This window comes from Acinetobacter sp. TUM15064 (assembly GCF_008980265.1).
Taxonomy (GTDB): domain Bacteria; phylum Pseudomonadota; class Gammaproteobacteria; order Pseudomonadales; family Moraxellaceae; genus Acinetobacter.
The window spans coordinates 1-57671 of record NZ_BKFU01000002.1 but is presented as its reverse complement, the minus strand read 5'-3'; the positions used below and the strand labels follow the sequence as shown (position 1 = coordinate 57671).

General features: G+C 41.0%; 51 protein-coding genes, 5 tRNA genes, 1 other RNA gene and 1 pseudogene (1 of these 58 running past the window's edge). 27 read left to right on the top strand and 31 right to left on the bottom strand.

Features of this window, described 5'->3' with window-relative positions; all coding sequences use genetic code 11:
• From GBI16_RS01070 to GBI16_RS01055, 4 genes are all read left to right on the top strand, one after another.
• Positions 1–612 carry the 3' portion of a class I SAM-dependent methyltransferase gene (locus tag GBI16_RS01070; RefSeq protein WP_086207830.1) on the top strand. The gene continues 63 nt to the left of window position 1, outside the view, so 612 of the gene's 675 nt are visible here — the last part of the coding sequence; its start codon lies beyond the left edge, outside the window; the stop codon is at positions 610–612.
• Between the two features lie 53 nt (positions 613–665).
• Positions 666–1463, top strand: a complete 798-nt coding sequence (locus GBI16_RS01065) for a thioesterase family protein (protein ID WP_086207829.1) — start codon at positions 666–668, stop codon at positions 1461–1463.
• 89 nt (positions 1464–1552) lie between these two features.
• A complete protein-coding gene (locus GBI16_RS01060; protein WP_086207828.1) occupies positions 1553–2326 on the top strand; it encodes a Rossmann-like and DUF2520 domain-containing protein in 774 nt (257 codons plus the stop codon).
• Positions 2327–2453: 127 nt separating this feature from the next.
• A complete protein-coding gene (locus GBI16_RS01055; protein ID WP_151706352.1) occupies positions 2454–3239 on the top strand; it encodes a fatty acid desaturase in 786 nt (261 codons plus the stop codon).
• A 376-nt stretch (positions 3240–3615) separates the two neighbouring features.
• On the opposite strand, the gene ssrS is transcribed toward GBI16_RS01055, so the two are convergent.
• From ssrS to GBI16_RS01040, 3 genes are all read right to left on the bottom strand, one after another.
• Positions 3616–3800, bottom strand: a non-coding RNA gene (gene ssrS, locus GBI16_RS01050) — 6S RNA.
• A 100-nt stretch (positions 3801–3900) separates the two neighbouring features.
• Positions 3901–4185 carry a cell division protein ZapA gene (locus tag GBI16_RS01045; protein WP_086207826.1) on the bottom strand — a complete coding sequence of 95 codons (285 nt, stop codon included), beginning with the start codon at positions 4183–4185 and terminating at the stop codon, positions 3901–3903.
• Between the two features lie 2 nt (positions 4186–4187).
• Entirely contained in the window at positions 4188–4739 is a 552-nt protein-coding gene (locus tag GBI16_RS01040; RefSeq protein ID WP_086207825.1) for a hypothetical protein, read from the bottom strand.
• A 64-nt stretch (positions 4740–4803) separates the two neighbouring features.
• On the opposite strand from GBI16_RS01040, the gene GBI16_RS01035 reads away from it, so the two are divergent.
• The 3 genes from GBI16_RS01035 (at position 4804) to GBI16_RS01025 (ending at position 7910) form a co-directional block, all read left to right on the top strand.
• Positions 4804–5436: a UPF0149 family protein gene (locus tag GBI16_RS01035; RefSeq protein ID WP_086207824.1), complete on the top strand. Its 633-nt coding sequence runs from the start codon at positions 4804–4806 to the stop codon at positions 5434–5436.
• Positions 5437–5516: 80 nt separating this feature from the next.
• Positions 5517–6839, top strand: coding sequence for a Xaa-Pro aminopeptidase (gene pepP, locus GBI16_RS01030; RefSeq protein WP_151706351.1), 1323 nt, complete (start codon positions 5517–5519; stop codon positions 6837–6839).
• A gap of 144 nt (positions 6840–6983) precedes the next feature.
• Complete coding sequence (locus tag GBI16_RS01025) at positions 6984–7910, top strand: phosphotransferase family protein (protein WP_086207822.1); 927 nt, start codon at positions 6984–6986, stop codon at positions 7908–7910.
• A 74-nt stretch (positions 7911–7984) separates the two neighbouring features.
• On the opposite strand, the pseudogene GBI16_RS01020 reads toward GBI16_RS01025, so the two are convergent.
• Positions 7985–9157, bottom strand: a pseudogene (locus GBI16_RS01020) (IS3 family transposase).
• Positions 9158–9886: 729 nt separating this feature from the next.
• Here GBI16_RS01020 and ubiH point away from each other — a divergent pair.
• The 3 genes from ubiH (at position 9887) to GBI16_RS01005 (ending at position 12763) form a co-directional block, all read left to right on the top strand.
• The gene (ubiH, locus tag GBI16_RS01015; RefSeq protein ID WP_086207820.1) at positions 9887–11095 is read left to right on the top strand and encodes a 2-octaprenyl-6-methoxyphenyl hydroxylase; all 1209 of its coding nucleotides are present in this window, start codon (positions 9887–9889) and stop codon (positions 11093–11095) included.
• Positions 11092–12336, top strand: coding sequence for an FAD-dependent monooxygenase (locus tag GBI16_RS01010; RefSeq protein WP_151706350.1), 1245 nt, complete (start codon positions 11092–11094; stop codon positions 12334–12336). Before ubiH ends, GBI16_RS01010 begins: the two co-directional genes overlap by 4 nt.
• Before the next feature lie 175 nt (positions 12337–12511).
• Positions 12512–12763, top strand: coding sequence for a hypothetical protein (locus GBI16_RS01005; protein ID WP_086207818.1), 252 nt, complete (start codon positions 12512–12514; stop codon positions 12761–12763).
• 122 nt (positions 12764–12885) lie between these two features.
• Here the strand turns inward: GBI16_RS01005 and GBI16_RS01000 are convergent, their stop codons facing one another.
• From GBI16_RS01000 to GBI16_RS00980, 5 genes are all read right to left on the bottom strand, one after another.
• A complete protein-coding gene (locus GBI16_RS01000) occupies positions 12886–13542 on the bottom strand; it encodes a DUF2238 domain-containing protein (RefSeq protein ID WP_151706349.1) in 657 nt (218 codons plus the stop codon).
• Between the two features lie 95 nt (positions 13543–13637).
• On the bottom strand, positions 13638–15026 hold the full coding sequence (purB, locus tag GBI16_RS00995) for an adenylosuccinate lyase (RefSeq protein ID WP_151706348.1): 1389 nt from the start codon (positions 15024–15026) through the stop codon (positions 13638–13640).
• A gap of 57 nt (positions 15027–15083) precedes the next feature.
• Positions 15084–15815, bottom strand: coding sequence for a high frequency lysogenization protein HflD (gene hflD / locus GBI16_RS00990; RefSeq protein WP_086207815.1), 732 nt, complete (start codon positions 15813–15815; stop codon positions 15084–15086).
• A 13-nt stretch (positions 15816–15828) separates the two neighbouring features.
• The gene (gene mnmA / locus GBI16_RS00985) at positions 15829–16962 is read right to left on the bottom strand and encodes a tRNA 2-thiouridine(34) synthase MnmA (RefSeq protein WP_086207814.1); all 1134 of its coding nucleotides are present in this window, start codon (positions 16960–16962) and stop codon (positions 15829–15831) included.
• 4 nt (positions 16963–16966) lie between these two features.
• Entirely contained in the window at positions 16967–17452 is a 486-nt protein-coding gene (locus GBI16_RS00980; RefSeq protein WP_110975727.1) for an NUDIX hydrolase, read from the bottom strand.
• Between the two features lie 190 nt (positions 17453–17642).
• Here GBI16_RS00980 and GBI16_RS00975 point away from each other — a divergent pair, with 190 nt between their 5' ends.
• Positions 17643–18554 (top strand): LysR family transcriptional regulator, encoded by a 912-nt coding sequence (locus tag GBI16_RS00975; protein ID WP_151706347.1) that lies wholly within the window; start codon positions 17643–17645, stop codon positions 18552–18554.
• 7 nt (positions 18555–18561) lie between these two features.
• On the opposite strand, the gene GBI16_RS00970 is transcribed toward GBI16_RS00975, so the two are convergent.
• Positions 18562–19071: an SRPBCC domain-containing protein gene (locus tag GBI16_RS00970; protein WP_151706346.1), complete on the bottom strand. Its 510-nt coding sequence runs from the start codon at positions 19069–19071 to the stop codon at positions 18562–18564.
• Positions 19072–19359: 288 nt separating this feature from the next.
• A complete protein-coding gene (locus tag GBI16_RS00965; RefSeq protein ID WP_151706345.1) occupies positions 19360–20037 on the bottom strand; it encodes a hydrolase in 678 nt (225 codons plus the stop codon).
• A gap of 125 nt (positions 20038–20162) precedes the next feature.
• Here GBI16_RS00965 and GBI16_RS00960 point away from each other — a divergent pair, with 125 nt between their 5' ends.
• Entirely contained in the window at positions 20163–21059 is an 897-nt protein-coding gene (locus tag GBI16_RS00960; protein ID WP_151706344.1) for a LysR substrate-binding domain-containing protein, read from the top strand.
• Positions 21060–21093: 34 nt separating this feature from the next.
• Here the strand turns inward: GBI16_RS00960 and GBI16_RS00955 are convergent, their stop codons facing one another.
• The 4 genes from GBI16_RS00955 to GBI16_RS00940 all read right to left on the bottom strand — a co-directional run bounded on the left by GBI16_RS00955 (position 21094) and on the right by GBI16_RS00940 (position 23937).
• Positions 21094–21630 (bottom strand): gamma carbonic anhydrase family protein, encoded by a 537-nt coding sequence (locus tag GBI16_RS00955; protein WP_151706343.1) that lies wholly within the window; start codon positions 21628–21630, stop codon positions 21094–21096.
• A 92-nt stretch (positions 21631–21722) separates the two neighbouring features.
• The gene (gene dacC, locus GBI16_RS00950) at positions 21723–22871 is read right to left on the bottom strand and encodes a D-alanyl-D-alanine carboxypeptidase PBP5/6 (RefSeq protein ID WP_086207807.1); all 1149 of its coding nucleotides are present in this window, start codon (positions 22869–22871) and stop codon (positions 21723–21725) included.
• A gap of 117 nt (positions 22872–22988) precedes the next feature.
• Positions 22989–23375, bottom strand: coding sequence for an MCR_0457 family protein (locus tag GBI16_RS00945; RefSeq protein ID WP_086207806.1), 387 nt, complete (start codon positions 23373–23375; stop codon positions 22989–22991).
• Between the two features lie 187 nt (positions 23376–23562).
• Positions 23563–23937 (bottom strand): MCR_0457 family protein, encoded by a 375-nt coding sequence (locus GBI16_RS00940; protein ID WP_151706342.1) that lies wholly within the window; start codon positions 23935–23937, stop codon positions 23563–23565.
• Positions 23938–24542: 605 nt separating this feature from the next.
• Here GBI16_RS00940 and GBI16_RS00935 point away from each other — a divergent pair.
• The 4 genes from GBI16_RS00935 to GBI16_RS00920 all read left to right on the top strand — a co-directional run bounded on the left by GBI16_RS00935 (position 24543) and on the right by GBI16_RS00920 (position 28387).
• The gene (locus GBI16_RS00935) at positions 24543–25247 is read left to right on the top strand and encodes a DUF1003 domain-containing protein (RefSeq protein WP_110975301.1); all 705 of its coding nucleotides are present in this window, start codon (positions 24543–24545) and stop codon (positions 25245–25247) included.
• A 372-nt stretch (positions 25248–25619) separates the two neighbouring features.
• Positions 25620–26390 (top strand): 5'/3'-nucleotidase SurE, encoded by a 771-nt coding sequence (surE, locus tag GBI16_RS00930; protein ID WP_151706341.1) that lies wholly within the window; start codon positions 25620–25622, stop codon positions 26388–26390.
• Positions 26391–26543: 153 nt separating this feature from the next.
• Positions 26544–27362 carry a peptidoglycan DD-metalloendopeptidase family protein gene (locus tag GBI16_RS00925; RefSeq protein ID WP_110975302.1) on the top strand — a complete coding sequence of 273 codons (819 nt, stop codon included), beginning with the start codon at positions 26544–26546 and terminating at the stop codon, positions 27360–27362.
• A 95-nt stretch (positions 27363–27457) separates the two neighbouring features.
• Entirely contained in the window at positions 27458–28387 is a 930-nt protein-coding gene (locus tag GBI16_RS00920; protein WP_086207799.1) for a LysR family transcriptional regulator, read from the top strand.
• A gap of 176 nt (positions 28388–28563) precedes the next feature.
• On the opposite strand, the gene rsmI is transcribed toward GBI16_RS00920, so the two are convergent.
• Entirely contained in the window at positions 28564–29406 is an 843-nt protein-coding gene (gene rsmI / locus GBI16_RS00915) for a 16S rRNA (cytidine(1402)-2'-O)-methyltransferase (RefSeq protein ID WP_086207798.1), read from the bottom strand.
• 363 nt (positions 29407–29769) lie between these two features.
• On the opposite strand from rsmI, the gene GBI16_RS00910 reads away from it, so the two are divergent.
• The 3 genes from GBI16_RS00910 to GBI16_RS00900 all read left to right on the top strand — a co-directional run bounded on the left by GBI16_RS00910 (position 29770) and on the right by GBI16_RS00900 (position 31796).
• The gene (locus tag GBI16_RS00910; protein WP_151706340.1) at positions 29770–30177 is read left to right on the top strand and encodes a YraN family protein; all 408 of its coding nucleotides are present in this window, start codon (positions 29770–29772) and stop codon (positions 30175–30177) included.
• Positions 30178–30238: 61 nt separating this feature from the next.
• Entirely contained in the window at positions 30239–30922 is a 684-nt protein-coding gene (locus tag GBI16_RS00905) for a BON domain-containing protein (protein ID WP_086207796.1), read from the top strand.
• A complete protein-coding gene (locus tag GBI16_RS00900) occupies positions 30912–31796 on the top strand; it encodes an alpha/beta hydrolase (RefSeq protein ID WP_086207795.1) in 885 nt (294 codons plus the stop codon). The genes GBI16_RS00905 and GBI16_RS00900 overlap by 11 nt, the downstream gene beginning before the upstream one ends.
• A gap of 35 nt (positions 31797–31831) precedes the next feature.
• Here GBI16_RS00900 and nudC read toward each other — a convergent pair whose 3' ends face one another.
• The 3 genes from nudC to dnaQ all read right to left on the bottom strand — a co-directional run bounded on the left by nudC (position 31832) and on the right by dnaQ (position 35799).
• Positions 31832–32608, bottom strand: coding sequence for an NAD(+) diphosphatase (gene nudC / locus GBI16_RS00895; RefSeq protein ID WP_151706339.1), 777 nt, complete (start codon positions 32606–32608; stop codon positions 31832–31834).
• Complete coding sequence (locus GBI16_RS00890) at positions 32608–34251, bottom strand: chemotaxis protein (RefSeq protein ID WP_110975305.1); 1644 nt, start codon at positions 34249–34251, stop codon at positions 32608–32610. Before GBI16_RS00890 ends, nudC begins: the two co-directional genes overlap by 1 nt.
• 126 nt (positions 34252–34377) lie before the next feature.
• Positions 34378–35799, bottom strand: coding sequence for a DNA polymerase III subunit epsilon (gene dnaQ, locus GBI16_RS00885; RefSeq protein ID WP_110975306.1), 1422 nt, complete (start codon positions 35797–35799; stop codon positions 34378–34380).
• A 209-nt stretch (positions 35800–36008) separates the two neighbouring features.
• Here dnaQ and GBI16_RS00880 point away from each other — a divergent pair, with 209 nt between their 5' ends.
• From GBI16_RS00880 to GBI16_RS00855, 6 genes are all read left to right on the top strand, one after another.
• Positions 36009–39287, top strand: a complete 3279-nt coding sequence (locus GBI16_RS00880) for a LysM peptidoglycan-binding domain-containing protein (protein WP_151706338.1) — start codon at positions 36009–36011, stop codon at positions 39285–39287.
• 35 nt (positions 39288–39322) lie between these two features.
• Entirely contained in the window at positions 39323–41164 is a 1842-nt protein-coding gene (locus tag GBI16_RS00875) for an extracellular solute-binding protein (protein ID WP_151706337.1), read from the top strand.
• Between the two features lie 21 nt (positions 41165–41185).
• Positions 41186–42247 (top strand): microcin C ABC transporter permease YejB, encoded by a 1062-nt coding sequence (gene yejB / locus GBI16_RS00870; protein WP_151706336.1) that lies wholly within the window; start codon positions 41186–41188, stop codon positions 42245–42247.
• Positions 42247–43260 carry an ABC transporter permease gene (locus tag GBI16_RS00865; protein ID WP_151706335.1) on the top strand — a complete coding sequence of 338 codons (1014 nt, stop codon included), beginning with the start codon at positions 42247–42249 and terminating at the stop codon, positions 43258–43260. The genes yejB and GBI16_RS00865 overlap by 1 nt, the downstream gene beginning before the upstream one ends.
• Complete coding sequence (locus tag GBI16_RS00860) at positions 43235–44824, top strand: ABC transporter ATP-binding protein (RefSeq protein WP_151706334.1); 1590 nt, start codon at positions 43235–43237, stop codon at positions 44822–44824. The genes GBI16_RS00865 and GBI16_RS00860 overlap by 26 nt, the downstream gene beginning before the upstream one ends.
• A 119-nt stretch (positions 44825–44943) precedes the next feature.
• Positions 44944–46188 carry an NADH:flavin oxidoreductase/NADH oxidase family protein gene (locus tag GBI16_RS00855; protein ID WP_151706333.1) on the top strand — a complete coding sequence of 415 codons (1245 nt, stop codon included), beginning with the start codon at positions 44944–44946 and terminating at the stop codon, positions 46186–46188.
• A gap of 7 nt (positions 46189–46195) precedes the next feature.
• Here the strand turns inward: GBI16_RS00855 and GBI16_RS00850 are convergent, their stop codons facing one another.
• Positions 46196–46861: a glutathione binding-like protein gene (locus GBI16_RS00850; protein WP_151706332.1), complete on the bottom strand. Its 666-nt coding sequence runs from the start codon at positions 46859–46861 to the stop codon at positions 46196–46198.
• A gap of 65 nt (positions 46862–46926) precedes the next feature.
• Between GBI16_RS00850 and GBI16_RS00845 the strand changes: the two genes are divergently transcribed.
• Positions 46927–47538, top strand: coding sequence for a YiiX family permuted papain-like enzyme (locus tag GBI16_RS00845; protein WP_151706331.1), 612 nt, complete (start codon positions 46927–46929; stop codon positions 47536–47538).
• 77 nt (positions 47539–47615) lie between these two features.
• Here the strand turns inward: GBI16_RS00845 and GBI16_RS00840 are convergent.
• The 10 genes from GBI16_RS00840 to pyrC all read right to left on the bottom strand — a co-directional run bounded on the left by GBI16_RS00840 (position 47616) and on the right by pyrC (position 54420).
• Positions 47616–47691 (bottom strand) — tRNA-Glu (locus GBI16_RS00840).
• A 47-nt stretch (positions 47692–47738) separates the two neighbouring features.
• Positions 47739–47814, bottom strand: a tRNA-Glu gene (locus tag GBI16_RS00835).
• Positions 47815–47838: 24 nt separating this feature from the next.
• Positions 47839–47914, bottom strand: a tRNA-Glu gene (locus GBI16_RS00830).
• A 132-nt stretch (positions 47915–48046) separates the two neighbouring features.
• Positions 48047–48952, bottom strand: coding sequence for an alpha/beta hydrolase (locus GBI16_RS00825; protein ID WP_151706330.1), 906 nt, complete (start codon positions 48950–48952; stop codon positions 48047–48049).
• Between the two features lie 80 nt (positions 48953–49032).
• A complete protein-coding gene (locus tag GBI16_RS00820; protein WP_151706329.1) occupies positions 49033–50445 on the bottom strand; it encodes an amino acid permease in 1413 nt (470 codons plus the stop codon).
• Between the two features lie 108 nt (positions 50446–50553).
• A tRNA-Glu gene (locus tag GBI16_RS00815) sits at positions 50554–50629 on the bottom strand.
• 179 nt (positions 50630–50808) lie between these two features.
• The gene (locus GBI16_RS00810; protein ID WP_086207781.1) at positions 50809–52239 is read right to left on the bottom strand and encodes an amino acid permease; all 1431 of its coding nucleotides are present in this window, start codon (positions 52237–52239) and stop codon (positions 50809–50811) included.
• A gap of 406 nt (positions 52240–52645) precedes the next feature.
• Positions 52646–52721, bottom strand: a tRNA-Glu gene (locus GBI16_RS00805).
• A gap of 20 nt (positions 52722–52741) precedes the next feature.
• Positions 52742–53401 (bottom strand): ribonuclease T, encoded by a 660-nt coding sequence (gene rnt / locus GBI16_RS00800; RefSeq protein WP_086207780.1) that lies wholly within the window; start codon positions 53399–53401, stop codon positions 52742–52744.
• Positions 53386–54420, bottom strand: a complete 1035-nt coding sequence (gene pyrC / locus GBI16_RS00795) for a dihydroorotase (RefSeq protein WP_151706328.1) — start codon at positions 54418–54420, stop codon at positions 53386–53388. Before pyrC ends, rnt begins: the two co-directional genes overlap by 16 nt.
• Positions 54421–54571: 151 nt before the next feature.
• Here pyrC and GBI16_RS00790 point away from each other — a divergent pair, with 151 nt between their 5' ends.
• Positions 54572–55834: a GGDEF domain-containing protein gene (locus GBI16_RS00790; protein WP_110975316.1), complete on the top strand. Its 1263-nt coding sequence runs from the start codon at positions 54572–54574 to the stop codon at positions 55832–55834.
• Positions 55835–55882: 48 nt separating this feature from the next.
• Here the strand turns inward: GBI16_RS00790 and argG are convergent, their stop codons facing one another.
• The gene (gene argG, locus GBI16_RS00785) at positions 55883–57226 is read right to left on the bottom strand and encodes an argininosuccinate synthase (protein WP_151706327.1); all 1344 of its coding nucleotides are present in this window, start codon (positions 57224–57226) and stop codon (positions 55883–55885) included.
• Between the last annotated feature and the right edge of the window lie 445 nt (positions 57227–57671).

The following is a 57671-nucleotide window of genomic DNA, read 5'->3' as shown; positions in this document are numbered from 1 at the left end:
ATTCCAGGTTATGAATTGGTTCATTTACAAATTCAAGCCATTTTAAAAACACATTTATCAGAACATGCGCATGTATTAATTGTGGGCTGTGGCACAGGCTATGAGCTTTCATATTTGTTGGCGCAGCATCCGACGTGGAGTTTTACCGCTGTTGATCCATCTTTGACCATGATTGAAAAAGCGCAGCAGTTATTGAGCGTGACCCATAGTGATTTAACGCGGGTTCGCTTTGTCCATGGTGATACCACGGCATTACAGGAAAGTGCACAGTTTGATGCCGCTTTAGCCATATTGGTGGCGCATTTTATTCCACTTGAAGCAAAGCCATTCTTCTTTGCCGACATTTTACGCTGTCTTAAAACGCAAGCGATTTTACTCAGCTATGACCTGATGAGCTCTAGTGATGACAGTGAGCTCAAGGTTCTACAAACCTTATGTCAGAGCAATGGTTTGACGGTGGTACAGAGTGAAAAAATGATTGAGCGCCTGCAACAAGATTTTTACCTGATATCTGCCAACCAGATGCGAGAGCTTCTGACTAAAGTTGGATTTCATGAAGTACGAACTTATAGTCAACTGTTGAATTATTATGGTTTTTTTGCACAAAAGTAAGAACCAATAGCAGTGAAAAGATACATTTTAAAGATAAGAATGAAGGAATACACATGGCAGCCTATTATCAACTTTTAAATCGTGAACAGCACAGTGATGGGAGCTGTACGGCGTCTTATCTTTCCAATATTCATGCACAGGGTGCATGGAATCCGCATGAGCAGCACATGGCGCCAGCAACTGGGGTTTTGTGTGCGGAGTTAGAGCAGTTTCAACCACGCGAAGAGATGCGCATTGGACGTGTGAGTTTAGATATTTTTGGACTGATCGCTTTTGGTGAGTTTACGGTGCATACCCGTGTCATTCGTGCTGGAAAAACCATTGAACTGATCGAGGCGGAAATGCAGGCAAACGGCAAGACCTGTATTGTGGCTCGTGCTTGGAAAATGATGAAGCAAGATACCAGTGCAATTGCAGGGTTAGAAGATCAATCCATTGTACATCCTGAAACTTTGCCCGTGTGGGATGGGATGAAATGTTGGCCGGGTGGTTATATCCAAAGTATTGAGACACGTGCGGCAGACGGCCATCGAGCAGGTAAAGGCATCGTCTGGTTACATAATGATTTGGACATGGTGGAAGCTCAGCAAACATCAAGTTTTGTGCGCTTACTGGGGATGGTCGACACAGCCAATGGTATTGTGCCACGTCAAAATCCTGCATCTGGATGGGGCTTTCCCAATTTAGACCTACAACTGCATTTATACCGTTTACCCCAAGGGAAATGGTTAGGTTTGGAAGCGACGCAGCAATATGGTGATGATGGTATCGGTTTAACCAGTGCGGTTTTGCACGATGAGCAAGGGCCATTTGGTCGTAGTGAACAGATTTTGACCCTGCGTAAGTTTTAGTCGCTGAGTGTCAATCTGATGAATAGGATGAATTGCTTCATCCTTTTTTTATTGGCATGCTGTAGGCACTTTAAAATAGTGAAATCAAGATGCGGATCAGTTTAATTGGAGCAGGGCGGGTGGCTCATCATTTGGCCAAAGCCCTGATGTCTCAGCATGAAATCGTCAATATTTATAGCCGAAGCTTCGACAAAGCAGCAGTTTTGGCGCAAGTTGTACATGCAAAGGCGGTCAGTCATTTTAAGCAGTTAAATACTGATGTGGATTTGGTGATGATTGCGGTAAGTGATCAGTCGATACCAAGCGTGATTTCAGCATTGACTGAATACCTGCCGAATGTGTTGATTGTGCATACTTCGGGGAGTACAGCGCTTTCAGTTTTGGCGATGAAACATGCACGTGCAGGGGTTTTTTATCCCTTACAGACCTTTAGCTTAGAACGTGAAATTGATTGGTCAAATACACCGTTGTTTGTAGAAGCCACCGAAAATACGGATCTTCAAAGACTACATACTCTGGCAGAAAGCCTGAGCCAACGCGTGTATAGCTATAGCTCTGCGCAGCGTCTAAGTTTGCATTTAGCGGCTGTCTTTGCTTGTAATTTTAGTAATTATTGCTATGACATGGCGAAACAAGTGGTGGATGCAGAGCAGGTCGATTTTAGTCTGCTATACCCCTTGATTTTAGAAACCGCGCAGAAAAGCACACAGAATGACCCGAAGCAGATGCAAACTGGCCCTGCGATGCGTCAGGATCAGAATATTCTACAAATGCATCAACAGATGCTTGCGCAAGCTCAACGTGCGGATCTTGCTGAAGTGTATGCCTTAATGAGTCAGCAGATCAGTCAACGTCACAGTTAACATTTAAAATAATAAACGAAAAAGCGAGTGACAAAGAACAAGCAAAGCCACTGAAAACGTGGCTTTTTTTATGCCTTAAGATTCGGTACAGTATTGCTTAAAATAAATACAAACAAATAGAGGGCATATGCGTTCACATTCATTATTAGAACAAGTGCAGTGGAAAGATCTCGTTCAGTTAGGCCGTACCGATGTGATCAGTGAGTTGTTCATTTCTTTACCGTGGTTGATCGTCTCTTTCATTTTTGCAAGTTTACAGTGGTATGTCTTGGCGCTGTTTTGCTCGTTTATGTTTTTCTTAACTGGGCTGAGACAGGTGCATAATGCCTTTCATTTTGCCTTAGGCATTAGCCGACCTGCGACTCATTGGGTCATGTTTGTCTTAAGTATTATCATGCTCGGCTCGATGCATGCGGTACAAATTAATCACCTGCGACACCATCAGCACTGTATGCAGGACGAAGATATTGAAGCGAAAAGTGCAAGCATGAAGTGGTGGCAAGCTTTGCTTTTTGGCCCTATTTTTCCATGGATGTTGCATAAAAAAGCCTTTGAGGTTGGGACTAAAACCCAGAAAAAATGGATGTCTGCTGAGCTGGTTGCCAACGTCATGGTATTGTTTTTGGTTTTTGTGATCTTGGATATCAGTATTTTAAAATACCATGTCAGTGCCATGTTGATTGGGCAATGCATGACGGCTTTTTTTGCGGTGTGGACGGTACATCATGATACTGAAGATCATGTGTATATGGCGCGCACAGTGCGCAATGAGTTTAAACGGGTCGTGACCTACAACATGTTTTATCATGTGGAGCATCATTTGTTTCCCGCAGTGCCGACACGACGTTTACATATTTTGGCAGAACGTTTGGATGAACATGATCCAACGGTTGAAATTCGGCATGTGTTCTAACATTTTAAGTATAAAAATAGGGCACTCGGCCCTATTTTTAGAGGATCTAAAATTTATTTTCTTAAATAGAAAGTATTTTTAAAAAAATCAATAAAGTAGGTTTTAGACTAAGTAACGATAATATCAAAGCCAATGGTCAGAGAGTCACGATAAAAACTTTTTTCCTGATGCTTCTAAGAGGGAGACTATCAATAAATGTTTTTGTTAGCTTATGTCTTTGAGCCATTGTACTTTTTAACTGATTGAAACAATACTCAGCAATATAGCACAATAATTCTAGAGCCTACCATATGACTACTTTTGATGATTTATGTGAATTTACATAAACAGAATAAGAGATATGTTTTATTGTAACTTGTTGTTATTGGTAAAAATAAAGTACTCCGAAGATGCCGCTGCATGTGTCGTTACCCTGAACCCGATGAGTTCAAGGTGGACGCGACGTATACTTGCTGGGTTTCCCGCTCGAAGACGGGCATACACTCTAAATATACAGAACACAATCCATAAGTTTAAGTATCGGCAGGGGAATAGACCCGCTGGCGAACACCTCAGAGTTGCATTAAGTATAACGCATCTCACGTTGATGGCAACTCATAGACCGCTACGAACTGTAAACTCGTGCACAAGTGTTGATAGTTTATGCAAAAATGAAAGCACTTTAGGTAAAATCTTTAACGTCTTCAATAATGCTCGCTAACAAACGTTCTGCATGTGCATATTCTTGTAGCGTTTTATTCATAGACAGAACTTCTTGCATTAACTCAAGCGCCACCATAATGATGATTTTACTAGGTTCTACACGTGGTGCTTTACGACGAAATTCATCATATTTATCATTTAAAAGTAGCGCTGCACGTTCAAGGTCAGCTTTCTCTTTTTCTGTTGTGACTAAACGAAAACTATGACCTAAGACACGTAATTCAACAGTAATTTGTTCACTCATGATTAAACTTCCTCGCCAGCTTCAGTAGGGTGGGCAAGTTGCTGAATTTCTTGCGCGTGATGGTCTTGCTCTGTACCTAAAATAGCTAGACGTTGGATGATGGCTTCGACTTTAGCTTTGGCATGTTCATTTTTTTGTAACAATCTTTCACGTTCTTGCTGAAGTGCTTGGATTTCTTGCTGCGCTTGACGCTGATCATTGTTCAATTTTTCTTTAATTGCACGTAATTCATTACGTTCAGCCAAGATTTCCTGAAAGCGATTTTTTAAATCCGTACAACTTTTTTCCAAACGGCTATAACGATCGGCCAAAGCAGTCGCATCAGTATTCAAGTGTTGATATTGGGTCTGAGCGCTACTTAATTGCTCAGTTAAATCATCAATTTGTTCTTGTTTCTGGGTAATTAAGCTATTTTTTTGCACAACTTGAGAACGGTGCTGTTCTTCAGCATCCAGTTTGGCTGCATTTAAAGTGCTATTTTCACTTTCAAAATGAGCAAGTCGCGTTTTTAAAACGCCAATATGCGCCTGTAGACGCTGTAATTCTTCTAACATATCGTGGTCGCACAGTGTTGCAAACAAAGGTAATATATAAGAAGTATAGAGATTGGATAAACGAATGCAAGACGATATTTCAGGTTGGTCAGAATGGCAGCCAAATTTTTCTAAAATTGAAGAGATTTCTAGCCCAAGTGAGTTACATGGTTTGCTTACAGGTATCATTTGTGTAACTCAGGCACCAAGTCGTGAGGAATGGCAACATATCTTAGCGACTTTAGAAATTCCAGAGTTAAGCGAAGAAGCTTTGGCTTTATTAGCAGATGAAGCTGAAGATGTCTCACATGCACTTTCTGAAGATGAATTGGACTATTTACCATTACTTCCCGATGACACGCATACGCTCGCAGACCGTGTACAAGCTTTGGCGGATTGGTGCGCAGGCGTAGTGCTGGGCTTCGGTTTGGCGTCAGGTCATATTCGTCCAGATGAAATGGAGCTGATTGAACATTTACAAGATGTGGCAGCAGTTGAGTTTGAAGAAACTGATGATGATGAAGAGGGTGAGGAGAGCTATCAAGAGTTATATGAGTTTGTTCGTTTAATTCCTGTGAGCTTATCTGTCGGTCGCAAAAAGATTGCAGTTGAGGAAAGTTCTTTACTTAAACACTTTCATAACAAGCAACAAGCGGATCGTTCTGTAACAGAAGCGAACAATGTTGTAGAAATGTTTACACCGCATCGCCCAAGCTAATTGGCATAAGACTTGCTGCGCGTACAAGATAAGGTGCGCGTGGCACTTTTATTCTTTGGTATAAAAAAGACAGATCAAACATGAAACTAACGCAAGTGGATTTTCAGGAACGCCGTGACCGTTTGGCTGAACAAATGGGTCCGAATAGTATTGCCATTATCGCAACTAGCCCGGTGGCGATGCGTAATCGTGATGCAGACTATAAATACCGTACCGATAGCAGCTTTTTTTATCTGACCGGTTTTGCTGAGCCCGAAGCCGTGGCGGTCATCGAAACCTTTGCCGAAGACGATGAAGATGGTTATAGCTACAGTTTGTTCTGCCGTGAACGTGACCGTGAGATGGAAATCTGGAATGGTTATCGTGCAGGTGTAGATGGTGCGGTAGAAGACTATGAAGCTGATGAAGCCTATGCGATAGATTTGTTAGATGAAGAAATCATTGAAAAACTTTTAAGCAAAGAAAAATTATTCTATCGCATTGGGCAACAACCTGAATTTGATGCGCGTGTAGCAAAATGGATCACGACTGCTAACGGTGAGTCACGTCGTGGGACTGCTGCACCTGCGCAAGTCATTCAGCTAGACCGCATTTTAGATGAAATGCGTTTGTTTAAATCAGAACAAGAAATTGCATTGATGCAAACAGCTTCTGATATTTCTGCACAAGCTCATACTCGTGCCATGCAAACTGTTAAGCCAGGCATGATGGAATATGCTCTAGAAGCTGAACTGAATTATGTATTTGGTCAAAATGGCTGCGTGCCGTCGTATAACAGCATTGTTGGTGGTGGTGAAAATGCTTGCATTCTGCACTATGTAGAGAACAATAAAGAGCTAAAAGATGGTGATTTGGTCTTAATCGACGCAGCATGTGAATATGAATACTATGCTTCAGACATTACCCGTACTTTTCCCGTCAACGGAAAGTTCAGCCCTGAGCAAAAAGCACTTTATAATGTAGTCCTCGATGCACAACTTGCTGCAATTGACGCAGTGCGTATAGGAAACTCGTATAAAGAACCACATAATGTTGCTGTGCGCATCTTAGTTCAAGGTTTGCTTGATTTGGGCATTATGCAAGGTGATATTGAAGAGATTATCCAAAAGGAAAGTTTCCGTCAGTTTTATATGCATGGCACAGGACACTGGTTGGGTATGGACGTTCACGATGTGGGTTCATATAAACAAGAAGGTGTGTGGCGTGCCTATGAAGAAGGCATGGTAGTGACGGTTGAACCGGGCTTGTACATTGCACCTGATGATCAGACTGTCGATACGAAATGGCGTGGCATTGGTATTCGTATTGAAGATGACATCGTAGCAACCCAAAACGGTCCACTGAATTTGACTGTGAAAGTGGTGAAGTCGGTAGAAGAGATAGAAGCGTTAATGGCACGATAAATATCATTTACTGTATAAAAGCCGATCATGAGATCGGCATTTATTTTTTATAATGTGTTTATATTAAATAGAAACCTATAATATTTATGAATAAAAAAATTAATTATTTCATCATCATTTTACTAACAACAGACATTCGGCAGTATGAAAGATTTATATGATTTAAAGCATAGGATTCAGGCAAAGACGTTACATTTGGTTACACAGAGAAATGGATCTTCCGTGTATCAAGGACAATCCTCTCAAGGAGAAGTCTTTATTAAAATAGCAAATAATCAAACGGCTAATGAACGTTACTATGAAATCTTAGAAGCGCTCAAGGAGTTTCCATTAACACCAAAGGTATTTAATAAATTTGAATGGGGGAGTTGTTCTGTCATTGTTATGAGTGCTCTTGAAGGTACACAAGTCGATCAAGTATTGAAGAATTGTACCCGGGCACAGAAAGTCTCTTTGCTTAGGAATACGGGACGAGCTTTGGGTGAACTTCATCGTGGAATTTCACAGACTCGCTTATTGAATATGAGGTTCTGGCAAGATCGAGATGGCTTATTGACACATTCAATGCTGTGGAGTCAACATTTGGAATTGATGATCTCCAAATGGATGTCGCGTATCAATCCATTGTCATCCGATCATCACGAATTTTGTGATCAATTGAATGAGTTACAAAAGTACGGTAAAGCTATATGTGAGCCAACACAGCTTAATTTACTGCATTGTGACTATATTGGTCGAAATATCCTTGCAGACAGTGAAAATCGGATTTCGGGTATTATAGACTTTGACGCTGCCCGTATTGGAGATGCGGTCTACGATTTAGCGAAAATTGTTTGGGTGGATATAGATTTCTCTGATCTGGAATTGCGAAATGCTTTTTTAGAAGGTTGGGAATATACATATAAACAGACAGTGCCTAAAATGAAATTTCTATTCTATGTGGGTATTCAATGTCTTGCAGCAATCGCTTGGACAGATAAAAATCCGTCTTTTGACGGAACTAATACTATTTTCCGTGCTTCCGCAATTCGGACGCTTAGGATTGTGTTAACGGAGCTAGATGCACTTTAACTAGGTTCTAGCACTCTCGTTTCGTATAACGCTATTTTGTTAAATGGGATCTTTTAAGCTATCAAAACTTGATCCTAGACAGTATCGTGGACAGCATATCCCTCTAAATTCTTAAAATATTTATGTTCAAAGGCTTCAGGACTTAACCAGCCGTTTGCAGAATGTCGTCTGATTCGATTGTAGTAAACTTCAATATATTCAAACAAGACAGCATTGGCTTCTTTTCTAGTGGCAAATACACTGTCATGTATCACATGACCTTTCAATGTATGAAAGAAGCTTTCAGTCACCGCATTATCCCAACAATTCCCCCTACGTGACATGCTTTGAATACAGTTATTCGCCAATAATAGTGCTCTAAAATCACGACTACAGTACTGTGAGCCTTGGTCCGAATGCACCATGACACCTGTTGGATATCCCTGACGTGCCATTGCATAATTAAATGCATCACATACCAATTGACGATCTATCCGATGGCTGGTTTGCCAACCTATAATACGACGACTAAATAAATCTAGCATCACACATAAATACAGCCAACCTTCTTTGGTTCGGATATAGGTGATGTCTGTTGTCCAAACTTTATTTGGCAGAGTGACTGTAAACTGGCGATCTAATAAATTCGGTGCCGTCGGCAAACGATGATTTGAATCAGTCGTATGCTTATATTTACGTGCAATCTTGCTGCGTAAACTGAGCTTTTTCAGCATCCTTCCAACTGTACGTTCACTCATGCAGTAACCTAAATCATGCATGTCGTGCACCAATGAAGGTGCTCCTAAGCGAGCATGGTGTTGCCAATATACAGCTTTTAAATCAGTGTACTTCTGATTGACGTAAATCTGTCTCTTTCGCCAAGCATAGTAGCCCGAAGTGCTGACACCTAGGCATTTACAGGCAGAAGAAACCGTAATTTCAGTCACAGTTAGGCCTTGGATTACCGTGTACTTTTCTTGGCATGATCTGTCAGGAAGTACACATGCGCCTTTTTTAAAATATCATTAGCTTCCCTGAGTTGTTTGACTTCTTTTTCTAAATCGAGAATCTTGCGCAATATATTGCTCATGTTCTGGCGAGAGCTGTCTTTTGCTGGAACCAGTGGGGTTGGTCTCACGAATCCATTTATCTAATGTTGAATAACCCACACCTAATTTCTGGGCGATAGCAGCCACAGATTCGTACGAGTTTGAAAGTGCATAATCAATTGCTTGTTGTTTAAATTCTGGACTAAAGCGTTTAGCCATTTTTACATCTCCAAAGTTAACGTTACGTTATCTTTAGAGGGAATCATTGTCCATTATTTTGGCTAGGATCAAGTCAAAGAACAGACACATTCACTTAATTCTACTGGAAGAATATTAGAGTTTGATATTTCATGCTCTATGTATGATTGCTTGGCATATGAAGAAACTAAAGGGTTCTTCGATGAGTGCGATTGCCCACCTCCAGAATTTTGGATTGCTTACATTGACGGTAAATTATTTTCTTATATTCCAAAAGAATACTTACATATAGCAAATTTAGGTGTAGGTATATCTATGAGCGGAAGCTTGCAATGGGTCCAAACATTAGTAGATTAAACTTTATTCTTTTATAAGATTTCCTAAAATTAACATAATACACCTTATACGTAATTCTTAAAATTAGCTTTTAAATTCAAATACTTACTTTGTATCAAAGAGCTCAATCTGAATTGTTTGGGCTTTTTAGTGATTATTCACGTTACACGCTTATTATGAGGTCAAAGCTCCACATTTCTTATAAGTCTGTTTAAACAGTGCGCTGAACAAGTTTTGATGGAAATCAAAAAAAGACTGTCTTTTCTAAATGATGGCAGAGCACTTTACGCTGAAAGTACGCAAAAACATCCATTTCATTATAAAAAAGAAAATCTTTGATGTAATATAAATCCATTAAAACTTATAGGTATTTGAAGTTTTTGACTTTAGGTACGCCATAAAAAGGATAGAAGCATGCAACAAGAAGTCATCATAGTTGGTGGTGGTATGGTCGGACTCAGTCTGGCGTTGATGTTAGCCAAACAAAACATTGCGGTGAAGCTTTTAGAAGCGATCAAATACCCAAATTATGATGATGTAAACCTTGTGCCATACCATTCTAGCTTTGATGCAAGAAACAGCGCACTTTCACGTCGTACAGTCCAAATTTACCAAGAACTGGGTTTATGGAGTGCGTTACAAGAACATGCAACGCCTATTTTAGAAGTAAATATCACCGAACAAGGCAGCTTTGGTAAGGCGCGTCTTAAAGCAGAACAAGAAAAAGTCGAAAGCTTCGGGCAAGTCATCGAAAACGCATGGCTCGGTCGTGTGCTACTGACAGAAGTTCAAAAACAGCCACTTATTGAGTTGATTGATGGTGTACAAGTCACTCAACTAACGCAAGATGCTGATTTGGCGTACATTGAAGCAAACCGTGGAGAAGATGAACTTTCAATGCAAGCAAAACTCATTATTGCTGCAGATGGACGTGATTCATTCTGCCGTAAAGCTTTAGGAATAGGCGCTTCAGAACATGACTATGACCAAGTCGCTATTGTGACTACCGTACAAACCTCAAAACCGCACAACCATGTGGGTTTCGAGCGCTTTAGTAGTTTAGGGCCATTGGCATTGTTACCGCTTCCGGGTGAATACCGTCGTTCTGTGGTGTGGCCTGTGCAAAAGGGTACTGAAGGGGAATGGTTGGGCGATGAAAATGACCAACACTTTTTAAATGCCTTACAAGAAACCTATGGCGATCGTGCAGGTAAATTCCAAAAAACAGGTAAGCGTTTTAGTTTTCCATTATCACAAGTACTAGCAGAAAAGCAGGCCGCAGGACGGGTGGTGTTAATGGGCAATGCCGCGCATACCATTCACCCCGTTGCAGGGCAAGGTTTTAACCTATGTATGCGTGATGCGCACGTCTTGGTCCGATATTTAACGGAACAAAGTGCGCAAGATGCAGACTTGGGTGATGCAACGATGTTGCAATCCTATGAAGCTTCACGTTTGACTGACCAACAGCGTGTAATTAAGTTCTGCGACTCTGTAGTGCGTGGTTTTAGCAACAGCAACCCGATCTTAAAATTTATTCGAAACACGGGGCTGGTCGCATTTGATACAATTCCAGGCATTAAACCGCTAGTAGCTAACTATGCCATGGGGCTAAAAGCATGAGCCAAGTTCAAGCTGATATTTTAGATGTGGTGATCATTGGCGGTGGTTTAGTTGGTGGACTGACAGCCTTACTTTTAGCACAGGGTGGTGTGCAAGCGACAGTACTGGATGCTGCGCCTATTTTAGATGAACAAAAAACGCTAAGCATTGCTAACCCACGTGTTTTGGCACTCAGTCAAGCAACGATACATTTGCTTAAAACCATTGATGTTTGGGATAAAATTGCCCGCCAGATGCCCTATAGCGGCATGCAGGTGTGGAATAAAAATGGCTATGGTGAAATTAACTTTGGTCATGCGTCCCAGCAGGAACCACAAGGCGAACAAGCTCTCGGTTCTATGGTCGAGCCAAGTTTGCTCAATTTAGCGATTCAACAGCAAATGCTTAATGTACTCAATGATTACCGCACCCAAGTTAAAGTTGCCCGTGTCGAAGAAGGTGTTGGGTTATGGTATATCCATTTAGCTGATGGCACGGTGCTAAAAACCAAACTGGTGATTGGCGCAGATGGTGCAAACTCTTTTGTACGAGAGCAAGCATTTATTGATATTGATGTACTCGACTACAAACAAGCAGGCTTGAGTTGTGCCATTCGGACGGCACAGCCACATCAATATGTTGCACGTCAGATTTTCTTAGAAACTGGCCCTTTGGCATTTTTACCGATGGCGAGTTTAAAACCAGAGCAAGCAGGACATTGGCAGTCGATCGTATGGACTTTACCTGATGACTATGCAGAAGAATATGCAGCCCTTTCAGATGCTGAATTTACCGAGCTGTTAACGCGAGAAAGTCACCACATGTTAGGCGAAGTGTTGGAAGCGACACCGCGTGCTACTTTCCCACTCAAAGCACGTGCTGCACAACAATATGTTAAAGCGGGTTTGGCTTTAATTGGTGATGCAGCTCATGTGATTCATCCGTTGGCGGGACAGGGGGTGAATATCGGTTGTCTTGATGCAGCTGTACTATGTGATGCATTACTACATGATCTAGCACGTGGCGTATGGGCAAATGAGCAAACATTGAAGCGTTATGAACACCGCCGTAAAGGACAAAATGATGCCATGATGCATAGCATGTCTGCGATTGGTTGGATGGAAACTACACAACTCTTTCCCGTAGTGTGGGCACGAAACTTTGGTTTGAAACAGGTTGAAAAATTGCCTGTATTAAAAGATGCTTTTATGACACAGGCCAATGGTTTAGGGTTGCTCAAAGAGACGCGTTATGCTGTCTAAGACGGGAAGTGTTATTTTTTAGCCAGTCGTAAAATAAGATTACGATTTTGATTAAAAAAGATACGATTTTCTGTTGAATAAGACTATGCGAAAGGCTGAGAGCTTGTTAAATTTCAACATAATTGAAAACCAGTAATACATTGGAACCTTAAAGGTCATTTGTGGGGAGATTAAGATGACTGATTCAAATGATTATGATGATGTAGAAGACTCAGCGGTTGATGAGGACGAAGCACAAGCCGCTGAAAAGGGCGCATCAGATTCTTCTGAAAATGCAGCAAGTGATGGTGATGTTGCCGAAGCTGAGACACTCACTGTGACTGCGAAATTGAAACAGCGCCAAGCGCTAGAAGATGAAGTGGCTGCTTTTCTCGCACGTGGTGGTCGTATCACAGAAGTGCCAGCAGATGAGTCTGCAAAAGATTGATGTTTATAAAACACCACCAACGTGGTGTTTTTTATGGTCTGCTTAAAGTTTCGTGCATCAATTACAATACGTGCAATCAATTTTGTACAGTCATCAGTTGCCTCTATTCGACTAACTGCTGATTAGCTTTTAAATAAGTAAATGATGCCTGTGATGATTGAGCCAACGGTTGCTAATAGCATATCTTTGTGAGCATCCCACATGTCACCTTGCTGGCCATTATAATTTTCAGCATCTGCTGGAGAGAGCCCCATGGCAATCAGCCATTCAATCCATTCATAAATCAGACTGCTTGCCATCACAAACTGAATCACCAAAAGGAATAGTGTCAGTTTTGAAAGTTGCGGTAACCAGACTTGAAATACACGATAGAAAAATGGGTAGAGCAGTAGACCGTATGCTAAATGTACAAAGCGATCATACATATTACGTGTCCAACCTAAACTCTGGTTGAGGTCAAGGTTTAAGTATTGGATCGACCATTCATTATAGGGTACATAAGAATACAGATAATGTGCGCCAAGTATATGAATCAGCAAAAAAACAATATACAGCACAAAACTCATCAAGCTGAGTCCGAGTTTATACAGACAAATGATCAGCGTAATTAGCATGAACACAGTTCCGACCTGATGCAAGATATAAGAGCTGAGTTCAAGCGGGTGGATTGAAGCCAAAGCCACTGCTAAACAAAGCAGGATGAGACAGATCCAATGTGGCCTTTCCAGTTGATCGTTGATGGGATTTTCTGTGGTTGATATTTTCAGTATGGTTGTCATCTTTTTATTTTTTCAATGAGATGTATGCAATATGCTTGTTTGTATTATAAATAAAAAAGCGAAGCCTAAGCTTCGCTTTTTTTAATTTCTAAAAGTTAGATTTTAGAAATTAAGTCCGCAACTTGTTTTGCTTGTTCAGCTGCATTACCTGTATAGGTTGCAGGCGTCATTTCCGCTAAACGTGCACGGTCAGCAGCAGGAACAGCTTCAAGTTCATTACCATTAACGAAGTCAACCATCATGTCACGCGTCATCGCTTGACCACGTGTTAATGCTTTTAATTTTTCGTATGGCTTTTCAACGTTGTAACGACGCATAACGGTTTGAATTGGTTCAGCTAGAACTTCTTGCGCATTGTTCAAGTCTTCGTCAATACGTGCAGCATTCAGTTCAAGTTTACCAATGCCTTTTGAACATGCTTCAAAAGCAATCAAGCTTTGTGCAAAACCAACACCCATGTTACGCAGTACAGTTGAGTCCGTTAGGTCACGCTGCCAGCGAGAAATTGGAAGTTTTTCACCTAAGTGAGCCAATACTGCATTGGCTAAGCCTAAGTTACCTTCTGAGTTTTCAAAGTCAATTGGGTTCACTTTGTGTGGCATTGTTGAAGAACCCACTTCACCGTCTTTCAGTTTTTGCTTGAAGAAACCTAAAGAGATATAGCCCCAAACGTCACGGTTAAAGTCGATCAAAATCGTATTGAAACGACGTAAAGCATCAAACAGTTCCGCCATGTAGTCATGTGGTTCGATTTGAGTGGTGTATGGGTTAAAGCTTAGACCTAAAGACTCAACGAATGCTTGTGAGTGCGCAGGCCAGTTAATGTCTGGGTAAGCAGAAAGGTGAGCGTTATAGTTACCTACCGCACCGTTAATTTTGCCTAAAAGTTCAACTTGTTTGAATTGTTTGATTTGGCGTGCAAGACGATATGCTACGTTCGCCATTTCTTTACCCAAAGTGGTTGGGCTTGCAGTCTGACCATGTGTACGAGACAACATAGGTTGGTCAGCATGCTTTTCAGACAATGCTACGATTGAGTCAATGATTTGCTGCATAGAGGCAACCAATACATCACGACCACTTTTCAGCATTAGTGCATGAGACAAGTTGTTGATGTCTTCAGATGTACATGCAAAGTGAATGAATTCACCTGCATTTTTAAGTTCTTCAATACCCTCAATTTTTTCTTTCAGGAAGTATTCAACCGCTTTTACATCGTGATTTGTAGTGCGTTCGATTTCTTTGATACGATTTGCATCGCTTTCAGAAAAATCAGCAACAATTGCATCAAGTGCAGTATTGGTCGCAGCGCTAAATGCAGGGACTTCAGTGATTTCTGGACGGTTTGCAAGCGCTTGTAACCAACGCACTTCAACAGTCACACGAGCATGGATTAAACCAAACTCAGAGAGGAAAGGACGAAGCGCATCACATTTGCTAGCGTAGCGTCCATCTAATGGAGAAAGTGCGGTTAAAGCGTTCATAGCGATTCCTTAAACTTTGGAATTAAACGTAAAACTAAAAAGCCCGTCGATCATGTGTTAAATCACCTGATACTGTAAACGAGCGAGATCTTGAATATCTTTAAGCAATTTGCGTTTGCTAAACACCATGCCCCATGAACTTCCACCGAGCTGACGCCATAAATGTGCCAATTGTAAGCCTGTAAAGAGGGAAGCACGAATGCGGTTGGTATGTGATGAATCTTTAAATGCTTCTGCATTGCCTCGCACCATAATGCGTGGGTTAATTTGTCCTGCAGTGTCTACGTAGGTTTGTGCGAGGTTGGCAATGATGCTTGGGTGCAAATAGTTATTATCGAAAAAAGAAAGCTGTCTTAAAATTTTTTGTTGGGACTGTTCAATAATTTCAACGAATTTGGGGTTGCTATACACTTTCTTTTCTAATTGTAAGAGTGCCATGGCATAGGTCATGGGAAGTTTAGCAGTGGATAATTTAGGAATTCGAGTTTTGGGTGAGGTATTAAAGGGTTGGGTAATGCTACTTTCTAAGGTTTTCAGTCCTAAGGAGATGTCCGCCAGCTGATGAAAGAAGTCTAAGGTTTGTCCGCTTTGGTTGCCCTTTGGTCGGATATTTAAACTGGCTTTAATCAACTGCTCTAAATAGAAGTTACCGCTTTCCCCAATACTTTGCTGACCGCTCAAGGCGGTCATATGCGTCAGTTGCGCAGACTGAAACACAGCCGCCAACGCCAACGCTCGGTTTTGGCGTTCGTTCAAAGTTTGAGGCTGTTGAAACGGTAACTCAGCCATGTCTTAAAATCCTTTAAATAAAATCAGGTTTAGGAGCATTGGTATGATGAATCACGCCACCGCCTAAACAAACTTCACCTGAGTAGAATACGACACTCTGACCCGGAGTCACGGCACGTTGCGGTTCATCGAACTCAACGCGTACGCCACCTGGGGTAGTCGGATCATTAAAGATCACACAATCTTGGTCATCTTGGCGATAGCGCGTCCGAGAGGTACAACGGAAACCTGTCTCAGGAATCTGCATTTCACCTGCGACCCAGTCAATCGCTTCACTCCAAAGTGTAGTACTTTGCATGAGTGGATGTTCATGACCTTGACCAATCACCAAACGGTTGTTTTCAATATCTTTATGTAGAACGAACCATGCGCCTTCAGCGACACCTTTCAAACCACCAATACCAATACCACCGCGTTGACCGAGCGTATAGTACATTAAGCCGTGATGTTCACCAACCTCTTTGCCATCATCTAAGACGATTTTTCCAGCTTGTGCAGGTAGGTATTGTTTTAAGAAGTCATTAAAACGACGTTCACCAATAAAACATATGCCCGTTGAGTCTTTTTTCTTCGCCGTGACTAAGTCATATTGTTCCGCAATTTTACGTACTTCTGGCTTTTCAATTTCACCCACTGGGAACAAGGTCTTATTAATTTCACGACCATGCACAGCATGTAAGAAATAGGTTTGGTCTTTATTTTTATCTAAACCTCGTAGTAAAGGTGCATATTCCTCACCTTTAGAGTTGGTCATAGTTTCGCCGCGACGTGCATAGTGACCAGTTGCAATAAAGTCCGCGCCTAGTTGCATGGCATGATCTAAGAACGCACGGAATTTGATTTCTTTATTACATAAAATATCTGGGTTTGGGGTACGGCCCGCAGCATATTCTGCTAAGAAATGCTCAAATACACGATCCCAATATTCCATAGCAAAATTGGCGGTGTGTAACTTAATCCCTAGTTTGTCACAGACTGCTTGAGCATCGGCTAAGTCTTCCATCGCTGTGCAGTATTCTGTGCCGTCGTCTTCTTCCCAGTTCTTCATGAAAAGACCCTCAACTTGATAACCTTGTTGAAGAAGAAGAGCAGCAGAAACAGATGAATCTACACCACCCGACATACCGACGATGACACGTTGTTGCATAGGACTAGGCATCCAAACTTGAAATAAGAGGAGAATTTTGGTGCTCATAAACGAGCGATAAAGGATATTTTTGACCCGCGAGTGCGTCTTGAACTGCTTTAATCACCAATGGACTACGCGCACGAGCCGTTTCGAGTAGTTCATCCAAAGTCATCCATACTGCACCGACGATACCTGTATCGAGTTCGGCTGTTGGATGGTGATGAAGTGACTGCGCTAAAAAGCAGAAACGGTAATAGGTACGATCTGGAAACATGGGCGGTGTATAGGTATAAATGCCCAATAACGCATCTATAGACACCTCATGTCCAGTTTCTTCCATTGTTTCACGAATGGCAGCTTCGATGAGGGTTTCACCTGATTCAACATGACCTGCGGGTTGGTTAAATACTGTATGTGTCACACCAGCGCTGTGTTCTTCAACAAACAGAAATTTTCCGTCTTTTTCAACAACGGTTGCGACGGTCACGTGAGCTGTCCAAGCGGTCATGTAAAAGCACCATGGGGAGAAAAGGGTATTCTACAAAATTTAGACCGTGGTGGCTATGTTGAATGTTTTTTTCTTGAAAGATGAATATGCTCAATATGATGATTAGCTAATTTTTAAACACTTTTACTCTATGTATCGAATAAGACTTTCTAGCTTATAATGAAAATAATAAATTTAAGGCTCGCATATCATGAAGCATGATATCAAAAATTTGGATCTCAACTTACTGAAGACCTTTGATGCACTTTTTGATGAGCGTAGTGTAACGGGTGCGGCCAAAAAGTTGTACCTCACTCAGCCTGCTGTGAGTGGAATGTTACAGCGATTGCGTGACTATTTTGAAGACCCATTATTTACGCGTTCTCAACGGGGAATAAACCCAACTTTAAGGGCATTAGAACTTGCGCCAGTCGTTAAAAATATTTTAAGTGATATCCATACTTTACTTAAACCCAGTATTTTTGAGCCCAAAGAGGCTGAGCTTACGCTACGTATTGCAGCTACAGATTATGCATTAAAGACAATCTTGGTACCTTATATTGCTGCGCTGAGACGTTCTGCACCTAAAGTTCAAATTGCAGTGGTTTCTGTGCACAATGATGAGATATTTACTCAATTAGAACGTGGTGTTATTGATTTTGCATTAATTACACCAGAACATGCACATTTAGATTTGCATACTTACGATTTATTTGAAGAACACTATGTTTGTCTCATGAGTGCTCAACATCAAATGGCACAAAATAAACAATTGAGTATTGATGATCTCTGTTCTACAGACCATGCTTTGATTTCTCATGATGGTGGACAATTTGTTGGGGTGACTGACTTGCAGCTTAAAGGACTAAAAAAAAGACGACAGGTAATGTTGTCGGTGAATAGTTTTTTGATCTTGCCTGAGATTTTGAGTACGACAGACTTAATCGCTGTTGTGCCGTCACGTTTAACTCAGAATCTGCAAGGTTTTAAAGTTTTTGAACCTCCTTTAGATATCCCTCATTTTACTAAAACACTGGTCTGGCATGAACGTAACCACCGTGATGCTGCCCAGCAGTGGTTACGGCTCTTATTAATTCAGACAGCGAAGGGAAGTCTGTGCTGAGAGCTCTCTAAATTTTAGATTTTGCTATTTTAACTAGACCGTCTAACCAGTCTTGGTGTCCATTTAACATCGGGTTCGGTTTAGTGTGTGCTAATTCTTGAGCTGGTCGACCTATTTGGGTTTCTTGAGTCAAAATACGGACGCGGTCATGAGGAAGGTCTTCAATTAGCCAAGCATGGTGGACATCCAAGCGATCACTACAATCTGGTTCACCTGCCCAGCCATGCCATGCGATTCTAGCGGGTTGATGATCTTTAGGCGGGGCATACTCAACGACCTGAGCATTGACTGGAAAGCCAAAAGTTTTAAAGAAAAAGACTAAGTTGAGTTCTAAGCATTTTGCACCATTCAAATCAATATCTGAGGCGTTTCCATAATATGAAGGCCATAGATGCGCATTGACTAAAAAAGGCCAAATATCTTGAACGGATAAGTTTGAAACAATCACTTCATTCGAAACAAAGTTATCGGTATGTCCAGGGAGGTAATTTTCAGGCCAGTGGATTGCGTTAAGCATGTTAAATCCTGTTGTTTTCTAGGATTCAAATGATCTACTGCTCTTTTATATAATACTAATTGTATTCTTTAATTTTAATTATACGTTTTTTTTATATCTAAACGGTACTCATTTTTAATGCGATTTTTTATTTTAAGATTTTGATAAATATATCATTTATTATAAAAATGAGTGACTTGGACTGATTTAAACTTCAGTTCAGCAAAATAGGCACCTATAATGAGATGCCTATTTATTTTCAATTTAGCTTTAAACGGTTAATGGCGGTTCAGCCTTGATTATTTTAGATTAGCGATTGGAATCTAGAACTTCGTTATTCTGAACGACTTCTTGCGCTTTCACATAGCTTTCCATCAACAGTGCATAAGCAGGAAAGATCTGAGTGTAGACTTGAGCCCATTCCTGAGCATCTTCACGATTCCATGTTTTTTGGATTTCAGAAGCAACTGCCGCAGTATCCATCGGTACAACACCTGCTTGAACCACACGTGCAAGAGTAATTTCCTCTGCCATTTTGGTGTATGTCCCTGAAGCATCAATCACTGCGAAAACTTTATAACCTTCAGCAACTGCACTAATCGCAGGGAAAGCCATACATACACTAGTAATGGTTCCTGCAATAATTAACGTCTTTTTCCCTGTCGCTTTGACTGCATCGACAAAGTCTGGGTTATCCCATGCATTAATTTCACCTTTACGTGCTACATATTGTGCATGTGGGGCATTTTGGTGTATTTCTGGAATTAAGGGACCATTTGGACCTTGAGGAACAGAAGCTGTTGTAATGACTGGAATATTGGTGAGTGATGCAATTTTTGCCAAAGCCGCCGCGCGTTGACGCAATTCAGGCATCGGCATATCACCTACAGTTTGAAATAAACCACTTTGATGGTCAATTAAAAGCATCGCTGAATCTGTTGGATCAATCACAGGACGTTGGTCATTGAAGTTTGCTGGAGTAGACATTTTTATTACCTTTTGTATGGATTAACTGGTGATTGCTATGTTAATTTCATGACAAAGGTGAAAAAATACCTAATATGGGAAACATTGTCATACTAAAAGAACAATTAGATGTTCAGGGATTGTAGATGAAAGATTTTAATGACCTGTATTATTTTGCTAAAGTGATTGAGTATGGTGGTTTTTCTGCAGCCAGCAACGAGTTAATGATCACGAAATCCTTGCTGAGTCGCAGAATTGCAGAGTTGGAAGAGCGTTTAGGGGTAAAGCTACTTAACCGAACCACACGCAGTGTGTCCGTGACGGAAGTTGGAAAAGTCTATTATCAGCACTGCCAAGCCATGATTATTGAGGCTGAAGCGGCCGATGCAGCTATTGAAATGCTCAGTTTAGAACCTGTAGGCACAGTGAAAATCTCATGTCCTGTGAATTTATTGCATTTGAATGTCAGCACTATGCTGAATGATTTTTTAAAGAAATATCCCAAAGTGCGTTTGCATGTTGAAGCCACCAATCGAAAAGTAGATTTGATGAATGAGCGTTACGATCTAGCAATACGTATCCGCCCCTTACCACTAGAAGATAGTGGACTCGTTGTACGTAACTTGTCTTTGTCTCGGCAGTTTATTGTGGCGAGTCCACAATTGGCCTATCAGCAGTTTTCCATTCAACATCCTAAAGAGTTAAATCAATGGCCTGTGTTGATGATGGAGTCATTTGTACCTGAATATCATTGGAAGTTATTCGATGAAAATGAAGAACTATACGTGCTGAAGTGTGAACCGAGACTGACCACTACCGATCTCAACGCATTGCATGTAGCGACTTTACAAGGTCTTGGGATTGCCAAGTTGCCTGAACTAATTATTCATCAGGATTTAAAAGAAGGGCGTTTAGTCAAAGTAATTCCAAACTGGGAGCCAAAACCAGAGTTGATTCACTTAGCTTATACCTCTAGACGTGGTTTGTTACCATCAGTGAAAGCCTTAATTGACTTTTTGGTGACAGCATTTGAAAAATATTAAGAAATGAAAAGTGCGATGCAACTCGCACATAGGTCTATGACTCTAAATAATGCCCTGAAACTTTCACATAGTTTTGTGCTGAATAGGGTAAAAATGCTAATTCTTTTTCCGTAAGTGTGCGTACCTTTTTAGCTGGGCTTCCGACATATAAATAGCCACTTTCCAGCACTTTTCCAGGAGGCACTAGTGTGCCTGCACCAATCATGACATCGTCAGGAATAACGACATCATCCAAAACAATGCTGTTGATGCCAATCAATACGCGATTGCCAATAGTACAACCATGTAAAGTGACATGATGTCCAATAGTCACATCATCACCAATGATCAAAGGAGAACCGTTAGGTTTGTCTACTTTTTTATGACTGACATGCAGCATCGTATGGTCTTGTACATTTGAGTTTTTACCAATTCGGATTGAATTTACATCGCCTCGAATCACAGCAAAAGGCCAGACTGAAACATTGTCAGCCAAAATGACATCGCCAATCACTACGGACATTGCATCAATATAGCAATTGTTACCCAGTTGCGGTGTGGTGTTCAAATAGGGGCGAATATTTTTAGCCATATTGGTGTTCTGCTTTTATGTAGGTGCTCATTATAAAATAAAAAAGCACCCAGACCGAGGTGTGGATGCTTTAACTTAAGTCTAAATATGACTTAGAATAAGTTTGAGAAGAATTGTTTGATGTGATCTAACATACGCGCAAAGAAGCCTGCTTCTTCAACATCTTTTAATGCAACCAGTGGCTTTTCAGCAATCACTTTACCATCAAGGCTTGCAACGTATTTACCAACCACTTGACCCTTTTTCAACGGTGCAGTGAGTTTCGGTTGAACTACAATCTGCGTTTTAATAGAGTTGGCTTGACCTTTAGGCATGGTCACGTTGAACGTTTCAGCTAGGCCCACAGGGACTTCACTGTCTTTACCAAACCACACTTTTGATTTGGCTAAAACTTGGTTCGCTGCTTGTACGTTTTTAGTTTCAAAGTTCGCATAACCCCACGCTAAAATTTCACGTGTTTGTGTTGCGCGTTCTTGCATGCTTGGCGCACCAAAAATCACCGAAATTAAACGCATAGGCCCGCGTTTTGCTGATGTGGTCAAGCAATAACCCGCTTCATCAGTATGGCCAGTTTTCAAACCATCGACACTTGGGTCGGTATAAAGCAAGGCATTTCGGTTACCTTGTTTAATACCGTTAAAGCTAAACTCTTTTTCAGAATAAATAGGATAGTATTTTGAGCTATCATGAATGATATGCTGTGCAAGCGTTGCCATGTCTTTAGCGGTTGAGTAGTGACCTTCAGCTGGCATACCAGTTGAATTCATAAAGCTGGTATTGCTCATACCGATACGTTTTGCTTCAGAATTCATCATATGTACGAAAGTACCTTCGTTACCAGCAATGTGCTCAGCCATCGCTTTAGATGCATCATTTCCCGATTGAATGATAATGCCTCGTAGCATCTCTAATGCAGTTGCAGTACCGTTCAAAGGAACATACATACATGATTCTGAACTGCTGCCACGACACCATGCAGATTCGTTCATGCGAACTTTTTCATTTTCAGTCAGTTCACCTGCCAGCAATTTCTGTTCAATAATGAAGCTGGTCATCATTTTTGTCATTGAGGCAGGTGCTAATTTTTCGTTTTCATTTTTTGATGCGAGGATTTGCCCAGTCTCATAGTCCATCAGCACGTATGATTTATTATTTAGTTCTGGTGGTGAGGATAAGACAGTTGCTGCAAAGGAAATGCTTGGTACGAGTAATGCCGCAGCAAGGGCGCTTTTTTGAATCATTCTAAGGGGTTCCGATTTCTTTAGTATAAGCACGAGAGCCTTGCATTTTAGGACAAAGTTCTGCCGACTTCTATGGGAGAAATCGGCTTATTTTAAAGATATTGTAACCAATTGGTATTATTTGCTGTAAGTACTCAATTCTGTACAAATTTCTTGATTCTTTGCTTTGCCTGCTTTTTTTGCATCGGCTTGCGCTTCAGCTAAAATTGGCTTGAATTTTTTTTCTTTACTGAGTTTTTTCAGATATGCAGTAGGGTTTTCTTGTTGTGGAAGATACTCTTTTGCTAAAGAGTTATAGCCATTTTCAAACTGCTTTTGGTCAGAAACTAGATCTGGGCAAACTTCTGAGAGTACATAAATTGCAGCTAATTCTTGTTGAGTCACTTGTTGTAGTGGAGTGACTTCAATATTTTCATCTTTAGTGGCTGCTTGCGCGGAACTGATGACCATTAAAGTAGAACTGCACACCGCTAAAATCACTTTTTTCATCATATTCAAATTCATTTGAAACCTTAAGACCATATTTGTTAGTGCCATAATATGATGAGCTTAAACAAATTTTAAGTAAATGTAAGCGAATAAATGTATAGAAGCTGTTGAGGTAAATTTACAGTGTTGACATTTTTGATGTTAAAAAAGGTGAATATTTTGATTTATTCACCTTTTTTATTCTGCACGGCTGGCTACTCAATTAAGCTTCAAAGTTTACGACATCATCACATACAGATTTTTGTTCTGCTTTGTCTGAACCGTTTGCATCTGCACGTGCCGCTTTGAGGATAGATTGGTATTCGCTATCTGACTGTAATTTTGCGTATGTCATCGACTTGTCAGAATAATCTTGCAAATATGTTTGAATAAGCGCTTGGATGTTACTTTCAATTTTAGGAGCTTGACCCACCAAAGCAGGGCAAAATTCAGTCATGACTTGCGCTGCTGCAATATCTTCTTTCACAATGGTATTGGCTTCTTCTGTACTTAATCCTTCAACAGCAAAAGCAGATTGAGAGATTATGATAGCCATGCCTAATCCGAAGAAATTACGTAATGTTAAGGTTTTAATCATTTTTAAAATCACATATTTATGGTGGATACGGAGCAACCAATATATATATTTTCAGTTAGAATTCAATGAAAAGTTCTCACCAGTCATTTTAATAGAAATTTTTTTGAATATTTTGATAGTGGACAAGTATGACCTCATTGAGGTTATTTATTAGGCATTTTTAATTGAGGCTTGCTTGATGATGAGCTACTTAATTCGATAAATGTTTATATTTTGGAAAATGTGTCGACAGATGAGCCATCTGAGTACAACATTGTTTTGATTTTAGTGAGATTTAGCCAGATGGCTATAATGTTAAGCGGTGAGAGCATAAAGAAAAACTTATTGAGTGCTGAATTAGAAAATATTATAAATTTCAAATATATAATTTATCTTATGATATTTCTAAGCCTTAGAACATAGTTGCGAGTTATAATCCGTGTAGGGATATCGTGGGAAAAGAAATCTTCGATGTTTAGGTTTAGTGGGACGATATATTGATATTTTCTATGGAAATATGAATGGCTGTCATTCATTTGAAAAGTCGTGAAATTTGACATTGGTTTGAAATTTATTCGATTATGCTTACTCCCCAAAAACCATAATGATTATTAAAGCGAGTGATCATGAGTGAAAAAAATGAAAGTCGTGAGTGTCTAGTCTGTGGGGAAAAATTCCTCATTAAAAATATCATTCCTATGGGGACAATACGAAAATCCATCATTGAAGAAATTGCACATGACTTCCCAGAATGGTCACCGCAAAGTTATATTTGCCAAGCAGATTTAGCCAAATATCGAATTCAGTATGTTCATTCACTGTTAAAATCTGAGAAAGGAGAGGTCACAGATCTTGAGCGTGAAGTCATTAAAAGTCTGCAACACCATGAGGTGATCACTCAAAATGTAGAAGATCAGCTCAATCAAAATTGGAGTCTAGGGGAAAGATTGGCAGATAGAATTGCTAGTTTTGGTGGCAGTTGGGCTTTTCTCATGTGCTTTGCGCTTTTCCTTGCGATCTGGATTATTATCAATACAGTCGTGATGGTTTCACATCCTGCGGATCCATATCCCTTTATTTTATTAAATTTAATTTTATCTTGTATCGCAGCTGTTCAGGCTCCCGTTATTATGATGAGCCAAAATAGGCAAGAAGCCAAAGACAGGTTGCGTTCGCAAAACGATTATAAAATAAATTTAAAGGCAGAGTTAGAAATTCAACATTTAAATGAAAAACTAGATCATCTATTGATGCATCAGTGGAATAGATTAGCTCAAATACAAGAAATACAACTGGATTTGTTATCTGAAATGAGTAAAAAACATGAATAATTTGATGGACAAATACTGAATATAATTATCGGTTAGATTATCTTTTCTTTGGCTTGTTTTCTATGCTTAAGCCTGAAGCAGCTAGCTTATTTTATCTTGCTGCTTTCTTCCTTTTGTAAAGTAATAACTGAATATTCATTCAGACTCGTTGTTCCTGCTTTTCAGATGGCTTTATCTCAATGTATAGTGCAGTCTGCACCTAAGATGCGATACGTTTTTATTTTGGCGTTGAAGGCATTAAATTCTTTAGCTAATGTTTTCATATTATCTGTAAATCTACTGATTTTAATTGCTGACTAAAAATGGCTAAGTTTAAGATAAACTTAGGTGTATACATTTTTTATAGACTCATGCAGATTTAAGAAGACCTCAGTGAATATTTTAATAGCTAATGACGATGGTGTTTTTGCCCCTGGTATTCAAGCACTGGCACGTGCTTTACGTCCTTTAGGTCGAGTTGTAATTGTAGCCCCAGAAAGTGAACGCAGCGGTTTTTCTAGCGCTTTGACCTTGGATCGCCCGTTACGCCCAATTGAAATTGCACCTGACATGTGGGCAGTCAATGGTACACCTGCAGACTGTGTGTATTTGTCTATGAATGGTTTGTTTGATTTTGAATTTGACCTTGTTGTAAGTGGGATTAACAGTGGGGCAAATTTGGGGGATGATGTGCTGTACTCAGGAACAGTGGGTGCAGCTTTTGAAGGTCGACTCATGAAGCAACCGGCGATTGCAGTATCATTGGCTGGGCCAGAAGTACGTTCTTACAACAGCCCAGAAGATTATCAATATGCAGCACAATGGGTACATGACTTTGTTCAACAAGGTTTGCCTACGCTACCAGCACGACATATTTTAAACATTAATATCCCGGATGTAGCAGAGTTACAGGGAGCGAAAATCACCTATCAAGGACGTCGTAGTCAGTCGAAACCAATTACCAGCCATGTTGACCCACGTGGGCGCCAAGTCTATTGGATTGGATTATCTGGTGAAGCGGTAGTAGAGCCTAAACAGGGGTATGATGCTGTAGAGTCTGACTTTTTTGCAGTGGCACATGGTTTTGTGAGTATTACCCCTATTCAAATGGATGCCACCAATTATGACGTTTTACATGCATTACAAGTCCAAATGAACCCATAAATAGCCATACAGCTGGGTAATACAAGGCGTATGCTCAACTGTTTGTTATAACTTTGTGAAAATACGCGCAGAGATACTATTTCTACATGCTTTTTTGCTAATCTTAGCGCAAATTAAATTTATTATTTTTGTATTTTTTAGAGAGTAAGATAAATGTCTGTGTTGTCTCAAATCCGTTTCATTGCAGTACCCGCAGCCATGTTGAAGACAGTTGTTTTATCAACTGCTGTTGTTTCGACTGTTATTTTAAGTGGTTGTGCGTCTAAGCCACAGGTCAACAATGCAACACGTTTTGCGAAAGCACCAGACTATTATACGGTTCGTTCGGGTGATACTTTGAGTGGTATTGCGATGCGTTATGGGCTGAGTTATTTGTCAGTTGCAGAGATGAATGATATTGCTGCACCGTACCGAATTTATGTGGGGCAATCACTACGCTTAAAAGGCTCAGGGAGCCCGCGTACCACAACAACACAACCAATGACCCAAGTTGCTCCAATTCAACGTCAAAATGTTGGTCTCCCGAGTCAAAATACAGCCACCACAACCAGCACGACTCCTGCTAAAGTACCGACTGCACCTGTTGCGAGCTCGCAAACCTCGACTTTACGTTGGGTTAAACCGAGTAATGGGGCTGTATTGCAAGGTTACAATTTAGCCAATAATGTGAAAGGTATTCGCTATGCTGGTAACCAAGGCGATCCAATCTATGCAGCAGCAGATGGGCAGGTGGTATATGCGGCAGACGGTTTAAAAGAATATGGGAACTTAATTTTGATCAAGCATATTGATGGCTATATCACAGCCTATGCACATAATAGTGCAATGAATGTGAAGAGCGGTCAAAATGTGACAGCGGGCCAAAAAATTGCTGAAATGGGATCAACAGGCACAAATCGTACCATGTTGGAGTTCCAAGTACGCCTAGATGGCAAGCCAATCAATCCGACTATAGTTTTACCATTAAATTAAAAAATCTGGATGCAAAGCAAAAAATTCACCGTATAATACAATGAGTTGTTTTTATCGAAAAGATGAAAACTTCTCATGAATCCAGAGAGAATTTTATGTTAGATCAACTACGGGCAATGGGTGTTTTTGCTTGTGTTGTAGAAAAAAGTTCCTTTAGTGGTGCTGCGCGTGAGCTAGGCATCACTACAAGTGCTGTGAGCCAGCAAATTCGTTCTTTAGAGCAAGAGATGGAAGTTGTTCTTCTACATCGCTCAACTCGAAAGTTGAATTTAACTGAAGCAGGTCAGGCTTTTTTCCACAGCTGTCAAGAAATGCTCGCCGCTGCTGAACGTGGCAAAATACGTATCAATGAATTGCGCGATGATCTAGTCGGTGAGCTACGAATAGCGACTACGCCAGAGTTGGGTGCAAATCATGTGATTCCTGCTTTGTCACATTGGATGTCTGCACATCGTGGATTATCCGTTCATATAGAAGCAGATAATCATTATGTGGACTTGCTTGCAGGGCGTATTGATATTGCTTTAAGAATGGGGCCAATAGTTGACGATCAGAGTTTTCATGTTGTGCCTTTGGCTCGTGTTGAACAAATTTTGGTTGCATCGCCGAGTTATTTGAACCAGTCGGCGCCAATTTCACGACCTGAAGATTTAAAAAATCACGATCTTATTCCGATTACCATCATGAAAAATAATCATGATTTTGATTTTAAAAATGTGGTTACAGGTGAGATGGTTGAGCTTGAGATGAAATCGAGAGTAGCCAGTAACAATATTTTGGTGACAAAAACGCTGTGCCAGCATGGTCATGGGGTTGCTCGGATTTTATATTTGGATGTACAAAAAGAATTGGTGAACGGTTCTTTAGTAGAAGTTATTCCAGAATGGAAGCTACCAAATTTTACTTTATATGCTATCACTTCAAAGCATGAACAACAGCCGATGAAGATCCATCGTTGTTTGGATGCCTTGAAACAATACTTTTGCCAACTACCTGGCGGTCGTATCTACCAAGAAGCAAGTTAATTCTATAGAGACAATACTCAAGTATGAGGCAAAGCTCTACACATTCTTACTTATAAATTTTTACTGATATAAAAACATAATTTGAGGTTAAGCGGTTCATATGGATCCGCTTAACATTTAGAGCAGTAGAACGAGGCAAAATAACCTAAATTCTGCTGCTCTTTATTTTTGTATTTTTAAGCGTCACCTTGAGTGAGTTCTAAAGCGCGTTGGTAGGCAATTTTCTTTTTGATCCCTGTTAAGTCGGCAGCCAATTGAGATGCAGCTTTTACAGATAAATCTTGTAAGAGGCGTGTTAAAAGCTGATCAAGCTTTTCTTGTTCCATATCCTTTTCTGCAGTTGCACCGCCTACAACCAGAACAATTTCACCTTTTTGTTGATGATGGTCGTTGGCAATGAACGCCACCAGTTCACCTAAAGTCATTTTCTTTATGGTTTCAAAGGTTTTGGTAATTTCACGTGCAAAACCAACAGGGCGATCTGCTCCAAACACCTTCGCCATATCTGTCACACTGTCTAAAATGCGATGTGGTGCTTCATAAAAAATTAGCGTTTGTGTCTCGTCTTTGAGTTTTTCTAGGTTTGCTAGTCGCTGAGTTTGTTTGGAGGATAAAAATCCCTCGAAGCTAAAACGGTCACTGGGTAAGCCTACTGAACTTAAAGCAGCAATTGCGGCACAAGCGCCAGGGACAGGAATGACGCGGATATTATGCTCTTGTGCAGCACGAACCAATTTAAAACCGGGATCACTAATCAGTGGCGTACCTGCATCACTGATCAGTGCCATGTCTTCGCCCTTTAGCAAGCGCTGAATTAACAAGTCGATTTTATTACTTTCGTTGTGATCATGACATGCAGTAAGAGGGGTTTGAATATTGAAGTGCTTAAGAAGTTGAGCTGAGGTTCGTGTATCTTCAGCAGCAATCACTTTTACTGACTTTAATACATCAATTGCACGATAAGTCATGTCATCTAAGTGCCCGATAGGGGTTGCGACTACAAATAACTGGGCACTCATGGGTTTTCTCCGCACTGCAAAATAATAAAAGGACTTCGCTTGAAAGTCTAAAAGTGCAATATATCTTTTCAAACATACTGCAATCCATCATTCTACCCGAATTGCTCGCTATGGCGCGAATTAGAATCTATGAGACATCTATTTTCCAGCTACAATTTAAGACTTCGCTTGAAATTTGGCTATTAAGAAATAAGGAAAAGTAGAAGTCATCAAGAGAAGTGGTGGTGATACATCTCAGATCAGAGCTTTTATGTCTAAGCGGATAGGAAGATAATGAAAGTCATCAAGATGTATATAATTTAAGCTGTGATTTTTAGATCATACTGCCATTCATAGAAAATAATAACGGGGAAATAGAACAGAATGAAACTGGGACAGTGGGCAGAGCAGCAAGCTTTGGTCTTATTAGAACAACAGGGTTATGTTTATGTGGTAGGCAATTATCATTCAAGATTTGGTGAAATTGATTTAATTGTACAGAAGGAGCAAGAGTTGGTCTTTGTTGAGGTTAAAGCGCGATCAAGAACGCGATTTGCGCAAGCTGTTGAAACAATTTCCCAGTCAAAACAGCGTAAAATAGCCAAAACGGCCATGTTATTTTTACAAGATCATCCACATTTCCAGCATTATTATTGTCGCTTTGATGTGATTTGTTTTGATTTTTTTAAAGAAATTGCAAAAACCATACAGCAAGATTTTTCAAAATTCACTTATGATCAGCAATGGATAGAAAATGCTTTTACTTTTGATCAAGACTTTATTAATCTTTGAACAAAATCAGAGCTGAAATGCTGCATTAAAAATAGTTTGAAAAATTGAGGAGTCTTGCTGAGTGTTCAATCGTATTGCAATGACCGTATTATGTGTCGCAAGTTTATCTGGATGTGCAAGTTTCATTTCGGGTGGAACAGGGACAGCTGCTGTAGGAACAGAAAGTGGTGCGCGTTCATTAGGACAAGTTTTCATCGACTCTTCAATTGAGCGTACTGCAAAAATTAATTTATATAAATTGGATAGCCGTTTTAAACAGTCACGTGTCAATATTGAAAGTTTTCACGGCAATGTACTATTAACAGGACAAGTTCCTGATCAGCATTTACGTCAACTTGCAGAAGATAATGTCCGTGCGATGTCGGATGTGAAAACGGTACATAATTATATTACTGTTGGAGACCAGATCAGTTACGGTACGATCATGCAAGATACATCGGTGACGGCTAATACCCGTGGTTTGATTATGAAAGCAGCGGTGGTTTCTGATGCAAAAGTACGGATTCACACAGAAGATGGCGTGTTGTACGTGATGGGGCGTTTAAATACTGCTGAAATTGCGGACTTAAACCAAGTATTACAACAAGTGGGTAATGTCACTAAAATTATTACCTTAGTTGATAACATTGAACAACAATCACAAACGAGCAATGCATTTGCATCACCTATGATGAATGCTGTACCTACAGAACAAACACCTGTAGCGATAGACCCAGACCAAGTTGAGCCAAGTAATGTTCAATAAACTTCAGCCTTTTATTAAAGGACTGAATCGTTCGGTAGAGTATGCAAGATTACTGTACCGTGATTTTCGTATTTATGATGTCGGTAGCTATGCCCTAAACCGTTTAACGCCGCGTAAAGGCTATTTCGTTCAAGAAAATGTAGCTTATGGTTTGCGTGCGCGACATCGTTTGGATTTGTTTCGCACACAAACGCCACGTGAGCATCGTCCACTAATTGTTTTTGTGCATGGTGGTGCGTGGATGCATGGTGATAAGAAAGACTATCGCTTCATTGGTGAGGCTTTTGCTAAAGAAGGTTTTGATGTGGCAGTGATTAATTATCATTTGGCACCTGAGCATATCTTTCCGACCTCAATTGATGACTTGAGTTTGGCTTTAAACTTTTTAAATGTGCATCAACAAAAGTATCAGATTTCGACTGAAAAAGTTGTATTGATGGGGCATTCCGCAGGTGCATTTAATGTGATGTCGGCGCTTTATCATCCTAAGCCTTATGAGATCCAGTGCCGAAGTCAAATTACCGCCATTATTGGTTTGGCAGGGCCTTATCATTTTGACTATAAAGGCGATCCAATTTGTGCAGATGCTTTTGATCAAAACAAGCCTTATCAAGAAGTCATGCCGTATTATTTTGTTGAGTCAAATACGGTGAAACATTATCTGCTGGTTGCAGAAAATGATGACATTGTTGGCTTAAGCAATGCTGTTGACTTGGATCGTAGATTGAAAGAAAAGGGTAATTACAGTCAACTTTGGACCGTACCACGTATGGGACATATCTCGATGATTGGTTCAGTATCAAGTTTATTTAGTCGTTACTTTAGTACCAAGCAAAAAATCATGCAGGCGTTAGAGGATGCACTTAAGCATTAATTGGGTCGTAACTTATCATGGAATAGTGAGTGAGCTTATAGCCACTCACGTGTGTCATCGGCTACAATAGTCCCTTGAGTCGCATGCATAATCATCGCATGCGCGATACTGCCTTTAAAAGGAATTTCAGGGAGTTGATCAAACTTAAAGAATTGTGCATCACTGATTTCTTCTTCTTGTAAACATAGTTCACCCGAGGCATATTCAGCTTTAAATGCAACCATTAAATTACTCGGGAAAGGCCAAGGTTGACTTGCCAAGTATTGAATATTTTGCACTTGAATCCCGACTTCTTCCAAGGTTTCGCGACGTACAGCTTCTTCTAAAGTTTCACCGACCTCAACAAAACCTGCAATCAAACCATACATGTTGCTGTGTGTGTTACGTGCATTTTTAGCCAATAGGATTTCATTTTCCCCCCGAGTGATGACTGTAATCACACACGGTTGTACACGTGGGTACTGATGATAACCACAGGCAGGGCAAATCATGGCGTACTCGGTCGCATGTGCTTGAGTGGCATGACCACAGTGGCTACAGTACTTATGATTACGGCGCCATTCTAGTAGTTGGATTGCGCGGCTGGCTTGCTCAAATTGCTCAGTACTCCAAAGTGGAAGTAACTGACGAATTGGAATTAACTGTAAACCTTCGGGAATAGGCTCATTTTCTAATAAATCTCGGGCAATCACCTGATCACCCGAGTGAAAACTTAAATCACTTGCTAACTTTTCTACACGGGGCAATTGGAAGTTATGGTCAACCAATAATTGTTGTTGATGAAAAATATATGCAAGTGATAATTCTGACATTAGGCAACAGTCTTTAAGTTTTGGCTACTGGCTAATGCTACATCAAACATGCTGTGTAATACAGGTTGTTTACTCTTTAAATTCTCAATCAGCATATCGGCACTTGCGAGTGCATCAAGCACATGATTCACTTGCGCTGCTGTCAGAGCCGTTTCTGCATCTAGCTGTTGTTGAACAAATGCTGCTGCAATATTCAGTGCTGTTTGACCATGTTCTGCACCCAAGAACAACATTGCACCAGCTACTTCACGTAACTGGGCAGAGGTATTCTCAAGCACGATTAAGTTTTGTTCTTGTTGGTATTGCGTCAATGCTTGACTGCTTAAATCAATGGATACTTTTGCTTCTGTGAGCAAAGCTGCATGTGCTTCGTCTAAACGGTCTAGCGAGATATTCATGTTGTTGACACGAAGCTGTAAGCGGCTTGATGTATGGTGACGCTCTAGTACGCCAATCGAGTTCATTGCTGACAGAATGACATTCATGAGTTGTTGTGCAAAGTTTTCATCTTTAAGCATATCAGTTTGACTGAGAGATGCTGCCTGACGGTTTAAGTCATTATACGCTTCATTTAAGTTTAACACTTTGAAAATATTGGCAAGATCGACCAGCTTCGCTTGAAGCTCTTGAGTCTTTTCTGGCGTCATGTTTTGGTAGTTGTACTCAATATCATTACGGATTTGTGACATTTCAGCGGTGACCAAATCACTAATCGTATGCATTGTTTCAAAATCAGGGCCATATAAGTGGCGGCTGAAAACTTGTAGTTGAGTATCAGTCAGTAGGTCATCGCCAATGTTGAGTTGACTCCGAATTTGCTGAGATACTTCATCTTCTTGGCTAATACAAAGGCTGAGAATATTAGCAAGATCTGTTAAGTCTGCTTTGAAGCTTTCAGGGGCTGCAAAGAATTGCGCCATATTACGTTCAATACTGACTAGGGTGCGTAAGCGGGGTTCATTGATGATGAGCTGATCAATTTGATTGAGTGCAACATAGACCAAGTTCCAATACTGTTTACTTGGTGTTTGTTCAGATAGCCCCGCTAAATAGGTTCCAACCAATTTTATAGCTTGTAAGTCCAACTCACTCTCTTCTTGCTTCAGCATTTTGCTTAGAGAAAGCTTATACAAGCGGTGAACGTATTGTGATTTTTCAAGGCTTGGTGCTTGGGGTAAATGAAAATCAGGAGTGATGCAATCTAATAGCGACTCGATATGTTGACCTTCTTGGGTCAAAGGTTTGCCTAAAGCCAGCTCCAGTCGGTTTAATGTATCGAGTAAAAACTGTGGGATTTTGACTTCTCTTAAGCAGATGAATTCAATGTAGCGCTTTAGCATCGTTGTGCCTTCACTCAGCGCAATGACATCTTGAGTATTAATTTGTGCAGGATTCCCCATGATCTTGCGCATTAACTCAGCAGAGTATTCAGCAATTTTTGCCAAGCTTGGCATATCAATCAATGCAAGGACTTGAGCACACTGCTCAAATTGGTTTAATGCATCGTCAATTCCAAATGGTAAAGTCTGATCTTCTGCTAAGGTGCTCACAGCTGATTCAACCAGTTTAATGGAATTATCCACTTCATTTTTTATTATCAGCAGCGCTGTTGGATCAAAATGAATAGAGGTTTGGTAAGACATTGATCTGCACCTATCCTAGTGTTTTATCGTGTTTATATGCTGCCAAATAGAGGCATAGCAACTTGTTTATAACTATAGCCTAACTGAAAAATCTTGTAATACAAAAGTTAACAAAAACTTTAGATTTTATTTGGCGAAAAGGCAAGGTGTGCCATGTTTTTCTTGGTATTGTTTGACCCAAGTCTCATGTGCTTCTAGTTCCTCAGTCGAGGGTAAAATCACTGGGAGTTCAATTTCAAGTGTTTGACGTGTTGCTTGGCTATTTTGTTGTTCGCTATGTGATAGGGCGTCCATATCAAAAGAAACCTGACCACCCGTCATAGCTAAGTAAACATCAGCAAGGATTTCAGCATCGAGTAAGGCGCCGTGGAATGTACGGTCACGCTGTGGAATTTCGTAACGGCGAACTAAGGCATCGAGTGAGTTTTTCTGTCCCGGATGCTTAGACTTTGCCATCGCGAGAGTATCTGTCACCGCACATACTTCAGAAAGCGCAACAAAACCTGCACGCTTGAACTCTGTATCTAAGAAGTTCATATCGAAAGTCGCGTTATGTGCAATGATCTCAGCACCTTTTAAATATGCAAACAAAGTATCTGCAATATCTTGGTACAGCGGTTTGTCTTTAAGAAAGTCATCTGAAATACCGTGGACATTTTCAGAGTCGCCCACAGGTTTTTGCGGATTGATATAAATATGAATTGAACTACCCGTAAGTTTGCGGTTGACCATTTCAATGGCACCGACTTCAATAATACGGTCGCCATCTTGATAATAAAAACCTGTGGTTTCGGTATCGAGAATGAGTTGTCTTGAACCAAAGACTTCAACTTTGCGCGGTGTTATAACAATTTGTGGATGTTGATTGAGTTGTGTTAAATCGACACTTGCCGTAATTTCAGGCGTTTGATCAGTAGAAGGCTTCGTTGTCTCAAATTCTGGTTCAGCTACTGTACTTGGTACTTGTACTGGAACGTCTATTTCACTTTCGGCCAAATCTTCGCTGTCATCGGCTTCTTCGTCATCGAAACCCAAACCAAAAGGATCGTTTAACAACCAGTCGGGTTCAACTTTTTTTTTATCTACAGACGGTTCTGTTGTTGCAGTTTTAGACTGACGAAGTTGAGCCTGTGTTTGATCGGCACCGAGGTTTGCCAATTGATCTGCCATTTCATTGCCTTCGTGACCTGCATGACCTTTAACCCAATGCCAGTCGATATCACGCCCTTGACAGGCTGCATCGAGTTTTTGCCATAAGTCTGGATTTTTAACATCTTTCCAATTTTTCTTTTTCCAACCCGTAATCCACTCGGTAATGCCGCGTTTTACGTAGGTTGAATCCGTCCAAACTATTAACTTTGCGTCTGTTGGGCAAAAAAGGATACCCTCAATAGCGGCAGTGAGTTCCATGCGGTTATTGGTGGTATTATCTTCACCACCACACAGTTTATGTTCTTCAGTTTCTGTAATAATGTAGGCACCCCATCCCCCAAGACCTGGGTTTCCACGACAAGCACCATCGACATACAGGGTAATTGTTTGTGACATACACAACTTCCGTAAACTGAAAATTAAAACTAAGCGGGCACCATTGTATAACGCAAATGCACTAGAGAAGTGTATAAGATGCAGCTTTTTTAATTTCTTGTAACATTTATACTGATTTCGAGTTAAATTAACGCCTTGTGTCTGTGGCCTGCTTTACTACAATGGCAGATCTAAAAAATAAATTTTATACGAGTTGTTTGGATTCTCTTATGTATAAGTCAGCTGCCTTTTTTGGCCAACCGATGTTACCGACATTATTTAAAATTACAGTCCTCGGTTCAGCACTTGCGACACTCGGTTTGGTAGGCTGTTCCTCGACGCAAAGTGCAACTCAGGCATCGAAGTCCAAACAACTGGGTTCAGGTTATTTAGATGCAAACAGTTTAGATTCTTTAGAAGACCTCCTTTCTGCGACCGATATGCGCGCGGTGGAAGGGGATCGACTTTTAGTTTTAAAGCACGGTGATGTGTGGAAACGGATGACTGTGGGCTTTAAGATGAACAGTGATCACTGGAATCCACGTATTGATGCACAGCGCGGTTGGTTTATTTCACGTCAACCGTATTTGGATCGCTTAAGTGCGCGTGCTTCACGTTATTTGTATCATACTGTTAAAGAAGCTGAGCGTCGTGGTTTACCAACAGAGCTTGCTCTGCTACCTGTGATTGAAAGCTCGTATGATCCTGCTGCAACCAGTAGTGCAGCAGCTGCCGGCTTATGGCAATTTATTCCAAGTACTGGCCGTATTTATGGCTTAAAACAAAGTAGCCAGTACGATGGCCGACGTGATGTGGTTGAGTCAACGCGTGCTGCGTATGAATTCTTAGGAAGTTTATATAACCAGTTTGGTTCATGGGAACTTGCGCTAGCAGCTTATAATGCAGGTCCGGGCCGTATTCAACAAGCGATTAACCGCAATAAAGCGGCGGGTTTACCAACGGATTATTGGTCGTTAAAACTGCCTGAAGAAACCATGAACTATGTACCACGTTTCTTGGCAGTTGCGCAGATCATTAAAAATCCAAATGCCTATAACATTAATTTGCCGCCTATTGCGAACCGTCCGCACTTTAGAGAAGTCACTGTGGGCGCGGTGAGTTTAAATGAAGTTGCGTCGATTACAGGTTTAAGCCGAGCCGAATTATATCAGTTAAATCCAGGACACCGTGGAGAGTGGATTGATAGTTCAAGTCCAATGCGAATTTTAATTCCTGCAGATTTGAGCCCTTCGGTTGATGCGCGTTTGAAGAAGTTACAAGGTGGCTCAGGCGGTTTATGGGCATCTGCCAATACTAAATTGCCTGAAAATAATCAAACAATCCAACCGAGCAAAGTTGAACCACCAACTTTAAACAGCAAAACTATTTCTCCATCGAAAAATACTCCTCCAGTTTTGGCGACAACAACAACCAAAACTGAGCCGAAGTTAACGACATCCACTGTAACGTCATCTAGTGCTGCAAGTGTAAGTACCCCCGTACGCGGTTCTACGCCTAAAGGTTCGAGTGCACTAGCAGCCTTTGCTGCCAATAGCGATATTCCAAGTGCACCACGTATTCCTGTTGCTGTAACGCCTGTGACACCTGTAAAACCAGTATCAGTTGAACCCCCGATTTCTGCTGCGGAGCGTGAGCAGTTAACTGCAGCCATTCAGGCTGAAGGTCAAACTAAAACTGTTGATGAAGTCCTAAAACCTGTTGCGACTAAAGCAGAACAAGCTGAAGTGGTTGCTGAAATTCAAGCTTTAGCACCACAAGGGACAGAAATTGTCGATCCTTTAGATGGCAAAATTAAACTGACTGCAATTCAAACGAGTCAGTCTGTGGCTGAGCTACAAGGTAAAGAGTTGACTAAAGGCTTTGCATATCCAAAATCGGTGGCAGACAATACCAGTCTTGATTCGGACGAAGTGAAACGTAATCAAGGTAAAAACTTTGTTAAGACTGACTCTGAAATTGTAATTGTTCCGCCAAAAGGCAAACGTTCAACTTATACCGTACAACCGGGTGATACTTTAGCCGTAATTGCAGCTAAAAATGGGGTGAATTGGCGTGATGTAGCGAAATGGAACCAAATGGATGCCAATGCTACACTATATGTCGGAACCTCTATTTATTTATATGACGCAAAACCTCTGGTTGAAAAAGTCGAACCGCGTTCTGCTATAAAAACCGATTCTAAGCCTGATAGTTATACCGTTCGTGCCAATGATACTTTAACGGGTATTGCAGATGAATTTGGTTTAAGCCTCAAGCAGTTGGCTGACTATAATGGTTTAAGTGTGAGCAGTGGCGTGCGTGTGGGACAAAAGCTTTCCTTAAAAGAAACAGCACAATCACGCGCAAAAGCTAACGATGAGAAAGCCACCAGCCAAACTAAAGTAGCAATTCAGTCTTATACGGTGAAACGTGGCGAATATTTAAAACTGATTGCAGACCGTTATGCGCTATCAAATCAAGAATTGGCAGATTTAACACCAGGTTTAAATGCGGGCAGCAACTTGTTGGTGGGACAAAAAATTAATGTGCCTCTCAATGATGTTAAAAGCTTAGCGGCAAATAATACAAAAGCCTCTTCTGTTAAAATTGATAATGCTAAAGCTGCACCACAGTTCAAAGTTGAAAGTTATAAAGTGCAACGTGGCGATACACTTTATAGCATTGCCTCACAGTCGAAAATGAGCCTGTCTGAGCTTGCGGATTTAAACAACATTTCAAGCAATAGTGGCTTACAAGTCGGTCAAACAATCAAAATCCCTGCGGGTTCAACTGTGCCAGATACTTATACGGTTCAGTCTGGGGATTCGTTAACTGCGATTGCTTCGAAATATAATTTGGGTATGGACTATATTGCTGACCTCAATAATATGAGTCGTACAGCGGGCTTACGTGCGGGTCAAAAACTCAAATTAACGGGTGAAGTATCTGCTGTTGAAATGCCGAAAACAGTCGAAAAACAAACGATTGCAAGTAATAACTCAACTGATATTCACGTGGTGAAATCGGGAGAAACCCTAAATAGTATTGCGCGTAAATATCACTTACAGCTTAACTATTTGGCTGAACTGAATAACTTAAGCCGTACGGCCAATGTTCGTGTCGGTCAGCGTTTAAAAATAGACGGTGATGTTGATCAGGCGCCAATCAAAACAGAAACAGTGACAGCAAAACCACAAGCAAATTCAGGTCGAGCAACTGAAAGCTATAAAGTGAAGTCAGGTGAATCGTTAAACTCAATTGCAAGTCGTGTTGGGATGTCGGTGTCAGAGCTTGCTGCTTTAAATAACCTCAGTGCACGTGCGGGCTTACAAGTTGGCCAAAGCATTCAAATCCCGAAACTGATTACGCAGTACACAGTGAAACGTGGTGATACCTTAATTGGACTGGCAAGCCGTTATGGGGTGGACACTTCGCAATTGGCTGAGCTCAATGACATTAAGCCGAATACGCAGTTGCGCATTGGTGATGTAATTAAGGTGCCGAACTAATATTGAGTTGAAATGCAATTTCAGAGAAATCTCCGATGATGGTTAGAACAACGCTCTTGCTGTTCAGCCTTGTAACGATACCTTTAAAGGCATGGTCTGCAGTGCAGACCATGCCTTTTATTGCACCTTATGGTATGCCGAAATACAGCCAATTAGATCATCTGCCTTATGCCAATGTGCAGGCACCGAAGGGTGGCGAATTAACACGTGCAGTCATTGGGAGTTTTGATAACTTAAACAGCATGAATGGTCGCGGTACTGCGGTTGAGGGAACCAATTATTTATTTGACTCACTCATGAGTAGTTCGTTAGATGAGCCTGCAGTGATGTATCCATTGCTGGCAGAAAAGGTCAGCTATGACCCGAAAAATTTTAACGCGATCATTTTTCATTTAAACCCAAAAGCACGATTTAGTGATGGCAGTCCTGTTACCGCAGCTGATGTAAAGTTTAGTTTTGATCTTTTTCAAACCAAGTCCAATTTTGGCTTACAGATGTATTTGTCGGATTTAGCCAAGACCGAAGTGTTGTCCAAATACAGCGTCAAAATGTATTTTAAAACACGAAATAATGTGGAAATGCCTTTGATCGTGGCCAGAATGCCAATTTATTCCAAAAAAGACTGGCAAGGCAAAGACTTTAGTCAAACTTCAGTCAAGCCGATTTTAGGCTCAGGCCCTTATGTTTTAGAGAAAATCAATGCAGGGCAGCGCGTTGTTTATAAGCGTAATCCAAAGTATTGGGCCAAAGATTTAAAGGTCAATCAAGGGCGTTATAATTTTAACCGTGTGGGCTATGTGTATTATCGCAGCAAAGATATTGCTTTTACTGCGTTTAAGGCGGGTTTATATACTTTGCATGAGGAAGAGTCCGCACGCCAATGGGTGACTGCCTATAACTTTCCCGCAGTGAAACAAGGTCTCGTTAAAAAGTATCGCTTTAAGCATTTCAATCCGATACCGACGCAAAGTTTTGTGTTTAATACCCGTCGTCAGCCTTTTCAAGATATTTATTTTCGCCAAGCTTTAACTTATGCCTACGACTTTGAGTGGCAAAACAAAGCGATGTTCTATGGGCAATATCAACGTCTGCAAAGTTATTTTTCTAATAGCGAACTAGAGGCGAAGGGTCTGCCTTCGGCTGCTGAAATCAAAATCTTAAAACCTTATTTGGCGAAATTGCATCCTGTGCAGCGAAACGGCGTTTTAAAAAATTGGCATTATTCAGCTTCAGATGGATCGGGCTATAATCGAAATAATTTGCTGATCGCACGACAGATTTTATTAAAAAATGGCTATAGATATAATGCCAAAGGGCAATTGTTGGATCGGAAAAATAAGCCGATCCAGTTTGAGTTTCTGATTCAGCCAAGTGATGCTGTGCGTGAAATTGCGCCTTTTGTTCGCCATCTAAAGCGACTAGGAATACAGCTGAACATTCGACAGGTTGATACACCCCAGTATTATGAGCGGATGCGTACTCAAAATTTTGATATGACGCTACAAACGATGCCGCAGTCTTTAACACCGGGCAAAGAACAGGTACAGCTGTGGGGCAGTACTTCAGCCCATCAGGTGGGAAATTATAATTATTCAGGCATTCAAAATCCGGTGATTGATCAGATGATTCAACAGTTGATTCAAGCACCTGATCGTAAGCAAGTGGTGGTACAAACGCGTATTTTAGATCGCTTGCTGCGTGCAGGCTATTATCAAATACCAACCTATGGTAAAGCTGATCAATGGTATGCCTATTGGAATATGTATCAAAAACCGGTACGGAGCCCGCAGTTGAATGTCGGATTGGATTATTGGTGGAGTGATGCTAAACAGACAAAAAAGGTGAGCCAGTATTTAGGTCAGGCAACCAAGCCATAAGCTGGCATAGGGGTTTTTGAAATGCGTATGTATATATTCAAAAGGCTGTTGCTGATTGTTCCGACCTTATTTTTGATTTTGTTGATCAATTTTGCTGTGATCCAAATTGCGCCCGGAGGGCCTGTTGAGCAAGCCATTCAGCAAGCGGAAGTCATGCAAACTTTGGGTAATCTGGGCGGTGCCGGTGCAGGTTCAAATGTCTATCAAGGCGCACAAGGGCTTAGTGATGAAATGCTCGCAAAGATCAAAGCACATTATGGTTTTGATCAGCCCATGCATGTACGCTTTTTTGAAATGGTGAAAAATTATGCGCAACTGGACTTTGGCACCAGCTTTTTTAAAGACCAGCCCGTTACAGCACTGATTAAGGATAAATTACCCGTATCCGTGTCCTTAGGGCTGTGGAGTGCCTTGTTAATTTATCTGATTTCCATTCCTTTGGGCATCAAAAAAGCTCGATTGCACGGTACGGTGTTTGATCAGTCTACATCGCTACTGCTGGCCGTGGCTTATGCTGTTCCTGCATTTATTTTTGCAATTCTTCTGATTGTATTTTTTGCAGGCGGTTCTTATTTTCAATGGTTCCCCTTACAAGGTTTGGTTTCGGAAAATTTTGTGGACTTGTCGCTATGGGGCAAAATTAAAGATTATTTTTGGCACATGGCTTTACCGCTGTTAGCCATGGTGATTGGTGGTTTTGCCACGGTGACTTATCTCACCAAGTATTCGTTTATGGAAGAGCTCAGCAAGCCCTACGTGCTGACGGCGCGTTCTAAAGGTCTGACCGAGTCTCAAGTGTTGTATGGTCATGTGTTTCGCAATGCAATATTGATTGTGGTAGCAGGGTTACCTGAAGCTTTAATCGCTTACTTTTTTGTAGGTAATTTATTTATCGAGATCATTTTTAATCTGGATGGTTTAGGTTTATTGGGCTTTGAGGCGATTGTGCAACGCGACTATCCTGTGATCTTTGGCACCTTGTTCATTTTTACTTTGTTGGGCTTGCTGCTGCGTCTGATTGGCGATGTGTTGTATCAGTGGATTGATCCGCGAATACATTTTGATTCGCAAGGGAGAGGCTGATGTCACCCATTTTACAGGCAGGTTTCAAACGATTTAAGCAAAATAAGCTCGGGCTCAGTTGTTGTATTTTATTTCTTTGTGTTTTTGTACTGTCCTTAGCCGCAGAGCTGATCGCGAATGATAAACCGTTGTTGGTGAAGTATGATCATGCTTTGTATTTCCCTGTATTGAAACACTATCCTGAAACGACTTTTGGTGGTGTTTTTGAGACTGAAACTGAATATAAAGATCCAGTGGTCCAACAGCTGATTCAAGCAAAAGGTTGGGCCATGTGGCCGTTGATTCAATATTCATATCAAACTCCCAATGTAGATTTAACTGTCCCAGTACCATCACCACCCACGATGCAAAATTGGCTCGGGACAGATGACCAAGGTCGTGATGTTCTGACGCGTGTATTGTATGGTTTACGTGTCTCATTGCTGTTCGGTTTTATTTTGACTTTCAGTTCAGCTGTATTGGGCATTGTGATTGGGGCAATACAAGGTTATTACGGTGGTTGGGTGGATTTAATTGGGCAGCGCATTTTAGAAGTCTGGGGTGGGCTACCCATGCTGTTCATGGTGATGATTCTAGTCAGTATGTTTAGCCCCAATATCTACTGGCTATTTTTCATCATGCTGTTATTCAGTTGGACGATTTTGGTTCCACTGGTACGTGCTGAGTTTTTAAGAGCGCGGCAGTTGGATTATGTTCGTGCAGCACGGAGTTTAGGTGTCACCAACCGAGCTATTATCTTTCGGCATATTTTACCCAATGCCATCAGCTCTAGCTTGTCACAACTTCCTTTTATCTTAACTGCCAATATTACTGCGTTAACAGCACTGGATTTCTTGGGTTATGGCCTACCGCCTGATGCGGCATCACTGGGCGAGCTTTTGTTACAAGGGAAGAATAATTTAAATGCGCCGTGGTTGGCACTGTCTGGCTTTTTTAGCTTGGCCATTGTGCTTGCGTTGCTGATGTATATCGGGGAGGCTTTGCGCGATGCATTTGACCCTAGACGCCAATAGTACAGCACCCATACTTAAAGTGAATGCACTGAGCATTCAAAGTACAGAAAGGGTGTTGGTCGATCAGCTCAGTTTTGAACTGCGTGCTGGGCAGACTTTAGCGTTGGTTGGAGAGAGCGGTTCGGGAAAATCAATCAGCGCTTTAGCCTTGATGGGTTTATTGCCGAAAACATTGCAAGTGCAAGGCTCAGTACTGTTAGATGGAAAAAATCTCCTAGCGCTGAACGATGCACAATTTAGGCCGATTCGTGGGCAAAAAATCGCGATGGTTTTTCAAGAGCCGATGACCGCCTTGAATTCTTTACATCGGGTGGAAAAGATCATTGCTGAGACTCTATGGTTACAGGGCTGGTCGAAAACGCAAGCTCGGCAGCGTGTAATTGCCTTGCTAGAGGATGTGGGTATTCCAAATCCAGAAAGTGTGTTGCAACGTTTTCCTTATGAGCTGTCTGGTGGACAGCGCCAACGGGTCATGATTGCTATGGCGCTGGTGCAAGAGCCTGATATTTTGATTGCTGATGAACCCACCACAGCACTAGATGTCATGTTACAAGTTCAAATTTTAGACTTGCTCAAGTCTTTACAACAGCGTCATAACATGGCCATGATTTTGATTAGCCATGACCTCAACTTGGTGAAACACTATGCTGATGATGTCGTGGTCATCCATCAAGGTAGGGTCATCGAGCAGGGGAAGGTTGCGCAGATTTTTGAGCAATCGCAGTCTGCTTATACTCAAAACTTACTCAATCATTCTTTTGGTCAAGCCATTCACGTACAAAATGCAGCACCTTTACTCAGCTTAAAACAACTTGAGGTCAAATTTCCGATTAAAAAAGGCTGGTTGAATCGAGCGACGCAGTATCTTGCCGCAATTGAAGCTTTGGACTTGAGCTTGGCTCAAGGGCATTCGTTGGGCGTAGTGGGGGAAAGTGGTGCGGGCAAAAGTTCTTTGGCACTGGCTGTAGCAAGGTTGATTGAAAGTCGAGGACAGATCCAGTTTGGAGGACATGATTTAAACCAACTTTCGCAAAAAGCATTACGTCCATTTCGCGGTGATTTTCAAATCGTGTTTCAAGACCCGTTTGCAAGTTTGAATCCACGCATGAGTGTTGAGCAAATTATCATGGAAGGTCTGACCTTAAAACCTTTGTCCTTGTTTGAGAGGACACAGCGTGTTGAGAATGTCTTAACTCAGGTGGAGTTACCAGTCACATTTAAAAGCTATTATCCACATGAGCTATCTGGCGGACAGAGGCAGCGTGTGGCTTTGGCGAGAGCCTTGGTACTTCAACCGAAACTATTGATTTTAGATGAGCCAACCTCGGCTTTAGACCGAAGTACGCAACGTTCGATCGTGGCTTTATTACGCCGTCTACAACAGGAGCAGGGCATCAGCTATTTGTTTATTAGTCATGACTTACAGGTGGTACGAGCACTTTGCCAACAGGTTTTGGTCTTGCGACATGGCAGAATAGTGGAGTTACAAGCCACTGAACAACTTTTTGAGCAACCGCAGTCTGACTATACGCGCCGACTGATTCAAGCCAGTCAGTATCAGTAAAATTATTTTAGTAAATAAAAGGTTGAAGAATTTGACAAAATGAATTGTCAAATTATCTTGACTGTAGCCAAAAAACACATAGAGTAAAAACACTAAAAAATATTAAAGGATGAATTTTCATGAGCCAGCTTGCAAGCGCAATCGACATTGGGCAGGTCCATTTTAAAAATAAGATGATTAAAGGGGCGATGAGTGAAGCACTGGCTAATCATGCTGGTCAGCCGAATCATTTGCACTTGGGCTTGTATGAGGCTTGGGCAAAGGGTGGTCTAGGCTGTGCCATTACAGGTAATGTGATGGTGGACTTCCGAGCTAAAAATGAGCCGGGTGTGGTGGTGATTGAAACCGAACGTGACTTAGAACCCTTAAAACAATGGGCTGCGATTGGTAAAAAACATGGCATGGTGCAATTGGTGCAGTTGTCACATCCGGGACGTCAATGTCCAAAAGGTTTAAATAAGGAGACGGTTGCACCTTCAGCAGTTCCATTTAGTCCGGCCTTAGCAATGAGCTTTGGAACACCGCGAGCGCTTCGTGAAGATGAAATCCTCGATATTATCCAGCGTTTTGCAACTTCAGCTGCAATTTGTGAAAAAGCAGGCTTTGAAGGTGTGCAATTACATGGCGCACATGGTTATCTGATTAGTCAGTTTTTATCGCCATTGACCAATAAACGCCAAGATCAATGGGGTGGTTCTGCTGAAAACCGCATGCGTTTTTTATTGGAAATTTATAAAGCGGTACGTGCAGCGACTTCGGATCAGTTTATTATTTCGGTCAAACTTAATTCAGCAGATTTTCAGCGTGGTGGAATCTCGGAAGAAGATGTCATTGCGACATTTAAAGCTATTGATGCGGCTGGGATTGATTTGATTGAAATTTCAGGTGGTAGCTATGAAGCACCTGCGATGGCAGGAGTGAAGCAAGAAAAACGTAAAGCGTCGACCATTGCACGTGAGGCTTACTTTTTAGAATTTGCTGAAAAAATTCGTGAACATGTCCAGTGTAAGTTGATGGTGACAGGTGGTTTTCGCACTGTGGTTGGTATGAATGCAGCCTTAGAAAGTGGTGCGTGTGATTTTATTGGGATGGCACGCCCGTTTGCGGTAGAACCCGATGTGACCAACCGTTTAATTGCAGGGCAAGATGTGCGTTATGCAGTCGATAAGATTAAAACGGGTATTTCGATGATTGATAAAATGGCGATTATGGAAGTGATCTGGTACGCCGCGCAATTTAAGGATATCGCAGAAGGCAAACAACCAAATCCGAAACTGTCACCGCTCAAAGTGTTTTTTAATTATTTAAAAGGTAATGTGAAAGCCGTGATTAAAGGGCAAGTTAACTCTAGAAAGTCTGCCTAAGTAGAACTTACTGCGTGATAGACCAATAGTCTTCAAAATAGGAAGCAGACCATTGCCCGTGTGCCATTGCAGCATTGAAGGCAGGTCTGCTTTGTATTTGGTTGAAATAGTGTTGAATGGCCTGATACTGAGCAAACTGCGGTGTGGCATAACTGGCTGCATAGAGTGGAAACCACATTAGTATATCCGCATAACTAAACACATCGCCTGTAAAGTATGCATGCGCGCTTAAGTGGATCTCAATTTGTTTAAGCTTTCGATGTAGCTCAGGGTTTAAATAAGCACGATTAAACGCGCTTTGAAAGGCTAAACTCACAAAGCGCACCATAAAAGGTGTTTGTTGTTTAATGTGTTGGAAGACCTGTTTCAATGCCAAGTTGGGCATGAGACTGGCATCGCTATAACGGCTATAAAAACAGAAGTTCCAATACTGTGCATGGTCATGGGGAATAATCAACTTCTGCTGTAGTTGACATAAATATTCTACGATTGCACTGCTTTCAGTCAATTGTACTGTCTGAGCATCATGTGTAATGTCGAGCGTTGGAAATTTCAGATTGGTTTGTTTAGCTTGTGCTGTATCATAAAATTTGAGTTCATAAGACAGCTCAAGTTCCTCAAGTAGCCAAAGAATACGCTGTGAACGTGAGTTTTGAAGATGATGTAAGATCATAAATATTTTATAATTTTAAAAATGATAGGTCGTATCTATAAAAAGAAGAATAAAGGAAATCTAGGATGAAAAATAGCAATCTTCTTGTGATTTTAAGTGCTGTTTTACTTTGTGAAAGTCCCCAACTGCTATGGGCGAATACATCCTATCAAACCGGTGATATTATTTTTCACGTCTCGAAGTCTCAACAAAGTTTAGGGATACAAAAAGCGACCAAGTCTCGCTATAGCCATATGGGTTTAATTGTGAATAAAAATGGAAAAGTATGGGTTTTAGAGGCAGTTCAGCCTGTGAAATATACGGCACTTCAGCAGTGGATTGATCGCGGGGTTGAGCGGCATTATGTGGTGAAGCGCTTTAAATCAAATTTGACTGTTCAGCAAAAGCAGAAGCTAATCAAGAACGCAGAACAATACTTAGGCCAGCCTTATGATCTTTATTTTGAGTGGGACAATCGTGCATTATATTGCTCAGAAATAGTTTGGAAGGCCTATGATAATGCTTTAGGTATTGAGTTGGCTCCATTATCTAAACTCAAGCAATTTGATTTAACTTCGCCTGAAGTCAAGCAACTCATGCAACAGCGATATGGGCAAAACATTCCCTCGAATGAAACTGTGATTGCACCACAGGCTATTTTTGCCTCGACAGCTTTAGTTGAAGTTGATCATAAGTAGACAGGCAATAAAAAAGCCCAAGTCATCATGCTTGGGCTTTTTTATGAGATGACTTTAGAAAAAATCAATCTCGAATATGGCGTCCCTACGGGGATTCGAACCCCGGTTACCGCCGTGAAAGGGCGATGTCCTAGGCCTCTAGACGATAGGGACAGTACAGAAGTGATATTTTAAAACCGATTACTTTTGATCTTAAGTAATGGCGTCCCTACGGGGATTCGAACCCCGGTTACCGCCGTGAAAGGGCGATGTCCTAGGCCTCTAGACGATAGGGACTGAATAAAACTTTACTTCTGAAATTGGCGTCCCTACGGGGATTCGAACCCCGGTTACCGCCGTGAAAGGGCGATGTCCTAGGCCTCTAGACGATAGGGACGTTTCAGAGGTGGGCGTATATTAGGGTGAAAACAGAGGGGTGTCAAACGCTTTTCTCTAAATAATTCCAGTTTTAAGTGTTGAGTGCATAAAATTAAAACAATAGAGATAAAATGATCAAAAACTATATGATTTAAGTCGATTTTTTAAGCAGATCGGTGAGGCTATTTATAAACTCAGGATGTTGTAAATAACCCTCAATCAGATGAGGGTGAGCAAGATCGGTGGTGATTTGTTGATTAATAATGGCGGGATTAAATGCAAATGGTTTTTGATAGAGAGGAAATGCGCTTAGAAAATCAATGTCTGAATAAAAATTGATCCAGTCGCCGTATAAAGCCACAGGTCGTTGAATGGGTTGTTGTAAATGACACTGTATGACCCGAAAAGCAAGGGGGGAAGCTAAACTAATAAACGCTTGAATGTGGAGTTCAGGGTGTTGAATTAAATAATTATAGGCAATCACGCTGCCGAGAGAGTGGGCAATCACAATCTTAGCTTTCGTACCGTGTAACTGCTCATGCAGACGTGTATGCACTGTGTGGATGAAGTGTGGATTGGATAAATATAGATAAGCTTCAATTAAAAAGCGATGAATAAAGCTGTTATGTAGCTTTGGAAAGTGATTCATTAAGCTTCCTAAATCACGAAATGCAATATCCTTACTCAATAGGCTGATGTACTTAATTTTATGATTGAATGAGAGTTCATCAGAAATGGTGAGCTGAGGGTTTTGAGAAATTTCAGTCTGATGTTCGATATTGAGTGCAGCGGTGTGTGTTAGGTGAATAGGATGTAAAAAAGAAAAAGGAGACCAGTGTTGCGGTATGAGGGTGCTGGCATTGAGGGTGTTTTCTAAATGCTGACGTGTTAGAAGGTCTCCGTAAAAGGCCAGCCGACTGTGTCGCTGAATATAAAGAAAGTAATCTGCTTCTCCGCACTGTTCTAAGGCTTGTTTTAATATGATAAGCCAATGTTGAAGCAGGGTACGCGCAGTCTTATGCTGCTGATTCATCCCATGAATCCATACAATATTCATCGTGTATGCACCGATGATGTACTTGATAAAAACAGTATAAAAAAAAGAGCGACCTCAGTCGCTCTTTTTAACATAAATGCTTAAGATTTATTGTGATAGAACTTATAGTAACTTGCATAGCAGACTGCAATAAACAGTAAACAACCAAAGAAGCTAATACGCATGCTTGGATCAAACACCATACTGACGCAGGTGATAAAGCAGAAGATAAAGCCAAGGATTGGCACAATAGGGAACAGGGGGGCTGCAAAACCTAATTCTTCTTTTTTACGCCCTTGTTTATACCACTGACGACGGAAGTTAAATTGGCTTAAACAGATACTCATCCAAACTACGACCATGGTAAAGGCTGCAATACCAAGTAGATTGGTAAAAATTGTTTCAGGTGCAAACTGTTCAGACAGTAAACCCGGCATTCCGCCAATCATCGTGACAATGACTGCAACATAAGGAATACCGCGAGTATTTAATTTTGAAAATACTGCTGGTAATTGTTTCTGATAAGATAATGACCACATCATACGTGATGCAGCAAACAACCCTGAGTTTGCAGCAGATAGCAGTGCTGTGATAATCACAAAACGAATGATATCTTCGGCATACGGAATGCCAATGTGTTGGAATACCGTTACAAATGGACTACTGCTCACGCCTTCAGCCGCTAAACCTGCTTCTTGATGCGGAAGGAGTGAAGTCACGACCAAGATGGTACCCACAAAGAAAATCAATAAGCGGAAAATCGCAGTATTGATGGCTTTGGGTACATTCTTGGCAGGATCTTTGGTTTCACCTGCAGCAACACCAATCAGCTCTGTACCAGAAAATGCAAAGTTTACAATCAGCATGGTAGTAAAGATTGGAAATAAGCCCTCAGGGAACCAACCTTGCGCTGTTAAGTTACTAAATAAAGGCGCAGCTTCATAACCTCTGAAGCCAATGACTCCAAAAATTGCCATTAAACCTAATAAGATAAAAGCAACAACCGTGATAACTTTTACCAAAGCCAGCCAGAACTCAGATTCAGCGAACCATTTGGTTGAAATCATATTTAGTGTAAATACGAAAGCACCAAAAATTAGGGTCCACATCCACATTGAGCTATCTGGATACCATTCCTGCATAAGAAGGGCAGCCGCTGTAAACTCTGTGCCTAAAGTGACTGACCACGTGAGCCAATACAACCAAGTGATGGTATAACCTGTACCTGGTCCGATATAGCGTTTGGCATAAGCACCAAATGAGCCAGACTCAGGCATATGAACGGCAAGTTCCCCTAAACACAGCATGACCATATAGGCAATGATCCCACCGAGAAAATAAGAAATAATGGCACCTACAGGCCCCGTTTGTGCAATGACTTCACCCGACCCTAAAAATAGACCTGTTCCGATTGCGCCACCTAGCGAAATCATGACCAGATGTCGAGTACTCATAGCGCGCTTTAAAGGCGCAGAATTGCCCTGATGCGAAGCATCATTCGGAGATGAGTGCATAAGCGTTGAATTAGTTGGGGAATGAAGCGGGCTATTGTAGTGAAAAACTGCAAATCTGCAATGAAATAATAATAATTATGAATAAGTGTTGATCAGAAGATCAAGATATGGCGTCCCTACGGGGATTCGAACCCCGGTTACCGCCGTGAAAGGGCGATGTCCTAGGCCTCTAGACGATAGGGACGTTGTGAGGTGATGCGTATATTAAGGATTAAAGGCTTATTTGTCAAAAGGGTTTTAGTTATATGTTTACCAAGAGTTCAAACATTAGACAAAACAAGCAATTAAATTTAATAGTCCAATTTGTATCGAATTAAAACTGAGCTCAAGGTGTGGACTTGAGCTCACTGTTAGTGAAGAGGCTTAATTTTTATTGTGATAGAGCCAATAGTAACTGGCATAGCAAGCTGCCATGAAAAGTAGGCAGCCAATAAAACCTGAAAGCATTTCAGGGTCTGCCGCCATACTTAAACCTGTCGCAGTACAGCAGATAAAACCTAAAATCGGAACCAATGGATACCAAGGGGTACGGAATTTTAGCTCCGATAAAGCATGGCCTTGCTTTAACCATTGGCGACGGAAGTTAAACTGACTCCAGCAAATACTCATCCAGACAATCACCATAGTGAATGCAGCAACACCCATCAAGTTTTTAAAAATGACATCTGCACCAAACTGCTCAGAGAGCAAGCCCGGCAAGCCACCAATCATAGTGACCCAAATGGCAATATAAGGCACCCCAGATTTACTTACTTTAGCAAAAAGCTTGGGTAGTTGGTTTTGTGAGGATAAGGCCCACATCATGCGTGAGGCTGCATATAAGCCGGAGTTCGCAGTTGATAATAAGGCGGTGATGATGACAAAACGGATAAAGTCTTCAGCATAGGGGATACCCATTTGGGTGAATACAGTTACAAATGGGCTACTGCTTAAGCCACTATGTCCACCCACTTGCAAACCTGTGTTGCTATAGCTGAGCAGTGAGCTGATAACAACGATGGTTCCCACAAAGAAAATAATCAGGCGCCAAACCGCAGCATGAATGGCTTTAGGTACATTTTTTTCTGGGTTTTCAGTTTCACCTGCGGCAATGCCAATCATTTCTGTGCCATTAAAAGCAAAGTTCACAATTAATAAGGTGGTAAACAAAGGAATAAGGCCATTCGGTAGCCAGCCTTGTGCGGTTAAGTTGCTAAATAAAGGTGCAGATTCATATCCTTGAAAAGGGATGACACCGAAAATACAGGCAAAGCCTAAAAGAATGAAAATAAGTACAGTTGCGACTTTGATCATGGATAGCCAAAACTCAGACTCTGCAAAAGCTCGGGTTGAGCTAAGGTTTGAAATCAGTACGCCACTGGCAAAGATTAATGTCCATAACCAGATCGAGGTTTGTGGGAACCATTCCTGTACCAAAATGGCTGCTGCGGTAAATTCGGTGCCGAGTGTTGCCGACCAACCGAGCCAATACATCCACGACACCATATAACCTGTGCCAGGGCCAATATAACGTGTTGCAAAGGCACCAAATGAACCAGAAACAGGTAAATGTACTGCAAGCTCCCCGAGGCAAAGCATGACCATATATGCAATTAAACCACCAATAATATAAGCCAGCACAGCACCGAGAGGGCCTGCTTGAGAAATTACTTCACCTGAGCCCATAAATAGGCCTGTGCCAATGGCACCACCTAGCGATAGCATGATCAGGTGACGCGTGCTCATGGCACGTTTCAATGAGGTATTTTGCGGTGAATTCGTTGAGGGTTGTGAAGGCGGTGTTGCAGATTGCATAGTAAATGAAACAATGGGCTTAAAGTGATATTCTAGTTTTTAATAAGATGAAAATTCACATAAATTGGAATTTTCGGATGAAGTATCTAGATTAATTTAAAAAACAAATATTTGAGTTGTATATCTTAGTGATCGGGTGTTGGGTATGAGCTTTTGCTTTCGGTGTTTGAATGCACTTCTTGTGACGAGTTGATTGGTTGGGGCGAGTGAGTATCTTGATTGACATACCAAAGGTAAAAAAAAGATGGCGATAAGATCAATAAACAGATCAAAGCTTTTTTCAGCATAGTCATAAAGCACTTAAAAATGATTTACAGTATAGCGAGTAAGTTATTGAAATAAAAATATTATATATGCAAGAAAATTTGCAAGATGAAAATATAGGATTATAAGAATATAAATAAGATGGCGTCCCTACGGGGATTCGAACCCCGGTTACCGCCGTGAAAGGGCGATGTCCTAGGCCTCTAGACGATAGGGACGTTGCGAGGATGGCGGTATCTTATTGATCCGCCACCAGAGTGTCAAGTAGGTGTGGTGCGAGTTTGTTCAAAATATAACAGAACAGTTCAGCGGTCTTTTGAGTGTCGTATAAAGCTGAGTGGGCTTCTCTACCATCGAACTCAATTCCTGCTTGAATACATGATTTTGCAAGAACCGTTTGACCAAACATCACAGCACTTAAGGTGACGGTATCAAAGACCGAAAAGCTATGAAAGGGATTCTGATTTTTGGTCCCTGTACGATTAATAGCAGCCTGTACAAAACCTAAATCAAAGTGGGCGTTATGACCGACCAAGACCGCATGTGTACAGTTCTGTTGGCGACGAACTTCATTGACGGCTTTAAAAATACGTTTTAATGCTGTTTTTTCATCTTCAGCCATAGCCATACGCATGGGATTAAAGGGATCAATTCCAATAAAGTCCAATGAGCGACGGTCTAAGTTTGCACCTTCAAATGGGTTGATATGCGCATGATGTGCAGGCCCTGGGACAAATTGACCTTCTTCATTATAAATAATCGGAATTGCAGCGATTTCCAATAAGGCATCGGTCTGTGCATTAAAACCTGCTGTCTCGACATCGACAACAACAGGTAGAAAACCACGGAAACGCTGACCAATTATTGGCAATGTTTCATTTGTCACACTTTTCTCCATTGAATGGTTTTACCCGCATACAGCGGAATAATCTGTTCACCATCCAAATAGTCTAAACTTTCAGGGATGACTTGGTCTTCTTTTACTAGTGTAATTGTTGAAGTATTGCGCGGTAGACCGTAGAAATCGGCACCAAAGTGGCTTGCGAAACCTTCAAGGCGTTCAATTTTGCTTATTTGATCGAATGCTTGTGCATAAAGTTCAATTGCAGTTGGTGCACTATAACAGCCTGCACAACCACATGCGTTTTCTTTGGCATTTTTAGAGTGTGGCGCACTGTCTGTACCTAAGAAAAACTTAGGGTTGCCACTGGTTGCCACTTCAAGCAATGTTTGTTGATGGGTTTGACGCTTTAAAATGGGTAAGCAGTAGAAGTGCGGCTTCACACCACCGACCAACATATCATTGCGATTAAACAATAAATGCTGTGGGGTAATCGTTGCTGCTACATTACGATCTTGTTCTAAAACAAAGTTGGCTGCTTCACTGGTGGTGATGTGCTCTAAAACCAATTTTAGTTTTGGGAATTGTTTGAGTAATGGAGAGAGTACTTCATCTAAGAAACGTTTTTCACGGTCGAAAATATCGACATGATTATGCGTAACTTCACCATGTAACAATAAGGGAACTTGGTGCTCTTCGAGTTGCTCAATGACGGCATAGACTTTACGAATATCGCTCACGCCATTATCAGAGTTGGTGGTTGCACCAGCAGGGTAGAGTTTAATCGCATTTACGAACTCAGAGTTTTTAATCTTCTTTACTTCTTCAGGAGAAGTTGTATCAGTAAAATACAATACCATACGTGGGTCGAAAGTATTACCTTCTGGTACGTGCGCCATGATGCGTTCGCGATACGCATTCGCTTCCTCGACAGTTTTGACAGGAGGCACTGTATTTGGCATACAAATAGCGCGGGAAAACTGCTTGGCTAAATCGGGAACAGTACGTTGTAATGCAAGACCATCACGAAGGTGAGCGTGCCAATCATCTGGCTGGAGAATCGTAATCGTATTCAAGGCGATTTCTGTCAGAGAAATAAAACAGATGATAATGCATATACGTTAAAAATGGTAACGACAAATAAAGACATATTGTCTGATTATTATGATTAATCTTTGTAAATTTGTGTTATTTTTAATCGACTACAAGAATTAAATCTGGTCTGGTATGGAATATAAATATAACCTCGCCAAACTTCAGTACGATAAAGAAAAAATGGAAGGGCTGATTGCACGGCATAATCGCCGTGTTGGGCAGGTTTTCCCGCAGAAATTAGAGCAGGAGTTTTGGCGTTTAAACTTAGAACGCGCACGCCGCAATATTAATGACTTTTTTTGGTCAGGTGTTTTGGTCTATTTTATTTTTGCGGTTTTAATTATTCCTGGTGACTATTGGATTATTGAACAGTCACACTTCAAAGAAGATTTCATTCATTGCCTATTAGGGCTACTGAACGGTGCAGCCTGTCTTTTATTTCTTTATGTTTTTTCACATTTTGTAAAGCTTAAGCCTTTTTTTGCTTATGCTGCTTTGTTTGTCGTGTTTTGGGCAGTGGTCTCGACGACTTGGCTCACCATGTCTGTACATACTGAAGCTTTGCGCCACCAAGCAATGATGATCATTTGTATGATCTATGTATTGGGGTATTTGTTGACTGGGGTAAAACCTTTATATGTTTTTATGACAGGTATCGTAGCTGCTGGTGTTTCTTTTTTAGTTCTTATTTCGACTTTGGTCAAGTTTGATGCAATTGTGATGAGTCGCGTTATGTTTGGGAGTTGTTTACTAGGCTTTGCCATCGGGCGCATGATTTATGCTCGTGAACGTATCATTTTTCTAAATATTCGGCGTGCGAAAATTAGTGAAAAAATCCATCGGATTCATACTTCTGAGCTTCTACATTTGAGTCAAAATGATGAGTTGACGAAAATTTCAAATCGTCGAAATTTTGATGAAATGATGGATACTTATTATGAACAATCCCGTCAGGATGAAACACCTTTATCTATTTTGTTTATTGATGTTGATTTTTTCAAAAAATATAATGATTTTTATGGGCATCAAAAAGGTGATGATGTCATTTCATCCATTGCTAAATCCATTAAAAATGCAATTCGGCATATGGATTTTGTTGCGCGTTATGGTGGCGAAGAGTTTGTCGTGTTATTACCAGAAACCGATGCACATGGTGCCTATGCAGTTGCCTCGAATATTTACCGAGCGATTGAGCGCTTGGAAATCCCGCATGAAATGTCTGAAGTATCTGCATTTGTGACCATTAGCTTAGGAATTACGGTCTTTAAAGGTGAAATGGATTTGAGCAAAGTAGAGTTACTCAGGATTGCTGACCAAGCCTTATACCGTGCCAAGCAATTAGGGCGGAATCAGATTTATTATCAGCCTTTAACCACATCGAGTTGTACTGAATAAAGCATAAAAAACCGCTCTTATGAGCGGTTTTTTTGACATGGAATCAACTTATTTGTTCTTGTCTTTCAACTGTGGAACAGCAGAACCCGTACCTACAGCTAGCAAACCAGTATTGGTATAAATACCAAGTTTCGCACGAGTATCGGTAATGTCTAAGTTACGCATCGTTAACTGCCCAATACGGTCCATTGGCGTAAACATTGAATCACCTTTCTCCATCGTCAAACGTTCAGCTTCATAAGTGAGGTTTTCAGATTCAGTGTTCATAATCGTGTAGTCATTACCACGACGAAGTTCTAAAGTCACAGTACCTGTGATCGCTTTCGCAACCCAACGCTGTGCAGTTTCACGAAGCATTAATGCTTGAGAGTCGAACCAACGACCTTGGTAAAGCAAACGACCTAAGCGTAAACCGTTAATACGATATTGTTCGATCGTATCTTCGTTATGAATACCCGTAACCAAACGCTCATAAGCAATATGTAGAAGGGCCATACCAGGTGCTTCATAAATACCGCGAGATTTCGCTTCAATAATACGGTTTTCAATTTGGTCAGACATACCTAGACCATGACGACCACCAATACGATTGGCTTCAAGAATGAACTCAACAGGATCTTCGATACGTTGGTCGTTGATTGCAACAGGGAAGCCTTCTTCAAAAGTAATAGATACTTCTTCAGGTTGAATTTCTACTTCGTCTTTCCAGAAAGCAACGCCCATGATTGGGTCAACAATTTTGATCCCTGCATTGAGGTATTCAAGATCTTTTGCTTCGTGTGTTGCACCCAGCATGTTTGAGTCTGTTGAGTATGCTTTTTCTTTCGACATTTTGTAGTCAAAGCCGTTGTCGATCAAAAATTGCGACATTTCAGCACGACCACCTAACTCATCAATAAACGTTTGGTCTAACCAAGGTTTATAGATTTTAAGTGCTGGGTTGGTTAAGAGACCATAACGGTAGAAACGTTCAATATCGTTGCCTTTATACGTTGAACCGTCACCCCAAATGTTGACGTCATCTTCTTTCATTGCGGTAACAAGCATAGTACCTGTAACTGCACGACCTAAAGGCGTGGTATTGAAGTAGGGAACACCGCCAGTGCTGATGTGGAATGCACCACATTGAATCGCAGCAATACCTTCAAGCGCAAGCTGTAAACGGCAATCAACTAAGCGAGCTTTTACTGCGCCATACGCTTCCGCTTTTTTTGGAATCGCATCGTAGTCGTCTTCATCAGGCTGACCTAAGTTTGCTGTATAAGCATAAGGTTCTGCGCCTTTTTGTTTCATCCACAAAAGTGCAGCTGAAGTATCTAGACCACCAGAGAAGGCAATACCAACTTTTTTGCCAACTGGGACATTCTGCAAGATAGTTGCATTATTAGTCATTGTTAATCCTAACGATATAAATATAGGCACCGAGAATGGGTGGCCTGAAAGAATATATATTTTCGCGATTGTAGCACTTTTCCAAATGATTTTTCTGAAAAAAACATAGGCCTTTAAAAAAAATCAAGTTTATAGACATGCTATTACTATTAAAAAATTATCAAGAAGGTCAGTGTTTGTATCTTGCCTATTTAGTTTTAACCGAGACTACGTTTTTTAGTTTAAAAACGTTTCAAAAGCACCGAAATCTAAAGAATAATTAAATTGGTATAACCAATTTTGGATTAATGCATCGAATTTTGAATGTTTAGTAGGATTTAAACTTGCTAATGATTTTTAATACTTAGACTAAAGTCTAAACATATAATTTTTCATAAGATATATTGAATATAAATAATTACTTAAGTTTGTTTGAAATGTGATCAATATGTTTTTGATATAAAAA

Coding starts and splice junctions, on each gene's coding strand:
- GBI16_RS01065 (WP_086207829.1), top strand. CDS start 666: ATGGCAGCCTATTATCAACTTTTAAATCGTGAACAGCACAGTGATGGG.
- GBI16_RS01060 (WP_086207828.1), top strand. CDS start 1,553: ATGCGGATCAGTTTAATTGGAGCAGGGCGGGTGGCTCATCATTTGGCC.
- GBI16_RS01055 (WP_151706352.1), top strand. CDS start 2,454: ATGCGTTCACATTCATTATTAGAACAAGTGCAGTGGAAAGATCTCGTT.
- GBI16_RS01045 (WP_086207826.1), bottom strand. CDS start 4,185: ATGAGTGAACAAATTACTGTTGAATTACGTGTCTTAGGTCATAGTTTT.
- GBI16_RS01040 (WP_086207825.1), bottom strand. CDS start 4,739: ATGTTAGAAGAATTACAGCGTCTACAGGCGCATATTGGCGTTTTAAAA.
- GBI16_RS01035 (WP_086207824.1), top strand. CDS start 4,804: ATGCAAGACGATATTTCAGGTTGGTCAGAATGGCAGCCAAATTTTTCT.
- pepP (WP_151706351.1), top strand. CDS start 5,517: ATGAAACTAACGCAAGTGGATTTTCAGGAACGCCGTGACCGTTTGGCT.
- GBI16_RS01025 (WP_086207822.1), top strand. CDS start 6,984: ATGAAAGATTTATATGATTTAAAGCATAGGATTCAGGCAAAGACGTTA.
- ubiH (WP_086207820.1), top strand. CDS start 9,887: ATGCAACAAGAAGTCATCATAGTTGGTGGTGGTATGGTCGGACTCAGT.
- GBI16_RS01010 (WP_151706350.1), top strand. CDS start 11,092: ATGAGCCAAGTTCAAGCTGATATTTTAGATGTGGTGATCATTGGCGGT.
- GBI16_RS01005 (WP_086207818.1), top strand. CDS start 12,512: ATGACTGATTCAAATGATTATGATGATGTAGAAGACTCAGCGGTTGAT.
- GBI16_RS01000 (WP_151706349.1), bottom strand. CDS start 13,542: ATGACAACCATACTGAAAATATCAACCACAGAAAATCCCATCAACGAT.
- purB (WP_151706348.1), bottom strand. CDS start 15,026: ATGAACGCTTTAACCGCACTTTCTCCATTAGATGGACGCTACGCTAGC.
- hflD (WP_086207815.1), bottom strand. CDS start 15,815: ATGGCTGAGTTACCGTTTCAACAGCCTCAAACTTTGAACGAACGCCAA.
- mnmA (WP_086207814.1), bottom strand. CDS start 16,962: ATGCAACAACGTGTCATCGTCGGTATGTCGGGTGGTGTAGATTCATCT.
- GBI16_RS00980 (WP_110975727.1), bottom strand. CDS start 17,452: ATGACCGCTTGGACAGCTCACGTGACCGTCGCAACCGTTGTTGAAAAA.
- GBI16_RS00975 (WP_151706347.1), top strand. CDS start 17,643: ATGAAGCATGATATCAAAAATTTGGATCTCAACTTACTGAAGACCTTT.
- GBI16_RS00970 (WP_151706346.1), bottom strand. CDS start 19,071: ATGCTTAACGCAATCCACTGGCCTGAAAATTACCTCCCTGGACATACC.
- GBI16_RS00965 (WP_151706345.1), bottom strand. CDS start 20,037: ATGTCTACTCCAGCAAACTTCAATGACCAACGTCCTGTGATTGATCCA.
- GBI16_RS00960 (WP_151706344.1), top strand. CDS start 20,163: ATGAAAGATTTTAATGACCTGTATTATTTTGCTAAAGTGATTGAGTAT.
- GBI16_RS00955 (WP_151706343.1), bottom strand. CDS start 21,630: ATGGCTAAAAATATTCGCCCCTATTTGAACACCACACCGCAACTGGGT.
- dacC (WP_086207807.1), bottom strand. CDS start 22,871: ATGATTCAAAAAAGCGCCCTTGCTGCGGCATTACTCGTACCAAGCATT.
- GBI16_RS00945 (WP_086207806.1), bottom strand. CDS start 23,375: ATGAATTTGAATATGATGAAAAAAGTGATTTTAGCGGTGTGCAGTTCT.
- GBI16_RS00940 (WP_151706342.1), bottom strand. CDS start 23,937: ATGATTAAAACCTTAACATTACGTAATTTCTTCGGATTAGGCATGGCT.
- GBI16_RS00935 (WP_110975301.1), top strand. CDS start 24,543: ATGAGTGAAAAAAATGAAAGTCGTGAGTGTCTAGTCTGTGGGGAAAAA.
- GBI16_RS00925 (WP_110975302.1), top strand. CDS start 26,544: ATGTCTGTGTTGTCTCAAATCCGTTTCATTGCAGTACCCGCAGCCATG.
- GBI16_RS00920 (WP_086207799.1), top strand. CDS start 27,458: ATGTTAGATCAACTACGGGCAATGGGTGTTTTTGCTTGTGTTGTAGAA.
- rsmI (WP_086207798.1), bottom strand. CDS start 29,406: ATGAGTGCCCAGTTATTTGTAGTCGCAACCCCTATCGGGCACTTAGAT.
- GBI16_RS00910 (WP_151706340.1), top strand. CDS start 29,770: ATGAAACTGGGACAGTGGGCAGAGCAGCAAGCTTTGGTCTTATTAGAA.
- GBI16_RS00900 (WP_086207795.1), top strand. CDS start 30,912: ATGTTCAATAAACTTCAGCCTTTTATTAAAGGACTGAATCGTTCGGTA.
- nudC (WP_151706339.1), bottom strand. CDS start 32,608: ATGTCAGAATTATCACTTGCATATATTTTTCATCAACAACAATTATTG.
- GBI16_RS00890 (WP_110975305.1), bottom strand. CDS start 34,251: ATGTCTTACCAAACCTCTATTCATTTTGATCCAACAGCGCTGCTGATA.
- dnaQ (WP_110975306.1), bottom strand. CDS start 35,799: ATGTCACAAACAATTACCCTGTATGTCGATGGTGCTTGTCGTGGAAAC.
- GBI16_RS00880 (WP_151706338.1), top strand. CDS start 36,009: ATGTATAAGTCAGCTGCCTTTTTTGGCCAACCGATGTTACCGACATTA.
- GBI16_RS00875 (WP_151706337.1), top strand. CDS start 39,323: ATGATGGTTAGAACAACGCTCTTGCTGTTCAGCCTTGTAACGATACCT.
- yejB (WP_151706336.1), top strand. CDS start 41,186: ATGCGTATGTATATATTCAAAAGGCTGTTGCTGATTGTTCCGACCTTA.
- GBI16_RS00865 (WP_151706335.1), top strand. CDS start 42,247: ATGTCACCCATTTTACAGGCAGGTTTCAAACGATTTAAGCAAAATAAG.
- GBI16_RS00860 (WP_151706334.1), top strand. CDS start 43,235: ATGCATTTGACCCTAGACGCCAATAGTACAGCACCCATACTTAAAGTG.
- GBI16_RS00855 (WP_151706333.1), top strand. CDS start 44,944: ATGAGCCAGCTTGCAAGCGCAATCGACATTGGGCAGGTCCATTTTAAA.
- GBI16_RS00850 (WP_151706332.1), bottom strand. CDS start 46,861: ATGATCTTACATCATCTTCAAAACTCACGTTCACAGCGTATTCTTTGG.
- GBI16_RS00845 (WP_151706331.1), top strand. CDS start 46,927: ATGAAAAATAGCAATCTTCTTGTGATTTTAAGTGCTGTTTTACTTTGT.
- GBI16_RS00825 (WP_151706330.1), bottom strand. CDS start 48,952: ATGAATATTGTATGGATTCATGGGATGAATCAGCAGCATAAGACTGCG.
- GBI16_RS00820 (WP_151706329.1), bottom strand. CDS start 50,445: ATGCACTCATCTCCGAATGATGCTTCGCATCAGGGCAATTCTGCGCCT.
- GBI16_RS00810 (WP_086207781.1), bottom strand. CDS start 52,239: ATGCAATCTGCAACACCGCCTTCACAACCCTCAACGAATTCACCGCAA.
- rnt (WP_086207780.1), bottom strand. CDS start 53,401: ATGGAGAAAAGTGTGACAAATGAAACATTGCCAATAATTGGTCAGCGT.
- GBI16_RS00790 (WP_110975316.1), top strand. CDS start 54,572: ATGGAATATAAATATAACCTCGCCAAACTTCAGTACGATAAAGAAAAA.
- argG (WP_151706327.1), bottom strand. CDS start 57,226: ATGACTAATAATGCAACTATCTTGCAGAATGTCCCAGTTGGCAAAAAA.